This is a genomic window from Falsiroseomonas algicola, assembly GCF_011040385.1.
Classification (GTDB): domain Bacteria; phylum Pseudomonadota; class Alphaproteobacteria; order Acetobacterales; family Acetobacteraceae; genus Falsiroseomonas; species Falsiroseomonas algicola.
Genome location: NZ_JAAIKB010000023.1, coordinates 1 through 53,599, shown reverse-complemented (window position 1 = coordinate 53,599; position 53,599 = coordinate 1). Strand labels below are relative to the sequence as shown.

At 70.1% G+C, this 53,599-nt stretch carries 58 protein-coding genes (1 of these 58 cut by a window edge); 28 read left to right on the top strand and 30 right to left on the bottom strand.

Annotated features, from left to right (window positions below):
• The 5 genes in view from G3576_RS28925 to G3576_RS28905 are tightly spaced (at most 48 nt apart) and all read right to left on the bottom strand, a layout consistent with a single transcriptional unit that may run on beyond the window.
• On the bottom strand, positions 1 to 27 hold the start of the coding sequence (locus tag G3576_RS28925; RefSeq protein WP_164697974.1) for a DUF882 domain-containing protein. 543 nt of this gene lie to the left of the window's left edge; the window shows 27 of its 570 coding nt (coding positions 1-27); it begins with the start codon at positions 25 to 27; its stop codon lies off the left edge, out of view.
• Entirely contained in the window at positions 27 to 1,529 is a 1,503-nt protein-coding gene (locus G3576_RS28920; protein WP_164697973.1) for a L,D-transpeptidase family protein, read from the bottom strand. The genes G3576_RS28925 and G3576_RS28920 overlap by 1 nt, the downstream gene beginning before the upstream one ends.
• A 48-nt stretch (positions 1,530 to 1,577) precedes the next feature.
• Positions 1,578 to 2,306 (bottom strand): SDR family oxidoreductase, encoded by a 729-nt coding sequence (locus tag G3576_RS28915; protein ID WP_235952517.1) that lies wholly within the window; start codon positions 2,304 to 2,306, stop codon positions 1,578 to 1,580.
• 17 nt (positions 2,307 to 2,323) lie between these two features.
• Complete coding sequence (locus tag G3576_RS28910; RefSeq protein ID WP_164697971.1) at positions 2,324 to 2,572, bottom strand: hypothetical protein; 249 nt, start codon at positions 2,570 to 2,572, stop codon at positions 2,324 to 2,326.
• 39 nt (positions 2,573 to 2,611) lie between these two features.
• Entirely contained in the window at positions 2,612 to 2,860 is a 249-nt protein-coding gene (locus G3576_RS28905; RefSeq protein WP_164697970.1) for a hypothetical protein, read from the bottom strand.
• A gap of 165 nt (positions 2,861 to 3,025) precedes the next feature.
• Here G3576_RS28905 and G3576_RS28900 point away from each other — a divergent pair, with 165 nt between their 5' ends.
• The 6 genes from G3576_RS28900 (at position 3,026) to G3576_RS28875 (ending at position 8,588) form a co-directional block, all read left to right on the top strand.
• A complete protein-coding gene (locus G3576_RS28900) occupies positions 3,026 to 4,114 on the top strand; it encodes an Ldh family oxidoreductase (protein ID WP_164697969.1) in 1,089 nt (362 codons plus the stop codon).
• 14 nt (positions 4,115 to 4,128) lie between these two features.
• Positions 4,129 to 5,028, top strand: a complete 900-nt coding sequence (locus G3576_RS28895; RefSeq protein WP_164697968.1) for an isocitrate lyase/PEP mutase family protein — start codon at positions 4,129 to 4,131, stop codon at positions 5,026 to 5,028.
• Positions 5,025 to 5,753: a haloacid dehalogenase type II gene (locus G3576_RS28890; RefSeq protein ID WP_164697967.1), complete on the top strand. Its 729-nt coding sequence runs from the start codon at positions 5,025 to 5,027 to the stop codon at positions 5,751 to 5,753. The genes G3576_RS28895 and G3576_RS28890 overlap by 4 nt, the downstream gene beginning before the upstream one ends.
• Positions 5,754 to 5,931: 178 nt before the next feature.
• On the top strand, positions 5,932 to 6,387 hold the full coding sequence (locus tag G3576_RS28885) for a type II toxin-antitoxin system VapC family toxin (protein WP_164697966.1): 456 nt from the start codon (positions 5,932 to 5,934) through the stop codon (positions 6,385 to 6,387).
• Positions 6,384 to 6,956 carry a type II toxin-antitoxin system VapC family toxin gene (locus G3576_RS28880; RefSeq protein WP_164697965.1) on the top strand — a complete coding sequence of 191 codons (573 nt, stop codon included), beginning with the start codon at positions 6,384 to 6,386 and terminating at the stop codon, positions 6,954 to 6,956. The genes G3576_RS28885 and G3576_RS28880 overlap by 4 nt, the downstream gene beginning before the upstream one ends.
• Before the next feature lie 456 nt (positions 6,957 to 7,412).
• Complete coding sequence (locus G3576_RS28875; RefSeq protein ID WP_164697964.1) at positions 7,413 to 8,588, top strand: class I SAM-dependent methyltransferase; 1,176 nt, start codon at positions 7,413 to 7,415, stop codon at positions 8,586 to 8,588.
• Between the two features lie 149 nt (positions 8,589 to 8,737).
• Here G3576_RS28875 and G3576_RS28870 read toward each other — a convergent pair whose 3' ends face one another.
• A complete protein-coding gene (locus tag G3576_RS28870; RefSeq protein WP_164697963.1) occupies positions 8,738 to 9,106 on the bottom strand; it encodes a VOC family protein in 369 nt (122 codons plus the stop codon).
• A complete protein-coding gene (locus G3576_RS28865; protein ID WP_235952516.1) occupies positions 9,103 to 10,098 on the bottom strand; it encodes a Bug family tripartite tricarboxylate transporter substrate binding protein in 996 nt (331 codons plus the stop codon). Before G3576_RS28865 ends, G3576_RS28870 begins: the two co-directional genes overlap by 4 nt.
• A gap of 111 nt (positions 10,099 to 10,209) precedes the next feature.
• Here G3576_RS28865 and G3576_RS28860 point away from each other — a divergent pair, with 111 nt between their 5' ends.
• The 5 genes from G3576_RS28860 to G3576_RS28840 all read left to right on the top strand — a co-directional run bounded on the left by G3576_RS28860 (position 10,210) and on the right by G3576_RS28840 (position 14,343).
• Positions 10,210 to 10,929: a DUF1028 domain-containing protein gene (locus G3576_RS28860; RefSeq protein WP_164697962.1), complete on the top strand. Its 720-nt coding sequence runs from the start codon at positions 10,210 to 10,212 to the stop codon at positions 10,927 to 10,929.
• A gap of 10 nt (positions 10,930 to 10,939) precedes the next feature.
• A complete protein-coding gene (locus G3576_RS28855) occupies positions 10,940 to 12,148 on the top strand; it encodes an MFS transporter (protein WP_164697961.1) in 1,209 nt (402 codons plus the stop codon).
• Positions 12,149 to 12,178: 30 nt separating this feature from the next.
• Positions 12,179 to 13,135 (top strand): Gfo/Idh/MocA family protein, encoded by a 957-nt coding sequence (locus G3576_RS28850; protein ID WP_164697960.1) that lies wholly within the window; start codon positions 12,179 to 12,181, stop codon positions 13,133 to 13,135.
• The gene (locus tag G3576_RS28845; RefSeq protein ID WP_164697959.1) at positions 13,125 to 13,772 is read left to right on the top strand and encodes a histidine phosphatase family protein; all 648 of its coding nucleotides are present in this window, start codon (positions 13,125 to 13,127) and stop codon (positions 13,770 to 13,772) included. The genes G3576_RS28850 and G3576_RS28845 overlap by 11 nt, the downstream gene beginning before the upstream one ends.
• A gap of 94 nt (positions 13,773 to 13,866) precedes the next feature.
• Positions 13,867 to 14,343 (top strand): hypothetical protein, encoded by a 477-nt coding sequence (locus tag G3576_RS28840; protein ID WP_164697958.1) that lies wholly within the window; start codon positions 13,867 to 13,869, stop codon positions 14,341 to 14,343.
• Here the strand turns inward: G3576_RS28840 and G3576_RS28835 are convergent.
• Both G3576_RS28835 and pobA read right to left on the bottom strand, forming a co-directional pair.
• The gene (locus tag G3576_RS28835; protein WP_164697957.1) at positions 14,330 to 14,815 is read right to left on the bottom strand and encodes a MaoC family dehydratase; all 486 of its coding nucleotides are present in this window, start codon (positions 14,813 to 14,815) and stop codon (positions 14,330 to 14,332) included. The two genes, G3576_RS28840 and G3576_RS28835, sit on opposite strands and share 14 nt — an antisense overlap.
• Positions 14,816 to 14,818: 3 nt before the next feature.
• Positions 14,819 to 15,997, bottom strand: a complete 1,179-nt coding sequence (gene pobA / locus G3576_RS28830) for a 4-hydroxybenzoate 3-monooxygenase (protein WP_164697956.1) — start codon at positions 15,995 to 15,997, stop codon at positions 14,819 to 14,821.
• Between the two features lie 140 nt (positions 15,998 to 16,137).
• Here pobA and G3576_RS28825 point away from each other — a divergent pair, with 140 nt between their 5' ends.
• Both G3576_RS28825 and G3576_RS32675 read left to right on the top strand, forming a co-directional pair.
• Entirely contained in the window at positions 16,138 to 16,887 is a 750-nt protein-coding gene (locus G3576_RS28825) for an SDR family NAD(P)-dependent oxidoreductase (RefSeq protein WP_164697955.1), read from the top strand.
• A 3-nt stretch (positions 16,888 to 16,890) separates the two neighbouring features.
• Entirely contained in the window at positions 16,891 to 17,346 is a 456-nt protein-coding gene (locus G3576_RS32675; RefSeq protein WP_164697954.1) for a TNT domain-containing protein, read from the top strand.
• A gap of 29 nt (positions 17,347 to 17,375) precedes the next feature.
• Here G3576_RS32675 and G3576_RS28815 read toward each other — a convergent pair whose 3' ends face one another.
• The 5 genes from G3576_RS28815 to G3576_RS28795 form a co-directional block, all read right to left on the bottom strand.
• Positions 17,376 to 18,080, bottom strand: coding sequence for a phosphoribosyltransferase (locus G3576_RS28815; protein ID WP_164697953.1), 705 nt, complete (start codon positions 18,078 to 18,080; stop codon positions 17,376 to 17,378).
• 29 nt (positions 18,081 to 18,109) lie between these two features.
• Positions 18,110 to 18,400 carry a cell division topological specificity factor MinE gene (minE, locus tag G3576_RS28810; RefSeq protein ID WP_092961829.1) on the bottom strand — a complete coding sequence of 97 codons (291 nt, stop codon included), beginning with the start codon at positions 18,398 to 18,400 and terminating at the stop codon, positions 18,110 to 18,112.
• Positions 18,397 to 19,215 carry a septum site-determining protein MinD gene (gene minD / locus G3576_RS28805; RefSeq protein ID WP_164697952.1) on the bottom strand — a complete coding sequence of 273 codons (819 nt, stop codon included), beginning with the start codon at positions 19,213 to 19,215 and terminating at the stop codon, positions 18,397 to 18,399. The genes minE and minD overlap by 4 nt, the downstream gene beginning before the upstream one ends.
• Positions 19,216 to 19,283: 68 nt before the next feature.
• The gene (minC, locus tag G3576_RS28800) at positions 19,284 to 20,060 is read right to left on the bottom strand and encodes a septum site-determining protein MinC (protein WP_164697951.1); all 777 of its coding nucleotides are present in this window, start codon (positions 20,058 to 20,060) and stop codon (positions 19,284 to 19,286) included.
• 185 nt (positions 20,061 to 20,245) lie between these two features.
• Positions 20,246 to 21,211: a Bug family tripartite tricarboxylate transporter substrate binding protein gene (locus G3576_RS28795; RefSeq protein ID WP_164697950.1), complete on the bottom strand. Its 966-nt coding sequence runs from the start codon at positions 21,209 to 21,211 to the stop codon at positions 20,246 to 20,248.
• A 74-nt stretch (positions 21,212 to 21,285) separates the two neighbouring features.
• Here G3576_RS28795 and G3576_RS28790 point away from each other — a divergent pair, with 74 nt between their 5' ends.
• From G3576_RS28790 to G3576_RS28745, 9 genes are all read left to right on the top strand, one after another.
• The gene (locus G3576_RS28790; RefSeq protein ID WP_164697949.1) at positions 21,286 to 22,188 is read left to right on the top strand and encodes an ABC transporter substrate-binding protein; all 903 of its coding nucleotides are present in this window, start codon (positions 21,286 to 21,288) and stop codon (positions 22,186 to 22,188) included.
• Positions 22,189 to 22,307: 119 nt separating this feature from the next.
• Positions 22,308 to 22,742, top strand: coding sequence for an acyl-CoA thioesterase (locus G3576_RS28780; RefSeq protein WP_164697948.1), 435 nt, complete (start codon positions 22,308 to 22,310; stop codon positions 22,740 to 22,742).
• A 127-nt stretch (positions 22,743 to 22,869) separates the two neighbouring features.
• Positions 22,870 to 24,006 (top strand): hypothetical protein, encoded by a 1,137-nt coding sequence (locus G3576_RS28775; RefSeq protein WP_164697947.1) that lies wholly within the window; start codon positions 22,870 to 22,872, stop codon positions 24,004 to 24,006.
• A 585-nt stretch (positions 24,007 to 24,591) separates the two neighbouring features.
• Entirely contained in the window at positions 24,592 to 25,041 is a 450-nt protein-coding gene (locus G3576_RS28770) for a hypothetical protein (RefSeq protein ID WP_164697946.1), read from the top strand.
• Between the two features lies 1 nt (position 25,042).
• Positions 25,043 to 25,261, top strand: coding sequence for an acyl-CoA thioesterase (locus G3576_RS28765; protein ID WP_407926144.1), 219 nt, complete (start codon positions 25,043 to 25,045; stop codon positions 25,259 to 25,261).
• Positions 25,262 to 25,333: 72 nt separating this feature from the next.
• On the top strand, positions 25,334 to 26,149 hold the full coding sequence (locus tag G3576_RS28760; protein WP_164697945.1) for a hypothetical protein: 816 nt from the start codon (positions 25,334 to 25,336) through the stop codon (positions 26,147 to 26,149).
• A gap of 39 nt (positions 26,150 to 26,188) precedes the next feature.
• On the top strand, positions 26,189 to 28,015 hold the full coding sequence (locus G3576_RS28755; RefSeq protein ID WP_164697944.1) for a heavy metal translocating P-type ATPase: 1,827 nt from the start codon (positions 26,189 to 26,191) through the stop codon (positions 28,013 to 28,015).
• Complete coding sequence (locus tag G3576_RS28750; RefSeq protein ID WP_164697943.1) at positions 28,012 to 28,974, top strand: D-2-hydroxyacid dehydrogenase family protein; 963 nt, start codon at positions 28,012 to 28,014, stop codon at positions 28,972 to 28,974. Before G3576_RS28755 ends, G3576_RS28750 begins: the two co-directional genes overlap by 4 nt.
• Positions 28,971 to 29,801, top strand: coding sequence for an alpha/beta hydrolase (locus G3576_RS28745; protein WP_164697942.1), 831 nt, complete (start codon positions 28,971 to 28,973; stop codon positions 29,799 to 29,801). The genes G3576_RS28750 and G3576_RS28745 overlap by 4 nt, the downstream gene beginning before the upstream one ends.
• Before the next feature lie 3 nt (positions 29,802 to 29,804).
• Here the strand turns inward: G3576_RS28745 and G3576_RS28740 are convergent, their stop codons facing one another.
• From G3576_RS28740 to G3576_RS28730, 3 genes are read right to left on the bottom strand one after another with little or no spacing between them, the layout of a single operon-like run.
• A complete protein-coding gene (locus G3576_RS28740) occupies positions 29,805 to 30,866 on the bottom strand; it encodes an alpha/beta fold hydrolase (protein WP_164697941.1) in 1,062 nt (353 codons plus the stop codon).
• Positions 30,867 to 30,912: 46 nt separating this feature from the next.
• The gene (locus G3576_RS28735; RefSeq protein ID WP_164697940.1) at positions 30,913 to 31,248 is read right to left on the bottom strand and encodes a hypothetical protein; all 336 of its coding nucleotides are present in this window, start codon (positions 31,246 to 31,248) and stop codon (positions 30,913 to 30,915) included.
• Positions 31,249 to 31,290: 42 nt separating this feature from the next.
• A complete protein-coding gene (locus G3576_RS28730) occupies positions 31,291 to 32,490 on the bottom strand; it encodes a Zn-dependent hydrolase (RefSeq protein WP_164697939.1) in 1,200 nt (399 codons plus the stop codon).
• An 80-nt stretch (positions 32,491 to 32,570) separates the two neighbouring features.
• Between G3576_RS28730 and G3576_RS28725 the strand changes: the two genes are divergently transcribed.
• Positions 32,571 to 32,954 carry a RidA family protein gene (locus G3576_RS28725; protein WP_164697938.1) on the top strand — a complete coding sequence of 128 codons (384 nt, stop codon included), beginning with the start codon at positions 32,571 to 32,573 and terminating at the stop codon, positions 32,952 to 32,954.
• On the opposite strand, the gene G3576_RS28720 is transcribed toward G3576_RS28725, so the two are convergent.
• Positions 32,948 to 34,402 carry an N-acyl-D-amino-acid deacylase family protein gene (locus G3576_RS28720; protein ID WP_164697937.1) on the bottom strand — a complete coding sequence of 485 codons (1,455 nt, stop codon included), beginning with the start codon at positions 34,400 to 34,402 and terminating at the stop codon, positions 32,948 to 32,950. The two genes, G3576_RS28725 and G3576_RS28720, sit on opposite strands and share 7 nt — an antisense overlap.
• Before the next feature lie 127 nt (positions 34,403 to 34,529).
• Between G3576_RS28720 and G3576_RS28715 the strand changes: the two genes are divergently transcribed.
• Together G3576_RS28715 and G3576_RS28710 are read left to right on the top strand one after the other, a co-directional pair.
• On the top strand, positions 34,530 to 36,113 hold the full coding sequence (locus G3576_RS28715) for an ABC transporter substrate-binding protein (RefSeq protein WP_164697936.1): 1,584 nt from the start codon (positions 34,530 to 34,532) through the stop codon (positions 36,111 to 36,113).
• Between the two features lie 86 nt (positions 36,114 to 36,199).
• Positions 36,200 to 38,254, top strand: a complete 2,055-nt coding sequence (locus tag G3576_RS28710; RefSeq protein ID WP_164697935.1) for a hydantoinase/oxoprolinase family protein — start codon at positions 36,200 to 36,202, stop codon at positions 38,252 to 38,254.
• A gap of 3 nt (positions 38,255 to 38,257) precedes the next feature.
• Here G3576_RS28710 and G3576_RS28705 read toward each other — a convergent pair whose 3' ends face one another.
• Together G3576_RS28705 and G3576_RS28700 are read right to left on the bottom strand one after the other, a co-directional pair.
• The gene (locus G3576_RS28705) at positions 38,258 to 40,078 is read right to left on the bottom strand and encodes a hydantoinase B/oxoprolinase family protein (protein ID WP_164697934.1); all 1,821 of its coding nucleotides are present in this window, start codon (positions 40,076 to 40,078) and stop codon (positions 38,258 to 38,260) included.
• Positions 40,079 to 40,251: 173 nt separating this feature from the next.
• On the bottom strand, positions 40,252 to 40,500 hold the full coding sequence (locus G3576_RS28700) for a hypothetical protein (protein WP_164697933.1): 249 nt from the start codon (positions 40,498 to 40,500) through the stop codon (positions 40,252 to 40,254).
• A gap of 216 nt (positions 40,501 to 40,716) precedes the next feature.
• Here G3576_RS28700 and G3576_RS28695 point away from each other — a divergent pair, with 216 nt between their 5' ends.
• Entirely contained in the window at positions 40,717 to 41,973 is a 1,257-nt protein-coding gene (locus tag G3576_RS28695) for a hypothetical protein (RefSeq protein WP_164697932.1), read from the top strand.
• Complete coding sequence (gene hisC / locus G3576_RS28690) at positions 41,970 to 43,082, top strand: histidinol-phosphate transaminase (RefSeq protein ID WP_164697931.1); 1,113 nt, start codon at positions 41,970 to 41,972, stop codon at positions 43,080 to 43,082. Before G3576_RS28695 ends, hisC begins: the two co-directional genes overlap by 4 nt.
• Positions 43,083 to 43,085: 3 nt before the next feature.
• Here hisC and G3576_RS28685 read toward each other — a convergent pair whose 3' ends face one another.
• The 10 genes from G3576_RS28685 to G3576_RS28640 form a co-directional block, all read right to left on the bottom strand.
• Positions 43,086 to 43,637 (bottom strand): biotin transporter BioY, encoded by a 552-nt coding sequence (locus G3576_RS28685; RefSeq protein ID WP_164697930.1) that lies wholly within the window; start codon positions 43,635 to 43,637, stop codon positions 43,086 to 43,088.
• 78 nt (positions 43,638 to 43,715) lie between these two features.
• Positions 43,716 to 44,909, bottom strand: a complete 1,194-nt coding sequence (locus G3576_RS28680; protein WP_164697929.1) for an MFS transporter — start codon at positions 44,907 to 44,909, stop codon at positions 43,716 to 43,718.
• Between the two features lie 38 nt (positions 44,910 to 44,947).
• Positions 44,948 to 45,859 carry an aminotransferase class IV gene (locus tag G3576_RS28675; RefSeq protein WP_164697928.1) on the bottom strand — a complete coding sequence of 304 codons (912 nt, stop codon included), beginning with the start codon at positions 45,857 to 45,859 and terminating at the stop codon, positions 44,948 to 44,950.
• Between the two features lie 11 nt (positions 45,860 to 45,870).
• Positions 45,871 to 46,638, bottom strand: coding sequence for an amino acid ABC transporter ATP-binding protein (locus G3576_RS28670; RefSeq protein ID WP_164697927.1), 768 nt, complete (start codon positions 46,636 to 46,638; stop codon positions 45,871 to 45,873).
• Positions 46,635 to 47,309, bottom strand: a complete 675-nt coding sequence (locus G3576_RS28665; protein WP_164697926.1) for an amino acid ABC transporter permease — start codon at positions 47,307 to 47,309, stop codon at positions 46,635 to 46,637. The genes G3576_RS28670 and G3576_RS28665 overlap by 4 nt, the downstream gene beginning before the upstream one ends.
• On the bottom strand, positions 47,309 to 47,977 hold the full coding sequence (locus G3576_RS28660; RefSeq protein WP_164697925.1) for an amino acid ABC transporter permease: 669 nt from the start codon (positions 47,975 to 47,977) through the stop codon (positions 47,309 to 47,311). Before G3576_RS28660 ends, G3576_RS28665 begins: the two co-directional genes overlap by 1 nt.
• Positions 47,978 to 47,993: 16 nt before the next feature.
• A complete protein-coding gene (locus G3576_RS28655) occupies positions 47,994 to 48,854 on the bottom strand; it encodes a transporter substrate-binding domain-containing protein (protein ID WP_164697924.1) in 861 nt (286 codons plus the stop codon).
• A gap of 60 nt (positions 48,855 to 48,914) precedes the next feature.
• Positions 48,915 to 50,078 carry a 2-methylaconitate cis-trans isomerase PrpF family protein gene (locus tag G3576_RS28650; RefSeq protein WP_164697923.1) on the bottom strand — a complete coding sequence of 388 codons (1,164 nt, stop codon included), beginning with the start codon at positions 50,076 to 50,078 and terminating at the stop codon, positions 48,915 to 48,917.
• A 54-nt stretch (positions 50,079 to 50,132) separates the two neighbouring features.
• On the bottom strand, positions 50,133 to 51,095 hold the full coding sequence (locus G3576_RS28645) for a Bug family tripartite tricarboxylate transporter substrate binding protein (protein WP_164697922.1): 963 nt from the start codon (positions 51,093 to 51,095) through the stop codon (positions 50,133 to 50,135).
• A 17-nt stretch (positions 51,096 to 51,112) separates the two neighbouring features.
• Entirely contained in the window at positions 51,113 to 52,108 is a 996-nt protein-coding gene (locus tag G3576_RS28640) for a Bug family tripartite tricarboxylate transporter substrate binding protein (protein ID WP_164697921.1), read from the bottom strand.
• Between the two features lie 228 nt (positions 52,109 to 52,336).
• Here G3576_RS28640 and G3576_RS28635 point away from each other — a divergent pair, with 228 nt between their 5' ends.
• Complete coding sequence (locus tag G3576_RS28635) at positions 52,337 to 53,461, top strand: C45 family autoproteolytic acyltransferase/hydolase (RefSeq protein WP_164697920.1); 1,125 nt, start codon at positions 52,337 to 52,339, stop codon at positions 53,459 to 53,461.
• Positions 53,462 to 53,599: the final 138 nt, after the last annotated feature.

Here is a 53,599-nt window from a genome sequence, read left to right as displayed (position 1 = left end):
GGGGCACCCCCCGAAGAGATGCCGCATCACCGCGCCGCGACCTGCACCGGCCGCGCGGCCGCCATGGCGCGGGCATAGGCCGCGTCCAGCTCATAGATGTCCGGCCTGATCCGCACGCGACCCCCTGCTTCCACCATGACCGTGTCATAGCGCAGCAGGACCGGAAGTTGCCGGCGCAGCTGCACGCCGCTGGTGGTCCGTGCCTCGATCGCCCGCAGCGCGCGGGGCAGGTCCCAGCCCGGCATCCCGTCCAGCAGCAGCGCCATCAGGTCGTTCGGCCGTTCCAGCCGGATGCAGCCGGAGGAGAAGGCGCGGTCCGGCCGGCGGAACAGGTGCCGGTCGGGCGTGTCGTGCAGGTAGATGTCGTCGTTGTTCGGCATGATGAACTTGATCCGGCCGAGCGCCGAGAAATCGCCCGCATCCTGCCGGATGAAGAAGGGAATGCGCTGCGGGTTGATGCTGGCCCAGTCGATGGTGCGGGGATCGATCTCCTGCCGCACCCCATCCACCACGCCGAACACCCGGAAACCCTTGTCCACCATGCCCTGAGGGTCGCGGCGGAAGCGCGGCAGCAGGTCCTCCCGCGCGTTGCGTTCCGGCACGCCCCAGGGCGGGTTGAACTGCAGCGCCGTCATCCGCACGCGCAGCATCGGCGTCTGCCGGTCCCGCCGCCCGACGATGACGGCCATCGCCAGCAGCTCCCGCCCCTCCTCCAGCACCTGGAGGCGGTAATCCGGCACGTTCACGTCGATGCGCCGCTCGCCGGGCTCCGGCATCCGCGCGCGGGCCATGTCCATCGCGACCCGCACCTGGTCCACCCGCGCGGCCAGCGGCCGGTTCAGCAGCCCGATGGAGATGCGCCCGACGCGCCCATCCACCTCCAGCCCCTGATGCGCCTGCCAGCGCCGCACCGCCGCTTCCAGCACCGCGTCGTAGCGCGCCCCCGCATCCGGCGCGGCCGCGAGTTCCGCATCCTCCACCGACAGCCGTGCCCGCAGCGCCGGCACGCGCACCATGTCCACGCTGCCCGGCTCGATCGTCGCATCGCCGGGGATGGTGGCGCCGTTGCCGCGCCGCGCGATCTGCCGCTGCGCCAGCAGCTCCGCCTTCAGCAGCGCCGCGTTCGGCGCCAGAAGCGACGCCCGCTCGATCACGCCCGCCGGATCGGCGCTCGCCGCGAGTTCCGCCAGCCAGCGATCCATGCCGACCGAGGCCAGGTCCCGCCGCAGGTCGGGCCGGTTCGGAAGTTCCCGCACCCGCCCGCCCAGCAGATCCATCAGCGCCAGCGACGCCGCGCGGTGCAGCGCCGCCCGCCAGGCGCCCGCATCCGCCGCCGCCAGCGCGGTGTCGGGGATGCCGTAGTGCCGCGGGTCCAGCCCATCCTCGTCGAGGCGCATCAGCCGCTCGACCAGGCGCAGCAGGGCGCCCGTGCTGTCCGCCGCGAGGCCGGGGCGTTCCTGCGCGCCGGCGATCGGCGCCCCCAGGACGGAAAGGGCTGCGGCAAGCAGGGGGCGGCGGGCCGTGTTCATGCGGCAGAAATACCGAAGCGCCAAACCCGTTGCAAACCTTACGATTCGTTATCGCCCCCCACCGATGGGCAGAACCGCGCCGGTGACATAGCTCGCGGCCGGCGACAGCAGGTACAACACCGCTTCCGCCACCTCCTCCGCCGTCCCCATCCGCTTCATCGGCACGCCCGGCAGGATGCGCTCGATCCGGCCCGGGATCTCGGCATGGATGTCGGTATCGATCATCCCCGGCGCCACGGCGTTCACCCGCACGCCCTCCCCGGCCATCTCCCGCGCCAGGCCCAGCACCATCGTATCCACCGCCCCCTTGCTGGCGGCGTAGTGCACCCATTCGAAGGCGGAGCCGATCTGCGCGGCGCGGGAGGAGACCAGCACGATCCCCCCGCCCTTCCCGCCGCGGGAGGTCGCCATGCGCCGCAGCGCCTCCCGGCACGCACTCGCCAGGCCCACCACGTTGACGCGGAACACCGCCTCCCAGGTCTCGTCGGTCGAGGACAGGAAATCCCCCGCCGGCCCGGTGATCCCCGCATTGCCGACAAAGGCGTCGATCCGCCCGAAGCGCGCATCGCAGGCGGCGAAGGCGCGGGCGGTATCGGCGGCGCTGCCGGCATCCGCTACCACCGCCTCCACCGCCGCCCCCGCGGCCTCGCAGGCCGCGACGGTGTCCGCCATGGCGCTGCCGCCGCCGCGCCAAGTCAGCACCAGATCATGCCCCCGCGCCGCCGCCAGGCGGGCCACGGCCGCGCCGATCCCCCGGCTCGCGCCGGTCACCAGCATCACCGGCCGGTTCATGCTTAGGCCAGCAGGCTGTAGAGCAGCCAGGCCACCACCGCGGCGCCCAGGATGAACAGCAGCGCGCTTTTCGCCGCCGCCCAGCCATCGCCGCCCGTGCCGCTCTCCTCCGGGTGGGAGTTCGGCCGCATCACCTTGTGGTCGCCCTCCACCGCGAAGGGGTCGGGCCGCGCCTCGATCGGGCGAGGCAGGACGTGGTGGTCCGGCCCGTGTTCCGGGCGCGGCGCATGCACCGGCGGGTCATTCGGCATCGGTCGGCATCCCCGGTTGTCACGGGGAAGATTACGCCCTCAGGCGGAACGCGCCAGCAGCCATCCCATCACGAGGATGACGCCGGCCGCGATCAGCAGCGCCTTCGCCACGCTCCAGAGTTCGGACCGGTTGCCGCCACCCTCCTCCTCCTCCTCCGGCAGGTAGTTCGGCCGCATGGGCAGGGCGCCATGCGCGAAGGGATCGGCCCGGCCGCGCCGCTGCGTCGCCAGGGAAACGGGAGCCTCCGCGCCTTGCACGGCCGGGGTATCGGTGCGCTGATCTGCCATGGCGGGGGGACCTGTCCAGAACGGCTGCCAATATGTAGCCCCGCCCTCACATCGATGCAATCGTATCGTTTTCAAGACAACACGGACCACCCCATCGCCCCGCCCCGTTGACGCGCCGGCCCCGCCGGTCCACCCCTTTCGTGGTTGGGGAGAGGAACGCGGACCATGCGCGCGACGGCTGACAGCGTGAGGATGCAGATCCTCGCCATCCTGGGCGCCTGGGGCATGCCCCGGGACCTGGCCGAGGAAACCGCCACCGTCATGCTGGACACGGACCTCATGGGCGTGGACAGCCACGGCATCGGCATGCTGGCGGCCTATGAGCGCATGCGCCATGCCGGCCAGGTCAAGCTGGAGGCGCGGCCGAAGGTGTTGCGGGACAATGGCCCGACCGCGCTGGTCGATGGCGGCGCCGGCCTCGGCCATCCCGTCGCCGCCTTCGCCATGCGGCTTGCCGTGAAGAAGGCCAAGGAATGCGGCATCGGCGCCGTCGCCGTCGTCAACTCCCACCATTTCGGCGCCGCCGGCTGGTATGTCCGCCTGGCCGCCGCCGAGGGCTGCGTCGCCCTCGTCACCAGCGGGACCAAGACGCTCGCCATGGTGCCGACGCGGGGCGCGGTGCCGGTGCTCGGCACCAACCCCATCGCCTTCGCCGCCCCCGGCCGCCGCCAGCCCCCCGTGGTGCTCGACATGGCCACCACCACCGCCGCCGCCAACAAGGTCCGCGCCAAGGCGCTGCGCGGCAAGCCGATCCCCGAGGGCTGGGTGATGGATGGCGAGGGCAAGCCCGTCACCGATGCCGAAGCCGCCGTCGCCCAGGTCTTCAACAAGCCCGAGGGCGGCCTCTCCCCGGTCGGCGGCACGCCGGACATGGCGAGCCACAAGGGCTACGGCCTCGGCATGATGGCGCATATCCTGGGCTCGACCCTCGCCGGTGCCTCCTTCTCCCCCATCCGCAACCGCACCCAGCGGCCGGAAGACCCCGACAATATCGGCCACTTCATGCTGGCGCTGGACCCGACGGCCTTCCGCCCGGACGGCGCCTTCGAACGCGACCTCGACGACATGGTGGAGGTGCTGCGCGCGACGCCCCCCGCCGACCCGGCACTCCCCGTCCTCATCCCCGGCGACCCGGAAGCGGCGGAGCGGGAGGCGCGGCTCGCCGATGGCATCCCCATCCCGCCGGCGCTGGACCGCCAGATCCGCGACATCGCGCTGCGCGCCAATGTCGGCTACCTGCTCGAACAAGCCTGAAGGAGACAGAGACCATGGCCCATCCCAGCCTGCGCCAGGCGCTGAAGAACGACGAATTCATCCTCGCCCCCGGCGTCTTCGACATGATCTCCGCCAAGGTCGCGGATGGCATGGGTTTTCGGGCGCTCTACGCCACCGGCTTCGGCGTGACCGCCTCCCATCTCGGCCTGGCCGATGCGGGCATCGCCACCTACACCGACATGGTCAGCCGCATGGGCACCATCGCCAAGGGCTGCAAGACGCCGGTGATCTCCGACGCCGACACCGGCTATGGCGGCCTGCTCAATGTCCGCCACACCGTCCGCGGCTATGAGGATGCGGGCGTCACCGCCATCCAGCTGGAGGACCAGGAAGTCCCCAAGAAGTGCGGCCACACGCCCGGCCGCAAGGTGATCCCCGCCGAGGAAATGGCCCTCAAGATCCGCGTCGCCGCCGAGGCCCGCCAGAGCGAGGATTTCCTCATCATCGCCCGCACCGATGCCCGCACCGCCCATGGGCTGGATGAGGCGATCCGCCGCGGCAGGATGTATGCGGAGGCCGGCGCCGACGTGATCTTCATCGAAAGCCCGGAGAGCGAGGCCGAGATGGCCGAGGTCGGCCGCCACATCAAGAAGCCGCTCTTCGCCAACATGGTCGAGGGCGGCCGCACGCCGATCGTCCCGGCCGAGAAGCTGCACGCCATGGGCTACCGCATCGCGATCTACCCCGCGGTCGGCTTCCTGACCGTCGCCGGCGCCCTCGAACGCGCCTATGGCAAGCTCAAGGCCGATGGCCATTCCAACAACATGACGGTCAATGCCGACTACAGCTTCGCCAGGATGTGCGAGCTGATGGGCTTCCCGGACGTCTGGGAGTTCGACCGGAAATGGGCCGAGGCCGCCGGCAACCTGCCGCCCGCCAAGGCCGCGGAATGAGCGGGATCGACGGCGTCAAGGCGCTGGTCTTCGACGTCTTCGGGACGGTCGTGGACTGGCGCAGCGGGGTGGCGCGGGAAGCCGCGCCCTTCCTCGCGAAGCATGGCATCGCGGTGGACCCCGCCGCCTTCGCCGATGCCTGGCGCCGGCGATACCAGCCGGCGATGGAGGCGGTGCGCAGCGGCGCCCGCCCCTTCACGCGCCTCGATGTGCTGCACCGGGAGAACCTGGAGGCGGTGCTGCGCGACCACGACCTCGACCCCGCCACGGTCCCCGAAGCCGAACTGGACCACCTGAATCGCGCCTGGCACCGCCTGGACCCTTGGCCAGATAGCGTCGCGGGCCTGACGCGCCTCAAGACCCGCTACATCATCGCGCCGCTGTCGAACGGCAACGTCGCGCTGCTGCTGAACATGGCCAAGCGCGCCGGGCTCCCGTGGGACGCGATCCTGGGGGCGGAAGTCGCCCAGGCCTACAAGCCGAGCCCGGCCGCCTACCTCAACACCGCGGCGGTGCTGGGCCTGCGGCCGAAGGAGGTGATGCTCTGCGCCGCCCATAACGGCGACCTGGCCGCGGCGCGCGTGACCGGCTTCCGCACGGGGTTCATCCCCCGGCCGATGGAGCATGGGCCGGGGCAGACGAAGGATCTGGCGCCGGCGCAGGAGTGGGAGGTGGTGGCGAAGGATTTCGGGGCGCTGGCGGATGCGATGGGGTGTGGGGGGTGAGGGGCCGTCCTGTGCAGCGGATGGGGTGCTCATGCATGCAATCGAAAGCTTTCTTTTGCCGTTGCGTCAGCGAGGTCAGGTCTACGGTGGACGCGCCGTGTGTTCGGTAACATGAGATGGGATAGTACATGCCTTAGCGACCAGCTAAAGCGGTTCACTCACCGAAGGGATCATTTGCATGCCGAACGTGATGTCTTCCGGAAAAGTCCGCGAAAAAAAGCCAACAGTTTTTCTAGACACCAACGTAATCATTAAATATTACGCCGGCAATTTGAAAGAGCTCTTTCAAGACGACGCTTTGAAACGATTTCGCTATGTTGTGAACCCAGTCGTGCTACAAGAAATCGTCCTTTTTGCGACACAAACTGGCAATTACTCGAATATCGATGAGGTCACCAAGAATACTAGCGTGGCCCCGCTCAACATGAAGACAACTACTGACCTTGCGAAGCATGTAAGAACTCTACGAAATCGGAAAATACACTCGAACGATTTATTGATATTAGGAAGTGCTTCAGACTGCGATTATTTTGTTACGGATGATCATTCACTGAAGAAGGATTGGGGTAAGCCCAAACCTAAACTTATTTCGTCAGCCGAATTCCAGGCTCTGCTCGATGGTAAGCAAAGATGAGAATTCTTATCGAGACCGGAATTCTCATCGATTATTTGGCGAGAGGCCAATATGCGGTACTTAGAAAGGCGCATCGGAGCGGCAGAGACCCTCAAGCGCTTTACAGCGATGCGCAAAATCTGCTGGATTTGGTAGCCACTTCCCCCGTTGAGGGCACGATATCGGCCTTGACTTTTTACGAGGCAGAAGAAGCGCTCTACCGTGAAATATCTCCTTCTATAAAAGCCGTGCCGAATGCCGAAGCTCTTCGACTAGCGGTCTGCCGTCCGATCTTGAATCAAGCTCTCACGGCCGCACAATTATTCAATCTAAGAATTCTTGAACTTTCGGAGAATGCGGTTATGGCAGTCCCCAGTTTACCCCTTTTAGCGGAAAAGGGGGTTCGAGCCGCAGACTCGTTACACGTTACCACCGCCGCAAACCACGACGTTGATGTTATCGTCTCAGCTGATAGCGATATAAAGCAACTTGACATGCTTGTGGCTAACGGGAAAAGAAGCAAAATGAGGTGCGTGGACTCAGATGTTGCTCTTGCACTTTTAAGATCATCGATCTCGGATTCGTTTTGACCAACGAGCGCAGATCAGAGCGATGACCCTGGCCTGAACAATACACCTTTAGCAGGCGATACCTCGGCAGGGAACGTGGCCCCTTTGATGCTAGATTACGCCGGAAGCGCAGCCCTTTCAGATTCGATCACGGCGCGGAGGTTGTTGTAGCAAAATTCAGACTTTGCTCGCTTGGGAGTTACACTCGACTTCTATGCAGAGAGCAATATACCGCAGCCTTCCGGCTATTTTCACCGTTTCCGCCCAATGAGAGCGGCAGCCTCCGGTCCCGGCCGGCTGGTTTCCCGTGCCTTTGCACGACGCTTTTGCGTTGCAGCCGAGACGCCTCCGATCGCGTGGGAAATATGGCGGGCCCGCAGAAAGCGCACGATGCAGCCAGCCAGCGCTCCCCTCCGCTTGCCCCCTTCCCCCACCTCCGCGACACTGCGCCCCCCTACGCCCGCAGACCGGATCCCCATGTCCTTCCCCCACGACGACAAGCCCTGGGCCGCCACCGCCGAGTTCCTGCGCTCCCGCCTCGCGCCGCCCGATCGCGTCCTGGCGCCGGATCTCTTCCGCTTCGTCATCCCCCGCGCGGAGCGCTACAGCGCGGCCGAGGATGCGGCGCCCCGCGCCTTCACCTGGATCGTCGTCCACAAGGGCCAGCTCACGGAAATCCCCCGCCCCTTCCTGAAGGCCCTGACCGGCGCCGCGCGACCGATCTTCGCCAATGAGGTCTTCGTCGTCTTCGCCACCGCGCCGGGCCCGAAGGACAAGGACCTCGGCGATACCGCCCATGTCCGCGCCTTCCACGCCTATCGCGACGCCCTGCCGCCGGAGCCCCCGAAGCCGTCGCCCGCATCGCCCCCGCCAGCCGCCGCGCCCGCCCCGAGCCCCGCTTCTGTCCCCATCCCCCGCCCCGCCCGCGGCTTCGCCAAGCCGGAATTCCGGGACGCGCCGCCCCGCCCCTGGCTCGCCCCCGGCGGCGTGCCCGGCCAGGCGCGGGAACGCGCCTTCCAGGACGAAACGGATCGCCTGATCGCGGACTATCTCGGCACCGGCAGCGGCCTTGCCGTGCTGGATATCGGCTGCGGCGGCGGGCGCCTTGGCGGGCTGCTGCCGGATGCCGCGCTGGTCGCGGGCATCGACATCGCCGAACCCGCCCTCTCCCGCGCGCTGACGCGCCATCCCGCGCGCTCGCCCTTCGCCTTCGCCCGCATGGACGCCACGCGGCTCGGCTTCGCGGATGCGACCTTCGACGCGGCGCTGATGATCGACACGCTCGATGTCCTGGCCGACCCCGCCACCGCCCTGGCGGAGGCCGCGCGCGTGCTCGCCCAGGGCGGCCGCCTCATGGTCACCGCCCACAACAAGGACAGCCTGCCGATGCGCGCGCTCCGGCGGCTCGATCTGCCGGTGCCGGCGGGCGGCTTCTCGGTGCAGGAGGTCACGGGCATGCTCCGCGCCGTGGGGCTGACGGTGATCCGCAGCGACGGGATCTTCCTCTCCCCCGGCTGGGCCCTGCCCGGCGCCTCCGCCGGCCTGGCGCCGCTGGAGGAAGAGCCCGAATTCGTCGAGGCCGCCCGCCTCCTCGGCCGCCGCGCCGGCCCGGACTACGCCCTGGCCTTCGCCCTGCTGGCCCGCAAGACCTGACGAATAAGCTGGCCCGCCGCTCCCGTTCCGGCTATGTTCGCCCCCATCACCGCCCGAACCACGCTTGGCGCCCCGGAACGGCAGGCGAAAATCGGTGCTAAACGCACCTAATCGGCATAATCGGCTTAAGTCCCTTAGCGACTAAAAAGTCACACTTCCTGCCCGAAGGTGATCCGGTTGCCATCGGGGTCCCGCAGCGAGAATTCCCGCAGCCCGTAGTCGAAATCGGTCGGCGGCACCTCGATCGCCACACCCCGCCCCGCGATCTCCGCATGCAGCCCGTCGAGCCCCGTGACCAGCACATGCAGATGCGCCTGGCCGAGCGCCGCCGGCGCGCGGGACGCCGGCATCAGGTTCAGCACCAGCGCGCCGCGCTCCACCGCCGCGTAGCTCGGCGGGTCGCCGACGCGGAAACACTCGATGCAGCCGATCTTCTCGACATAGAAGCCGATCGCCCGCGCCACGTCGCGCACCACCAGCACGGCGGTCAGGCGCAGCAGCGCGGGCGAAGCCGTCATTCCACCCGGATCCCGCCCTCGCGGATCACAGGCGTCCAGCGCGCCACCTCGCGCCGGATGTGGTTCGCGAAATCCTCCGGCGATCCGCCAACCACGGCCCCCGCCTGGGTGTCGAAGATGCGCTGCTTCACGTCGTCCATCGCCGCGATGCGGCCGAACACCTCGTTGATCCGCATGGCGAGCCCCGCCTCCATGCCCGCCGGCGCCACGATCCCGTGCCACACCGCGCATTCGAAGCCCGGCAGCACGGTGGAGACGGCGGGGACGCCCGGCAGCAGCGGCGTTCCGGACGCATTGCCCACCGCGATCGCCTTCGCATTGCCCTGGCGGATCTGCCCGATGCCGGAGGAGACGGTCGGGAAGCCGAACTGCGCATCGCCGCGGATCAGCGCCGTCACCATCTCGGCGCCTGACCGGTAGGGGACATGCACCATGCGGATGCCGGCCTCCTTCAGGAACAGCGCCATGAAGAGGTGGCTGCCATTGCCGTTGCCGGCGGAGGAATAGGTGAAGCCGTCCGGCCTGGCCTTCGCCTGGTCGATCACCTGCTGCACGGTGGTGGCGGTGACGGAGGTATGCGCCATCAGCACCGCCGGCAGGTTCACCAAATGGATGATGGGGGTGAAGGCGGTGGGCGGGTCGTAGCTCAGCGTCGGGATCAGCTCCTTGCCGATCGCATTGGCGCCGATATCCGCCATCATCAGCGTCAGCCCATCCGGCCGCTCCCGCGCCACCGCCGCGCCCGCGATGGTGCCGCCCGCGCCCGGGCGGTTCTCCACCACCAGCGTCTGGCCGCCGGTCACTTCCGCGAACTTGGCGGCGACGGTGCGGGACAGCGTGTCGATCGCGCCGCCGGCGCCGAAGGGCACGATCAGGCGGATCGGCCGGTCCGGCCAGGCACCCTGCCCGAAGGCCATGCGCGGCATCAGCGCGGGGGTGGCCAGGACCGGCATTGCCGCAAGAATGCTGCGGCGCGAGATGGGCGAGCGCATGGACCATGTCCTCCCGTTGATCGATCTTGGCGCAAAATGGCCGCAGACCCCCTGGCGCGCAACCGCGCTTCAGCCTGTAGTCTCCGCCTTCTGTAGAGTCGGAACCTCGCCATGACCTGGTCGGTCGTCGCCCATGATCCCGAGACGGGGGCCTTCGCCGTCGCCGTCACCACCTGCGCCTTCGCGGTCGGCGCCTCCTGCCCCCATGTCCGATCGGGGGTGGGCGCCGTCTCCACCCAGTCCATGACCAACCGCTATCTCGGCCCCGCCGTGCTGGACGGCATGGCGCGCGGCCTGTCGCCGGCGGCCGCCATCGAGAGCGCCCTGGCGGCGGATGAGGGCCGGGGGCTCCGCCAGATCCACGCCGTGGACCGCCACGGCCGCAGCGCCGCCTATACCGGCAAGAACTGCGTGGAATGGTGCGGGGACGTGACCTCCGCCCATGTCTCCTTCGCCGGCAACATGCTGGCCGGCCCCGCCGTGCTGGCCGATACCTACGCCGCCTTCGCCACCAACCACGACCTCAAGCTGGCGGAGCGGCTGCTGGCCGCGCTCGATGCCGGGGAGGCCGCGGGCGGTGACCGCCGCGGGCGCCAGTCGGCGGCCCTGGTGCTGACGACGACCGAGGATTTCCCGGACCTCTCGCTGCGCGTGGACGACCATCCGCTCCCGCTGGTCGAACTGCGCCGCCTCTATGACATCTGGAAGCGCGACCGCGCGCCCTATCTCCGGGAACAGCCCTCCAAGGCGCGGCCTTCGGGCATCACCGACCTCGACATGATCGAGGGCCGCTGGATCCGCCAGGGACTGGACATCCGGCTCCGACGCTGATCCGCGCGGGATGAAACCTTGGGTCGCGGCGCTGTCGGCCACGCTGCTGATGCAGACGGTGGGCAGCTTCCTGAACCAGATCATCCCGGTCGTCGCGCCGCTGATGTTGAGCGACCTCGGCCTGCCGCCGCAGACCGTCGGCAATTTCTCCTCGCTCAACACCCTGGGTGCGATCGCCTTTCTTCTGTTCGGTACGCCGCTGGTGGCGCGGCACGGGCCGCTGCGGATGATCCAGGCGGGGGCCGCCATCGGCAGCCTGGCGCTGGTCCTGGCCTCCCTCGGCATCCCCTGGCTGATGCCGGTCGCGGCGCTGATGCTGGGCTTCGGCTATGGCCCGACCGGCCCGGCCGGCAGCCGCATCCTGCAGCAGCACGCGCCGAAGCGGCACCGCGTCCTGATCTTCTCCGTCAAGCAGGCCGGTGCCCCGGCGGGCGGCGCGCTGGCTGGTTTCCTCGCCGCGCCCATCGCCGCCGCCTTCGGCTGGCAGAATGCCATGTGGGTGGCGCTCGCCCTCGCGCTGTCCTGCGCCGCCCTGATCCAGCCGCTGCGTCCGGCCCTGGATGCGGAGCGGGACGAGACGCGCGACTGGCGGGAGGCGCTGACCATCCGCCGCCTGCTGGTGCCGATCACGGCGCTGCGCCTGCATCCGGTGCTGCCGCCCCTGACCCTGCAGGCCTTCGCCTTCGCAGCCCTGCAGGGCAGCCTGTTCAGCTTCACCGTCACCTGGCTGGTGGAGGAGCACGGCATGGGCCTGGCCGCCGCCGGCAGCATCTTCGCCGCCATGCAGTTGGCGGGCGTCACCGGCCGCCTGGTGCTGGGCTGGGCGGCAGATCGCCTCGGCGATGCCACGCGCAGCCTGGCGCTGCATGGGCTGCTGGCGGCGGGGCTGTCGGCGCTGTGGATCACGCTCGGCGCGGGCAGCCACTGGCTGGTGGCCTTCCCGCTGGCCATCCTCTCCGGCTTCACAGCGGCCAGCTGGAACGGGATCTTCCTGGCGGAGGTCGCCCGCGTCTCGCCGCCGGATCGCGTGGCGGAGGCCTCCTCCGGCGCCATCCTGCTGTGCTTCCTCGGCTACCTCACCGCCCCCACCGCCTTCGCCTGGGCGGTCGGCGCCACCGGCAGCTGGCGCCTGCCCTTCCTGACCGCCTGCGGGCTGCTGGCAATGGTTTCCGCCATCGTCTTCGCGCTGCGGGCTGGACGGGACGCCGCCCTGCGTTAAGTCACGCCGGGACATCGGGGGACAGGCTGCATGGTCAGGCTCGGCATCGTCGGCTTCGGCATCATGGGGGAGCGCCTGCTGCGCGCCGCGCTGACGCATGAGGAGGTGCGGCCCGTCGCGCTCTGGGACCCCTCGCCCGCCGCCGCCACACGCCTGGCGGAGGTGGCACCCGGCCTGCCGATGCTGGACAGCGCGAGTGCGGTGATCGAGGCCTGCGACGCGCTCTACATCGCCTCGCCCCCCTCCTCCCACATCCCGCATGCCGAGGCCGCCTTCGCCGCCGGCCGCGCCGTATTCCTGGAGAAGCCGCTGGCCAGCGACCTGGCCGATGCGCGCCGCTTCGTGGCCGGCGCCGAATCCTCCGGCGCCCGGGCCGCGGTCAACTACCCGATGGCCTCCTCCCCCGCCGTGGCGCAGCTCTCGGCCTGGCGCGCGGAGATCGGCAGCCCGCGCACGCTTTCGATCACCGCCGATTTCGCCGCCTGGCCGCGCAGCTGGCAGATGGGCGCGGCGTCCTGGCTCTCGAAGCGCGCCGATGGCGGCTTCACGCGGGAGGTCCTGTCCCACTTCCTGTTCCTGACGCGCCGGCAGCTCGGCGCCCTCACGCTGCTGGATCGTGACGCGACCTTCCCGGAGGGCGATGGGGCGGAGACGGCGGTGCGCGCCACCCTCATGGCCGGCGCCACCCCGGTGGCGCTGCGCGGCGGCGTCGGCACCACCACGGCGGACGAGGCGAATGAATGGCGCCTGGCCTGCGAGGCAGGCTCCATCCGCCTCCGCGACTGGTCCTTCGCCGAGAAGCGCGAGGCGGATGGCAGCTTCCGCCCCGCCCCGGACGCGATCCCCAATGCCGAGATGCGCCCGATGGTGCTGCGCGGCCAGCTCTCGAAACTCGCCCGCCTGACGAAGGGAGAGCGCGTGGACCTCGCCACGCTGCGGGAGGCGCTGGAGGTGCAGGAGGTGGTGGAGGCGATCCTTGTGGGCTAGTCGCCGCGCCTTCCTGCTGCTGCTGGCCGCGACGCCGGCCGCGGCCCAGACGCGCCTCGTGCCGGTCACCGCCGACCAGCCGGCCGGCGCCGCGCTGGTGGAGCGGCTGCGCGCCGGCGGCCTGGTGCTGTTCTTCCGCCACGCCGATACGCGCGGCGAGAATTGCGACCGCAGCTACCGGATCGGCGACCGCGCGGGCCAGCGCAACATTTCCTCAAGCGGCCGCGCGCAATCCGCGCGGATCGGCGAGAGGCTGCGTGACCTCGGCATCCCGCTCGCCCAGCCCATCCTGGCCGGCCCCGTCTATCGCGCGCGGGACACGGCGGAGCACGCCTTCGGCACGGTGACGGTGACCGACAGCCTGCTGGCCGACGACTATGCCGGCGATCGCCTGGCCTGGGTGGTGGCGGAGCACCGGCGCCTGTTCGGGGAGGCCCCGCCGCCCCGCACCAACCGCGTGCTGGTCGGCCACCGCACCCCCGCCATCATGGTCTTCGGCGACCCCGTCGCCGGCCGCGCCTTCCCGGAGGGCGGCGCGCTGGTGATCGATCCCCGCAACGGCGATCCCCGCGTGCTCGGCATCCTCGAACTCGCGCCCCTGCCCAACGGCGGTTTTCATGAGTGCAGCGGCGGCTGACATCGGCGTGAGCGAAACAGGGAAACACGCGATGACATCAGGGATGTCGCGACGCCGCCTATAGCGCTGCCCGTCCAGCATGACGGAGACTTCGATGCGCCCGGCTGCCCTTGCCCTGCTTGCCCTCGCCCTCGCCCCCGCCGCGCAGGCGCAGCAATACTGGCTGCCCAATGGCCCCGGCGGCACGACATACAACAACCCGCAGGGATCGCTGACGGGCACGATCAACGAGCACATGCTCCAGCGGCACATGCAGCAGCGGCAATGGGAACGGCAGCGCGCCGCCGGCGGCAGCTACGTGCCCCCCGTCTCCACCCTGGCCGATCCCAGCTTCCGCCTCGGCAATACCGGCGGCCTCACGATGCGGGAGGTCTATGTCTCCGGCGCCAATGACAATGGCTGGGGCCCCGACCGGCTCGGCAGCCAGGTGCTGCAGCCCGGCCAGCGCCTCGTGGTGCGGCTGCCGGCCGGGCAGTGCGTGAACGATGTCCGCATCGTCTTCGCCAATGGCCAGACGATCGAGCGGCGGCGCGTGGATACCTGCTCCATCACGGACCTCAACCTGCCGTAGCGCGCTTCCGCAGCAGGTAGCGGTGCCGCCCCTCCAGCACCTGCACGCCGCGCTGGTTGTGCACGGTGCTGCGCAGGCCGACCACGCCGGTGCTGCGGTTCGGCGACAGCTCATCGACCTCGAGGCAGGGGTAGAGCGTGTCGCCCTCGAAGACCGGCGCCAGGAAGCGGCTCGACTGCTCCAGGAAGGCCTTCAGCGAGTCCTCGACCATGTGCGGAAACAGCCCCGCCCCCGCCGCGGTCTGGATCGCCACCTGGTAGCCATGCGCCAGCATCCCCGGCAGGCCTCGCGCCTGGCAGTAGTCCCGGTCGTAGTGGATCGGATGGTTGTCGCCGCTCGCCGCCTGGAAGGCGGCGAAGAGGCCGCTGGTCATGGTCCGGCTGGGCAGCGGGAAGCGCTCGCCCAGGGTGAAATCCTCGAACCACCGCTGCGCCGCCACCAGGCGGTGGGCGCGCGGATCGAAGCCGGTCATGGCTCAGACCTCGTAGGGCAGGCCGACATAGTTCTCCGCCAGCGTGGTCATCGCGGCCTTGCTGGTGGAGACGTATTCCAGCTCCGCCACCTGCACCCTGTGCTCGAAGGGGTCGTTCCCGTCGAAGCGGTGCAGCATGGAGGTCATCCACCAGGAGAAGCGCTGCCCCTTCCAGATCCGGCGCAGGCAGATCTCCGAGTAGCGGTCGAGCAGCTCCGTCTCCCCCTTGGCGAAGAAGCGTTCCAGCCCGCGGGCCAGCACGCGGATATCGGCGATCGCCAGGTTCATGCCCTTGGCACCGGTCGGCGGCACGATGTGGGCGCTGTCACCGGCGAGGAAGAGGCGGCCATGGCGCATCGTCTCGCAGACGAAGCTGCGCATCGGCGTGACGCCTTTCTGGAAGATCTCGCCTTCCTCAAGCTCGCTCCCCACGCCGAGGCGCCGGTGCAGCTCCTCCCAAATCCGCGCGTCGGGCCATTCGTTGATGTCCTCCTCCGGCGTGCATTGCAGGTAGAGGCGTGAGATGGTGTTGGAGCGCATCGTGGCCAGCGCGAAGCCATCCTGGTGCCGCGCGTAGATCAGCTCCTCCGAGACGGGGCGGGAGCGAGAGAGGATGCCGAGCCAGGCGAAGGGATAGACACGCTCGAAGATCTTCAGGTCGGGGATGGCCGGGCGGCAGATGCCGTGGAAGCCGTCGCAGCCGCCGATGAAGGCGCATTCCAGCACCTGGTCCTGGCCGTCGTGCCGGAAGGTGATGCGGGGATTGTCGGAGGTGACGTCATGGACCGCCGCATCCTCCACCTCGAACAGAATCGGCGGGTTGCCGGAATGCGTGCCGGCGGCGAGCCGCGCGGCGATGAGGTCCTTCACCACCTCCTGCTGCCCGTAGATCGTCACGACCCGGCCCGTGAGGTCCGTCAGCGGGATGCGGTGGCCGATCCCGTCATAGCGCAGCTCGATCCCGTGATGGGCCAGGCCCTCCCGGTGCAGCCTTTCCGCGACGCCGGCTTCCGTCAGCGTATCGACGCTGCCCTGTTCCAGCAGACCCGCGCGAACGCGCTCCTCGACGTATGAACGGCTCCGCGCTTCCAGCACCACGCTGTCGATGCCCTGGAGGTGCAGGAGGTGGGACAGCAGCAGCCCCGCGGGACCTGCGCCGATGATGCCGACCTGGGTGCGCATGAAAGACTCCCGATTGTTATGTAGAATAACTGTTCGGCGCATGATGCCGCATTCCACGGCCGCCGTCACGGCCCCCTTTCCCAACCTCTGGTTCCGGCCGAAGCTGCCCCCGGAAGCGGCCTTCGCAAGGGGAAACGGGCATGGCGGATCGCAAGGTGGCGGTGGTGACGGGCGGCGCGCGGGGGATCGGCCGCGGCTGCGCCCATGCGCTGGCGGAGCGCGGCTTCGACCTGGTGCTGGTCGATCTGCTGGCGCCCGAGATGGCCCGCACCAAGGCCGAGCTGGAAGCCATGGGCCGCGCCTGCCTGACCTTCGAGGCCGATGTCGCCGACCACGCCCGGGCCAAGGAGATCGCCGCCGCGGTGGAGGCGGAGTGGGGCCATTGCGACGTTCTGGTGAACAACGCCGGCAAGTCCAACCCCCGCACCATCATGGAATGCCCGGAGGAGGAGTTCGACCGCACCATCGCGATCAACCTCAAATCCTGCTTCAACTACATCCAGGCCTTCGTGCCGCTGATGCGGAAGGTCGGCGGCGGGCGCATCGTCTCCATGTCGTCGTTGAACGCGCATACCGGCGGCGTCACCAGCGCCGTCAGCAAATTCGCCTATGCCAGCGCCAAGGCCGGCATCCTCGGCATGACGAGGGCGCTGGCCAAGGAACTCGGCCCCGACATCGCGGTGAACGCCGTCTGCCCCGGCGTGATCGAGACGGAGATCGGCAATACCCTGACGCGCTCTCGCGGCGCGGAACTGGCGAAGAAGATCGCGCTGGGCCGCGTCGGCAAGCCGCAGGACGTGGCGCGCGTCGTCGCCTTCCTGGCCGCCGAGCAGCCCAGCTTCATCACCGGCCAGCACATCGTCATCGATGGGTTCCAGTGGGAGATCTGAGCCGTGCGTCGTGCCTTGCTGCTGCTGGCGCTGGCCGTCACGGCCTGCGCGGAACCTCCGCTGCCCCTGCCGCCTGGCGCGCGCCCGGACCTGGCGCGGGAATGGCTGACGCCCCAGGGCTATCGCTGGCCGCCCGATAACGGCTTCGGGGAGCGGGCGACCTGGATCGTGCTGCCGCCGGGGATGCTGCTGGACCGCTTCGGGCCGGAGACGGGGCGCTTCCTGAGCCCCCGCGGCGCCGCCTTCGGCGCCCGCGCGCTGCCGGGCATCTGCCGCGACCTGCCCTATCACAGCTACCGCGTATCCGCGCCGCTGCTGGCCCGCGTCGGCTACGCCCTGCCCTGGTTCGGGGAGCCGGGCGGCGCAACGCAGCTCTTCACCGATGCAACCGTCGCGCAACTGCTGGCGGATGGCACGCTGGTCGCGGTGCCGGCCGGGGATGCGCCCTGCCCGCGCTGAACGCGGGCCGCCAGCCTCAGCCCTGCCGCTCAGCCTTCACCCGTTCGAACACCTCGTGCGCGTAGGCGCCGATCTCTTTCTTCCGCTGCCTTAGCTGCTCGATTTCGAAGTTCGTCAGCTGTCCGGAAGCCGATGAGGTACTGGGCTTCATCGCCGGTGAGACTGGCGGGAGCGGCTTTACAAACGGATCTGATTTCATCGCCATAGCGCCCTTCCAATTGCCGCACCCTGGATTGCGGCACCGCCAGCTGTCCTGTCCGGCTGGCGAAGACCAGGACCACCACGCCCGCGATCCTGCCGCCGCCGTGGTGAATATAGTCAGCCAGCTCCGCCAGCGTACCACCCATCGTCAGCACGTCATCGACCAGAACATACGGCGCATCACGGCAGACGGGCCCATCGAAGGATGCGGGCGAGATCAGCCGCTCCATCGGGTCGGCCCCGGTGTGCCACACCTGGTTCGCCTGCGTGATGTCGTCGTCGCGCACGCCACGGCAGAGACTGGCCATCGCCGCCGCCAGGACTGCCGGAATGGCATTGTCGCCGGCGGCCTCGATGGCATGGGGTGCGACATAGCGCATGCCAGGCGCGAAGCGTCGCTCCGCCTCGGTCACCAGCTCCATGCCCAGGTCGATGACGACCCGTGCCGCAGCCTCGGCATCGCCCGCCTTCGCCGCGCGGTAGGCGGCATGCGCCTTCAGTGGCGCGTCATGGCGAAACCGGTGGAGCGGCACCGCCGTGGCGGCGCCGAAGCCGACGCGCCTCAGGCGCTCGCCCGCCTTCCGCCCTGGGCGCCCGGCCCGGGCAGGTCGATCTCGATCGCCAGCGTCGACATGTCGCCGCCCCGGTCGAGCGAGACGTTCACACGCCCCGGGTCGATCGAGACATAGCGCGCCACGACCGCCACGATCTCCTGCTGCAGCTTCGGCAGGAAATCCTCGCGCGTGCGCCCGATGCGCTCATGCGCCAGAACGATCTGCAGCCGCTCCTTCGCCTGGGATGCCGTTGCCGGCTCCGGCTTGCGGCTGCGGAAGATGTCCGCGAGCCAGCTCATGCCGCCCTCCCCCCGAACAGGCGCGAGAAGATGCCCTTCTTCTGCGGCTCCAGGAAGCGATGGTCCACCTTCTCCCCGAGGAAGCGGGAGACGGCATCCTTGTAGGCCTGACCGGCGACGCTCTCCTGGTCCATGATCACGGGGTTGCCCGTGTTGGACGCCTTCAGCACGCTCTCGCTTTCCGGGATCACGCCGAGCAGCGGGATCGCCAGGATCTCCCGGATGTCGTCGAGCTTCAGCATCTCCCCCTTCTCGACGCGGGCGGGGTCGTAGCGCGTGACCAGCAGGTGTTCCTTCACCGGGTCGCGCTTCTCCTCCGCCCGGCGGGACTTGGATTGCAGCACGCCGAGGATGCGGTCGCTGTCGCGCACCGACGACACCTCGGGGTTCGTCACCACGATCGCCTGGTCCGCGAAATAGAGCGCCATCAGCGCGCCCTTCTCGATGCCGGCGGGGCTGTCGCAGAGGATGTAGTCGTTGTCCTTCGACAGTTCCTCGATGATCTTGCCGACGCCTTCCTTGGTCAGCGCATCCTTGTCCCGGGTCTGGGACGCGGGCAGGATCTGCAGGCAATCCACGCGCTTGTCGCGGATCAGCGCCTGGTTCAGCCGGGCCTCCCCGCTGATGACGTTGACGATGTCGAACACCACGCGGCGCTCGACCCCCATGATGAGGTCGAGGTTGCGCAGCCCCACGTCGAAGTCGATGACAACCGTCCGCTTGCCCCGCTGCGCGAGGCCCGTGGCGAAGGCGGCGGACGACGTGGTCTTGCCAACCCCCCCCTTGCCCGACGTGACGACGATGACTTCCGCCATGCTGACCCCCTGCCCTTCTTCTCTGCCCGGCGCGCCCGCGGGCGCTGCCACGATTGACGAAAACCCGCTCAGCCGAGCGGGTCGAACCGCATATGCTCGCCGACCAGCCTGGCCATGACGGCCTTGCCGATCGGTGCCTCCCCGAGCCCTTCCCGTACGGCGTAGTAGCCGGCGATGGAGACGAGTTCGGGGTCGAAATTCATCGCGAAGACCCGCGCCTCCGCATTGTCCTGCCCGCCGGCGATGGCGCGGCCGAGCAGGCGGCCATAGACGTGGATGTTGCCATCCGCGATCACCTCCGCGCCCCGGTTCACCGTGCCGACGATGATGAGGTCCGTGCCCTGCGCCCAGATGCGTTGGCCCGCACGCACGGGCTGGTCGATCACCATGGCGGCCTGGGCGATGCCCTGGGGCTGCGGTTCCGGCGGAGGCGCGGGCGCGGGTGCGTGGTAGACGGGCGGCGGGGCGGCGGAGGGCGGCGGCAGGGGCACCTCCTCCTCCCGCCCGCCGGCCATGCGCAGCGGCGGCAGGCCGGCGCCCTGGGCGGCGACGCGCATCTCCGGCGTGCCGCCGACGGTGCCGATGGGCACGATCTCGATGGCGCGGAGCTGCTGGACGAGGCCCTGGAAATCCACGTCGTGGGGCCGCGCCTGGATGTCGTCCAGCCCGACCACGATGGGGGCGAAGCGCAGGAAGCCCGGGGCGCGGCGGAACTGGTCGCCGAGGGCGGGCACCACCGCCTCCACGCGATGGTCCAGCAGCCGCATCACCAGCAGGTTGAAGTTCGCCCCACGCAGCCGGAAGGGCTCGAGGCGGGGCGTGGAAGGGCTGGGCGCGAAGGACATCGCGGCGGGGGGTTCCTCGGGTGATCCGTCAGGCATCGGGAACCACGCGGAGGGGGCGCCGCGCGGCCATCCCCACCCTATAGCCGCGCCGCCCTGCGGAGCGAAGCCTTGTCGCGAAGCCATGACGGAATAGAGACGGAAGGCGCGCGATGTTCAGACGCGCGCTGAAGAGCGAATCGGGCGGATCAGTTGCCCCGGATGCCGAGTTCCCGCACCAGGCCGCCCCATTTCGCGACCTCCACCGCCAGATGCGCCCGCGCCGCCTCCGGCGAGGGATCGGCATAGGCCTCCACCCCCGCGGCCGAGAGCTTGGCCAGCACGCCGGGATCGCGCAGTGCCCGGGCCGCGGCCTCCGCGATCGGGCGCAGCACGGCGTCCGGCGTATTGGCCGGTGCATAGATCGCCTGCCAGGCGGTGGCGTCGTAGCCCGCGACCCCGGCCTCAGCCAGCGTCGGCAGCTGCGGCAGCATGGAGGAGCGTTCGCCACTGGTGACGGCCAGGCCGCGGACCCGCCCATCGGCCATCAGCGGCGCGAGCAGGGTCTGGCTGTCGATCATGAAGTCCACCCGCCCGGCCGTGAGATCCGCCACCGCCTGCGGCGTGCCGCGATAGGGCACGACGGTGAAGTTGGCGCCCGTCAGCTTCCGCAGCAGCTCCGCCGCCAGGTGCGAACTCGCCCCGATACCTGCCGTGCCGAAATTCGCCTCCCCATTGCGGGACCTGAGCCAGGCGAGGAAGGAGGGCACGTCGGTCGCCGGCACGCCGGGATGCACCACGACGACGAAGGGCTGGCGCGTCACCAGCGCCACGGGCGCGAAGCTCGTGATGGGGTCGAAGGGGAAGCTGGCGTAGAGCGCCGACATCGCCGAATGGCCCACGCTGCCGACCAGGATGGTGTTCCCGTCCGGCGCCGCCCGCGCCACGGTGCTGGCGCCGATGGTGCTGCCCGCGCCGCCCTGGTTGTCGATCACCAGCGGCCGGCCGAGCGTGACCGACATATGCTCCGCCAGGATGCGCGCGACGACGTCGGTGAGGCCACCGACGGCGAAGGCGACGACGACGCGCAACGGTCGCGGCGCCTGCGCCCATGCGCCGTGCGCCAGCATCGGCGTGGCCAGCGTTCCCAGCAGCAGGCGGCGCGACATCATCATCGGGGAGGACCCTCTTCTCCGGCAGGCGGCAATCATGTCACATCGCGCGAAACCTTACAGCCGGAGCACGGGCCATGAACGCCATCACGCTGCAGGAGCCCTTCCGCGCCCTGTTCTACACGCCTTTCTACGCCGCGATCGCGCGGGGCGACTTCGCGTCGGCCGGGGTGGACGTCACGCTCATCACTGTGGGGGAACCCGATCGGGCGGTGGCCAATCTGCTGTCGGGCGCGGCGCACATGGCCTGGTCCGGCCCGATGCGCGTCATCCGCGACCACGCCGCGAATCCGGCCAGCCCGCTGGTCAGCTTCGGCGCCGTGGTGATGAAGGACCCCTTCCTGCTGGTCGGGCGCGGGCCGCGTCCCGGCTTCTCGCTCCGCGACCTCAGGGCGCTGTCGCTCGGCGTGGTCAGCGAGGTGCCGACCCCCTGGTGGTGCCTGCAGCGGGACCTGCTGGAGGCCGGCATCGACCCGGCATCGCTGACCACGGTGCAGGGCCGGAGCATGGCGGAGAATGCGGCGGCCGTCGCCGCCGGCACGCTCGACGTGGCGCAGGTCTTCGAACCCTTCGCGACGCTGGCGGAAGCGAAGGGGTGCACCGCCTGGCATGCGCAGGCCGATCGCGGCCCGACCTCCTACACCGCCTTCTACGCGACGCGCGCGATCCTGGCGGAACGGCGCCCCGCCGTGCTCGGCATGATCCGCGGCCTGGCCTCGATGCAGCGCTGGCTGCACGCCAGCGATGCCGCCACCATCGCCGCGACCGTGGCGCCCTTCTTCGAGGGCATGGACCGGGCGACGCTGGAGGGCGGTATCGCGCGCTACAGGAAGCTCGGCCTCTGGGCGCCGACGCCCTTCTTCCCGCGCGACGCCTATGAATCGCTCGAAGCCTCCATGCTGCGCGCCGGTGCGATCGCCGCGGCGCCGGGCTTCGAGGCCTGCATCGACAACGCCGTGGTGCAGGAAGCGCTGGCATGAGCAAGGCACTGCCGGTCCGCGCCGACTACCGCTTCTTCCTGCCCATCCCGACGCGGTGGATGGACAACGACATCTACGGCCACGTCAACACATGAACCCGATGGTGTGAAGGATCGCCAATGACTGAGCGTCCGCCCACTGCCCGCCTGTCCGACTTCCCACATCATTGCGCCATCAGCACACGGTGGTCGGACAATGACGCGTATGGGCATGTGAACAACGTTGTTTTTTATAGCTTCTTCGACACGGCGGTGAACCGGTGGCTCATCGCCGTTGGCGCGCTGGACATCGCTGCCAGCAACGTTGTCGGCCTAGTCGTTGAGACTGGATGCCGATACCGAAAGCCCGTCGCCTACCCACAGGACATCGTCGTTGGGATGCGACTGGCGAAGCTCGGCACAACGTCGGTCCGCTACGAACTGGCTGTGTTTGTCGCTGGCGAAGAGGAAGCGTCGGCCGAAGGACATTTCACGCACGTCTATGTGTCGCGGCAGACTGGTCGGCCCGTCCCCGTGCCCGAGCATCTGCGAAACGCGCTTCAAGCCCTCAAGTAGCATTGCCCCGCTCCCGGGCGGAGGTGCCAACACCACATGTGGTGGAAAGCGAGGGGCGTGGACGCCACCACTTGAATTGCAACCGCCGTCGACACAATTCTCCGGTATACGCATGCCGGAGGCATTTTTGGACAGCATCACCGACCGTCCCACCACCCCTTCAGACCAAGACCTCGACATCCCAACCCCGCCCATCGCCGAACCGTTCGCGGGCTTCGGCGCGCTCGTCGAAGACTGGCGCAGGCGTCTAACCGAGCACTTCGACGCCGGTCGCCCCGCCGAGGCTCTGCCGCTTCAACGCCGCCCGCCCGCCGACAAAAGCGATTTCGCCATCGTTGGGATACTGCCCCGACGAAAGCATGAATCGGCGTTTTACGCGTGTAGTTTCTGCGAACGCGCATATCAGTTTGGGAATGACGGAAAGGTCGTTCTGTCGCAAAGCGACATGGGCTTACGCCTTATCGGTCCCGATTGTCACGCTCGTCACTTTGAAGGCAATCGCTACGCCGAAGCGCTAGCCGACCATCGAGCCTACGAACGCCGACAGAAATTCGAGTTGCTCCGCAAGCAACTTCAAACTCCATTACACGCGGCAACTCGCGCAGCGTATGAAATGCTGTTCCATCACGAACGCACGTTGATCGAAATCGCCGAACTTCCTGCGACGCTCACGGCCGCAGCAACCCCGCTCGTCGCTCATCTCCGAAATGCGAGCTTCGTCGGCGGCGCGCTCCGGACATTCAACGAGAACGAAGAGCCAAGCCTGTTTCAACAAGCAGGAGGCCGCAACTACGGCGGACGGCAAGACTTCCGCACGATCCACGTCGCGGTCGGTTTGAACGCAATCTTGAACCGCCAGAACCCTCGCGAAGAGCTTACGCGAGCACTTGACCAGTTTCGGGCGGTCAAGGTCATCATCGAAGAAACGCACTGGGAAGAACTGACAAATAGAAAGGCGGATCGAATGATTTCATCGGTCCGCGCGAGCCTCGACGGCGCGTTCAAATCGTTCAACGCGGCGCGCAGCGCGATAAACGACGTCAAGCTGTTCTTTAGCGAGCGAAATCTTGCTGGGATCGTGAGATGGGCAAACGATAACGATTCGCCACTATGGTTTCAGCAGCGCGGCATGAAGGAAATCCCATCCGGGATACTGTGGGAACCCGACTATGGAAATGCGGTGCGCATCGTAGCGCCATCGCATCTCAGAGACCTCGCCTTCCCGGACACGTCGGACATCGAACAAATTATCCGAACGCTTTAATTGCATAGCCATCGCAACGGGGCGAGTCGATTAAATCGAGCGTGTCCCGGTGCAAGCGAGATATCCGACGCACCCGTAAAATCGCCGCCCGGCGTGACGACCGCGTCGGGCGGTCCGGGTCAACATTGCCCGGGAGCACTTCGGGCATTTGATCACCGGTCGCGTTGACACCGGACCCGATGAAACCGGTGAAACGGGCGATACAGGTGGCGGGGGCGGTGTCTTCCTACCGAAGACCTTCGAGAGCCCGAAGATCGCCGCACCGCCGCCCAGCAACCACAGCAACCAGCCGCCACCGCCACCACGACCGCCGCGACTACGACCGCCGCCGCGCCCTCCGCCGCCGCGCCCTCCTCCCCGGCCGCCCCGTGCTTCGGCGACGGTGGGAACAGAGAGTGCGGCAACCAACGCGACGAGCATCCGGCGGGGCCTGCGCATGCCACATCGTTACCGTCGCGGAGCGACCCTGTCTACGACGAGAAAACTGCTACTCCGTTATAGCCGCAGTTAACCCGAAAACTCGCTGCGTAAATACTGTCGTCGAGAGCAATCAAGCATCGACGCAGTATCGAGCGAGTTGTTATCGTGTCCAATACCGTTGAAATTAATGCGCCAGACGCCGAACTCAACTACAATCATCCGCTCTACCGGACGTGGCTCAATATGCACGCGCGCTGCTACAACGAATCATATCACAATCGTCGCCGCTACGGCGGGCGCGGAATTACCGTCTGCCCGCGCTGGCATGTTTTCGCGAATTTCGTCGCTGATATGTCGGACGGATATCGACGCGGCCTGAGCCTCGACCGCATCGACAATGATGCCGGTTACAGTCCCGAAAATTGCCGATGGGCAACGGCAGCAGAACAAGCCCGAAATACGAGCCGGACGGTTCGAGTTGTCGTCGGCGACATGGCGATGTGTCTGAAGGACGCTGCGAAGCTCCTGAAGACGACGCCGAAGACGCTCAAGCGGCGGCTCTCGAAATCGGCGATCACAGTGCCGCTTCCACGCCCCCATCGCCTTCCCGGATGAGGTGACGGCCGGGCTGCGGGTGGAGCGCGTGGGCAATACCTCCGTCCGCTACGGCATCGGCATCTTCAGGGCCGGGGAGGAGAGCGTGAGCGCGGAGGGTCACTTCGTGCATGTCTATGTGGATCGCGCGACGCAGCGCCGGCCGACCCCCCTTCCCGACACGCTTCGTCAGGCAGTGTCAGGAATTCTCGTTACTGGGACGGTTGAGACCAACCGATAGTTGCGGCCCGCCCGTCACCTCGCCTAGGGTCGTGCAGAGGCGAGGAGACAGCGTCGTGACGCGGCAGCCGGCATGAGCATCATCGGGACGCAGTCGCCCTGGCGCCTGGGCAGCCGGTCCGCGATGCCGGCGGGGGAACCCATCCTCGGCATCCGTGCGCTGGCCTATCGGGCCGAGGGCCAGCCCGGCCTGCTGCCGCCAGTGGCGGGGCTGAGCATCAAGGCCATCGGCATCATCGGTGCTCGTCCCGAATGGGACCCTGCCTCCGGCCAGATGCGCTTCGCCGACCTGCCGCCGGGCCCGCGCCGGATCGTCGTGACGGATCCCGAACGCCGTTTCCAGCCGGCCGCCATCATGGTGGAGGTGCCGGACCGCTACCCCACGCGCCCGACCGCGGGCGGCGCGCCCATCCCCGTGCCGCCGCATCCCGTTCGCCGCACGGTGCTGTTGCGCCCGGCGCCGGGCCGGTCCATCCCCGCCGGCAGCACCGCCGTGATCGGGACGCTGCGGGACGAAGCCGGCCGCGGCATCGCGCTCGGCCGCCTGGCTGCCGCGACCGATGCCGGCCTGATGCGCATCGTCGCCTGGACGGATGAGGCCGGCGGCTTCGTCCTCCTGCTGCCGGACAGCGAGGCCGGCACGCCCCCGGCCACCTGCAACCTGGCCGTGCATGTCCCGGCCGCTCGCCTGGCCGGCGCCCTGGCGCTGGATTGGCTGGGCGCCCTGCCGGCCGACCTCGACCAGGTGGACCCGGAAGGGCCCCATGGCGCCTTTGAACGCCGCACCGTCACCGCGCTGGCGCCGGACGGCATGCCGGCCCCGGCGACGGCGGGCGCAATCCCGCTGCGCCCCGGCCGTACCATCCGCTGGGACCTCGTCGCGCGCTGAGCCCTGGACTCCGCCGCGCCGGCGGTCCACGCAGGGCGGATGGATGAGGATGCGAAACAGCGCCTGCTGATCGCCGCCGGCACGGGACTGGCCCTCGGTCTTTTGCTCCGCCTCGTCCCCCTTCCCACGCTGTCATCCCTGGCCTTGGCCGCCGGCACCGTCGTGGTGCTGGGCGCGCTGCTGCTGGAGATCCTGCGCAGCATCGCCCGGCGGGACTTCGCGCTTGACATCGTGGCGGCCCTTGCCATGGGTGGCGCGCTGGCGCTCGGCGAATGGCTGGCGGGCGCCGTCGTCGCGTTGATGTTCGCCGGCGGCCAGGTGCTGGAAGCCCGCGCCAGCGCGCGCGCGAAGCGGGAGATGACGGCGCTGCTCGCCCGGCAGCCCCGCACCGCGCTCCGCCAGCACGATGGCGCGCTGGAGGAGGTGCCGATCGAGGCGATCCGCCCCGGCGACCGCCTGCTGATCCGCAAGGGGGAGGTGCTGCCGGTCGATGGCGCGCTGGAAGGCCCGGCGCTGCTGGATGAGGCCGCGCTGACGGGCGAACCCCTGCCCGTTCCGCACCCCGCCGGCGACGCGGCGCGCAGCGGCGCCACCAATGCCGGCGAGAGCCTGGTCCTGCTGGCGACGCGTCCGGCGGCGGAGAGCACCTATGCTGCCATCGTCCGCATGGTGGAGGGCGCCGCCGCTGCCAAGCCGCCCATGGCCAGGCTGGCGGAACGCTGGTCCGTCGCCTTCCTCCTGGCGACGCTCGCCCTGGCCGGCGGCGCCTGGCTGCTGGCGGGCGACCCCGCCCGCGCCCTGGCCGTGCTGGTGGTGGCGACCCCCTGCCCGCTGCTGCTGGCCGTGCCCGTCGCGCTGGTGGCCGGCATGAACCGCGCGGCGCGTGCCGGCGTGCTCGTGAAGTCCGGCGCCGCGCTGGAACGCCTGGCCGCCGTCTCCATCCTGGTGCTGGACAAGACCGGCACGCTGACGGAGGGCAGGCCCCGCCTCGTCTCGCTGCGCCCGGCGCCCGGGGTGACGGAGGCCGAGTTGCTGCGGCTGTCGGCCGCGCTGGACCAGGCCAGCGGGCATGTGCTGGCGGAAGCGCTGGTGACCGCCGCGCGGGAAGCCGGCCTTGCGCTGCCGATGCCGGAAGCGGTGGAGGAGGCCGCCGGCGCAGGCCTCGCCGGCGTGGTGGAAGGCCAGGCCGTGGCGGTTGGCGCGCGCAGCTTCGTGGCCGGCCACGCCGCCCTGCCGGAGGCCGCCCCGCATGAACCCGGCACGGCCGCCGTCACCGTCGCCATTGCCGGCCGCTACGCCGGCACGCTGCTGTTCCAGGACCGGCTGCGACCCGAGGCGCCCGGCGTGATCGCCGCTGCCCGCCGCGCCGGCATTGCGCGGGTCATCCTCCTCTCCGGCGATGCGGAGGGGCCGGCGCAGGCGGTCGGGCGGCAGGTCGGCGCGGATGCCGTCTTCGCGGACCATGACCCCGCGCGGAAACTCGCCGTCATCGAGGCGGAGCGGCGGGGCGGCCGCGTGCTGATGGTGGGCGATGGCGTGAACGATGCGCCCGCTCTCGCCATGGCCGATGTCGGCATCGCCATGGCGGCGCGCGGCGCCGCCGCATCCGGGGAGGCCGCGGATGCCGTCGTGCTGGTCGACCGGCTGGACCGCGTCGCCACCGCGCTCTTCGCCGCGCGACGGGCGCAGGCCATCGCGCGGCAATCCGTCGCCGTGGGCATCGGGCTTTCCGTGATCGGCATGCTGGCCGCCGCCGCCGGCACCCTCACCCCCGTGCAGGGTGCCCTGATCCAGGAGGCCATTGACGTGGCCGTCGTCCTCAACGCATTGCGGGCCTTGTCACCTGGACGGGAAGAAACGGCATGAGCGCGCTGACGAAGATCGCGATCCTCGACGACTACCAGGGCGTCGCCCTGTCCATGGGGCCCTGGGACCGGCTGCCGAAGGGCATCGAGGTCACGGTCTTCCGCGACACGCTGAAGGACCGCGATGCGCTCGTGGCGCGGCTGCTGCCCTTCGACGGCATCCTGGCGATGCGGGAACGCACGCCCTTCCCCGCCGCGCTGATCCAGCGCCTGCCGAACCTCAAGCTCCTCATGACGACCGGGGAGCGCAACCGCGCCATCGACGTTGCCGCCGCGGAAGCGCAGGGCGTCACGGTCTGCGGCACCTCCAGCAGCGGCGCGCCCACCGTCGACATCACCTGGGGCCTGATCCTGAACCTGATGCGCCAGCTGCCGCAGGAAGCCGCGAGCCTTCGCGCCGGCACCTGGCAGCAGGGCGTCGGCACGGCGGTGGAAGGGCAGACGCTCGGCATCCTCGGCCTCGGCAAGCTCGGCACGCGGGTCGCGAAGGTCGGGCTCGCCTTCGGCATGAAGGTCATCGCCTGGTCCACCAACCTGACCAGCGAAGCCGCGGCCGCCGTCGGCGCGACCCGGGTGGAGAAGCAGGAGCTTTTCGCGCAGTCGGACGTGGTGTCGCTACATATGATCCTTTCGGACCGCAGCCGCGGCATCGTCGGCGCCGCCGAACTCGCCGCCATGAAGCGCAGCGCCTACATCGTGAATACCAGCCGCGGCCCGCTGATCGACCAGGACGCGCTGATCGCCGCGCTGAAGGAAGGCCGCATCGCCGGCGCGGGGCTCGACGTCTTCGACCAGGAACCGATCCCGGCCGACCACCCGCTGCTCGGCGCGCCGAACGCGCTGCTGCTGCCGCATCTCGGCTATGTGTCGCAGCAGAACTACGGCGCCTACTTCAAGGGCGCGGTCGAGGTGATCGAGGCCTTCCTGGCCGGCAACCCGATCCGGAAGCTGGCGCCGTGAAGGCGCTGCCGGATTTCTGGGCCACGGCCAGCCAGGCGGAGCGTGACGCCGCCTACAACAATGCGGAGGCGGTGGCGGACAGCCCCGCCCTGATCGCGGCACGGGACGCGGCGGCGGCGACCTTCCGCGCCGCGCATCCAGGCCATCTCGACCTGGCCTATGGGACGCGGGACCGGGAGGCCTGGGACCTGTTCCCGGGTCGTGACCCCGGCGCCCCCTGCCTCGTCTTCATCCATGGCGGCTACTGGCAGCGCAACAGGCGGCAGGATTTCTGCCATTTGGCAGAGGGCGTGCTGGCGCTGGGCTGGTCCGCCGCCTTCTGCGGCTACACCCTGGCGCCGGATGCCAGCCTGACGACCATCTGCTGGCAGGTGAACGCGGCGCTGGACTGGCTCTCCGCCCATGGCGCCGAGCATGGCATCACGGGCCCGATCATCGCCTCCGGCTGGTCGGCGGGCGGGCACCTCACCGCCATGGCGCTGGAGCACCCGGCGGTCAGCGCGGGGCTCGCCATCTCCGGCGTCTTCGACCTGGAGGCGATCCGGCAGACCTACCTCGATGCCGCGCTGAAGCTGACGCAGGAGGAGGTGCAGAACCTCTCGCCCGCCCGGCGGCCCGTGGTGATGAAGCCGCTCGCCATCGCCTATGGCGCGAAGGAGTTGCCGGAGCTGGTGCGCCACAGCCGCGACTTCCACGCGCTGCGCAGCGAAGCGCAGGCACCCGGGCCGCTGGTGCCGATCCCGGGCGCCGACCATTTCCGCGTGCTGGAGGCGCTGCGCGTGCCGGGCGGAAGCTTGGTGCGCATCGCCGCCGCCCTGCTCGACTGACCGCTACGGCAGCGTCGCCATGAAGCGGCGGAGGTCCTCCGCCCAGAAGCGCGCATTGCCGGTCGTGCCATGGCCGAGCGTCTCGGCGCTGGCCGGGATCAGCAGCAGCTGGCCATGCGCCACGCGGCGCATCGCCGCCTGCATCAGGCCGGTCTCCGGCGGGTTGCGTTCGTCATCCGCGGCGTTGATCGCGAGCACGCGCGCCTTGATGCGATCCAGGCGCGGCGCCGGGTTGTAGTCGCGCGACGAATCCCACTGCCAGATGAAGTCATTGGCATCCGCCGGCGGCGGCGCGGCCAGGCGCTGGTCGATGATGCGGTCCGCGGCCTCCCGCGTCGGCGCGATGGAAGCGAGGTTCAGCGTGCCGCCATTGGTGCCGGTGGCATAGACGACGTTGGCGAGGCCGAGCGAGGCCGGCTGCTGGGTGTAGAAGCCGTTGTTGTAGCCGGGGTCGCGCCGCACCGTCTCGATCAGCAGGCGGCGCATCATCCAGTTGCGCGCCGACATCTCCGTGGGTTGCGACGCCATGGGGACGATGGCGTCCATGGCATCCGGGAAGTTGGTGCCCCAGAGCCAGGCATGCATGCCGCCCATCGAATTGCCGATGACGAGCCGCACGCGCGGGATGCCGAGCCCCTCCGTCACCAGCCGGTGCTGCGCCAGCACCATGTCGTCGTAGTTGTAGCGCGGGAAGTTGCCGCGCAGCCCGTCGCTCGGCTTGGTGGTGCGGCCGGTGCCGATGGCGTCGGGGATGATGATGAAGTGCCGCCGGGCATCCAGCGGCTGGCCCTCCCCGAAGAGCTGCCCGGCAAAGGCCGGCGTCAGCATGCTGCGGGCGGAACCGGCCGTGCCATGCAGCACCACGACGGGGATGCCGGAGGGATCGCCGACCGTGGTGTAGCCGATGCGAAGCTCCGGCATCACCTCCCCGGTGTGGAAGCGGAAATCCCGTGCCACCCAGGTTCCATCACGCGGCGTGGGGTAGTCCGCGGCCAGGGCCGAGGTCGCGGCCATCGCCAATCCGATCATGAGTGCGGCGCGCCGCGCGAAACGCAGGCTTTCCATAGTCGTTCCTCCGGAAGGCTTCTTGTGCCGGAAGCCTAGCGGAACCTTACGGCGCGCGGATATAGGCCAGGAATACCAGGAAGGATGCTGCGCCCGCCGCGACATGCAGCCCGAGCACGGCGCCGCCGCCACGCCGCAGCCAGCGGAAGGCGCCATAGCCCCCGGCCAGGGCGAGCGCGACCATCAGCGGCGGCACCAGCGCCGGCATCGGCCCCGGCGGCCCCGCCACGACCCGCGCGGCCACGACGACGAGCGCCGCGATCGCCGCCACCAGATGCGCCGTCACCACCCAGCGGCGCCGCGTCCGCGTCAGGTAGTGGAAGCCGGCGACGGCGCCCAAGGCCAGGGTTGCCAGCAATGCGATGATGCCAGGCGTGTTCATGGACCCATCCCCTCCGTTCCGGATGCAGATAGGCCTTCGCCGTCAGCCTGCCAGGTAGCGCGCCGCACCCTCCGCCAGGACCTCGACGCAGAGCGCCAGATCCTCCTCCTTCGTATCCTCGCTCCAATGGTGGCTTATGCCGCCGATGGAGGGGCTGAAGAGCATCGCGGCCGGCATGCGCTTCGCCAGGTACTGCGCATCATGCCCGGCGCCGGAGGGCATGTGCCGCCAGGCGCCCGGCGCCAGTGCATCCGCCGCGCCGGCCAGCGCCGCCTGCATCGCCGGGTCGCAGAGCGCGGGCTTGGACAGGCTCATAGGCTCCAGCACCGCGTGGCAGCGTTCGCGGCGATTGCTTTCCTGCACGCAGGATTCGAGCACCTGCGCCATCCGCGCCAGCACCGTCTCCTCCACGTCGCGGAACTGGAACAGCACTTCCGCCTTGCCGGGGATGATGGAGGCCGCGCCGGGGTCCAGCGCGATGCGCCCGCAGGTCCAGGTGCTGCGCGGGCCGCAGGCCATGGGCATGCGTTCATCCAGCATGGCCAGCAGGCGCACGGCGGTCAGGCCGGCATCGCGCCGCTCCGCCATGGTGGTGCCGCCGGCATGGTCCTGCATGCCCGTGATGGTGATGCGGTACTGCCAGATGGCGACGATGCCGGTGACCACGCCGACGCGCTGGCCGGCGGATTCAAGCTGCGTCCCCTGCTCGATATGCAGTTCGAGAAAACCCTTGTGCCGGCCGGGCTCCATGGCGATGCGCGGCAGGCCGGCGAGGCCCGCTTCCTGCAAGGCGGTGCGGAGCGGCTTGCCGTGGTAGCGGTTGGCGAGGCGGTCGATCTCCTCCTCCGGCAACTCGCCGATGAAGGACCGGCTGCCGATGAAGCCGCCATAATGACCTTCCTCATCCGCCCAGGCCGCGACATCCACGGGCAGGCCCGCGCGCGCCAGCGCCACGCCGGCCATGACGCCCAGCGCGCCGTCCAGCCAGCCGGCGTAGTTCTGGCTCTCGATATGGCTGCCGACCAGCAGATGCGGGCCCGCGCCCTGGTGGCGGCCGATGACGTTGCCGATGCCGTCCATCGTCGGCTCCAGCCCGCATTCTCGCATGCGATCCATCAGCCAGCGCCGGCTTTCCATGTCTTCAGGCGAATAGGTCGGGCGGTGCACGCCGGTCTTGTAGGCGCCGATCTTCCGCAACTCGTTCAGGTCCGCGAGGAAGCGGGCGGTATCGACCTTCGGCATGGGGAACGGAGACCCGTGGCTGTTGCGCGCGCATGGTGGAACCGGCATCCATCGCGCCGCAAGACCAGGGAGAACGTCCGATGCCGGAAATCACGCGCTTCATGCCACCGCAGGGCGGCCGGAAATACCCGCCCTTCGCGCAATCCGTTCGCCACGGACCGACGCTCTACGTCTCCGGCATCGGCCCCATGGGGCCGGAGGGCGTGCCGGAGGGGTTCGAGGCCCAGTTTGCCCTGGTGATGGAACACCTCAAGCGCGCCATCGCGGAAGGCGGTAGCAGCATGCAGGGCATCCTGAAGGCGAATGTCCTGCTGACGCGGGCGGAGGATGTGGGCATGATGAACCGCCTCTATGCCGAGGCCTTCCCGGCGGATCACCTGCCCGCGCGCACCACCTGCGTGGTGGCCGCGTTGCCGGTGCCGGAATTCCTGCTGGAGATCGAGTGCATCGCGGCGGTCTACTGAACCTCCCGCCGCAGCAGCCGCCCCGCCGGCGTGTCGCTGGCGCCGGCGGCATGGGTATAGACGGATTGGCCGTTCACCCAGGTCTCGATGATGCCGTCCGCGACCTGGCGCGGCTCCACGAAGGTGGCGCGGTCCAGCACCGTATCGGCATCGAACAGCACGAGGTCGGCGAAGGCGCCTTCCCGCAACGTGCCGCGGTCCGGGATCCCGAAGATGGAGGCGGTGCGGCCCGTCATCTTGTGGACGGCGGTCTCGAGGTCGAAGAGCCCGAGTTCGCGGCAGTAGCGGCCGAGCACGCGCGGGAACGTACCCCACAGGCGGGGATGCGGGTGCTTGGCCAGCGGCCCGCCATCGCTGCCGATCATGGAAAGGCGATGCGCCATGATACGCCGCACATCCTCCTCCGCCATGTTGTGGAAGACGCCGCCGCCCGGCGTCAGGCGCTTCGCGGCTTCCTCCAGCGACACGCCCCATTCCTGCGCGATGTCGGACAGCGCACGGCCCGCCATCTCGGGATGCGGCAGTGACGTCGTGACCTGCACGGGCACGTCCGCGCGCGGCTTGCGCGCGGAAAGCGAGGTGGAGGAGGCGGTGTAGGGATAGACGTCGAAGGCCACGGGATAGTCGGCCGCGTGGCGCTCGATCAGCGGCAGGGTCTGGACGGAGCGGCCGTGATTCTCGGGCTGCGCGCATTTGTGGTGGCTGATGATGATGGGCGCGCCGACCGCCTTGCCGATGCGCAGCGTCTCCTCGATGCTGTCCAGCACGCCATCGGCCTCGTCGCGCATATGCGTGACATAGAGGCCGCGATGCTCGCGCAGCGCCTCCGCCACCGCGATCACCTCCTCCGTCGGCGCATGCTTGCTGGGGGGGTAGAAGAGGCCCGTCGAGAACCCCGCCGCGCCTTCCGCCAAGGACTGCGCCAGCTTGCGGCGCATGCGCTCGGCTTCCTTGTCGGTGGCCGCGCGGGTGGTGTCGCCGCCCATGGCCGCCACGCGCAGAGACATGTGCCCGATCAGCGCCAGCGTGTTGACCGAGGAGGGCTGCTTCTCCAGATGCTCCGCATAGGCGCCGAAGCTGTCGAAGATCCACCATTCCGGCGCGCAGACGCCATCGAGCGGCGCGGGCGGCCTCTCCTTCATCGGCTCCGGCGCCAGGCTGATGCCGCAATTGCCGACGACGACGGTGGTGACGCCCTGCGACACGCGGCAGAGCATGCAGGCGGGACCGCAGAGCACTGCCTGGTCGTCATGCGTATGCGCATCGATGAAGCCGGGCGCGAGGATGCGCCCCTCTGCCATCACCTCCCGATCCGCGGCCATGGCCGACAGATCACCGACGCCCACGATCCGGTCGCCCTTCACGCCGACATCGCCACGACGGCGGGGGCCGCCCGTGCCATCGACCAGCGTGGCATCGCGGATGATCAGGTCGCAGCGCAGCGTCATGGCTTGGCCCTCCAGGACGGCAGCATGGAACGCGTGGCACCAAGCGCCAAGCCATGAAGAAACACCGTTCCCCACCCCGCATCCCTGTTGCATCGTGATGGCGTCGCATCCGGATGGAGGTCAGACCATGCCTACCCGCCGCCAGATCCTCGGCACCGCCGGCGCCATGGTCGCAGCACCCCGCATCGTCGGCGCGCAGGGCGCGGCCTCCCGCACCTTGCGCTTCGTGCCGCAGGCGGACCTGGCGGTGGTGGACCCGGTCTTCAACACCGCGACGGTGACACTCACCCACGGCTTCATGGTCTTCGATACGCTCTACGGGCTGGACGCCGACTACAACCTCCACCCGCAGATGGTGGAGGGCCATGTCACGGAGGATGAGGGCCGCGTCTGGACGCTGACCTTGCGCGAGGGGCTCCGCTTCCATGATGGCGAACCCGTGCGCGGCCGCGACGTCGTCGCCAGCATCCGCCGCTGGGCGGCACGCGACATGTTCGGTGCGGAGCTGATCGCGGCGACCGACGAGCTGACGGCGCCCACCGACCGCACCATCCGCTTCCGTCTGAAGCGCCCCTTCCCGCTGCTGCCGCGTGCACTCGGCAAGGTGACGGCGGCGATGCCCGCCATCATGCCCGAACGCCTGGCCAGCACCGATCCTTCGCGCCCCGTCGCCGAGATGATCGGCAGCGGGCCCTTCCGGTTCGAGGCACGCGAACGCGTCTCCGGCGCCCGCCTCGTCTATTCGAAGTTCGAGGGCTATGTGCCTCGCGCCACCGGCACCGCCAGCCGCTCCGCCGGGCCCAAGATCGCGCATATGGACCGCATCGAGTGGCACATCCTGCCCGACCCCGCGACGGCGGCGGCGGCGCTGCAGCAGGGGGAGGTCGATTGGCTGGAATATGCGCCGAACGACCTGCTGCCGGTGCTGCGCCGCAGCCGCAACGCGACGGTGAAGATCACGGAGGACAGCAGCATCAGCGTGCTGCGCTTCAACCATCTCCATCCGCCCTTCAACAACCCCGCCATCCGCCGCGCCATGCTCGGCGCGCTGGACCAGTCCACCTACATGACCGCGGGCTTCGGCGATGACCGCAGCCTGTGGCGCACCGATGTCGGCGTCTTTCTGCCGAACACGCCGATGGCGAATGACGAAGGCATCGGCGTGCTGCGCGGCCCGCGCGACATGGAGAAGGTGAAGCGCGACCTGGCCGCCGCGGGCTATCGGGGCGAGAAGATCATCGTGCTGCAGCCCATGGACTTCGCCTTCCTCAAGGCCATGGGCGAAGTGGCCGTGGACATGTTCCGCCGCGCGGGCATGAATGCCGAAGCCTATGCCGCGGATTGGGGGACCATCGTGCAGCGCCGCGGGTCCCGCAATCCGCCGGAAAGCGGCGGCTGGAACGTCTTCATCTCCGGCTTCAGCGCGGCCGGCCTGCTCGACCCCGTCGCCAATCTCGGCCTCCGCGCCAATGGCGCCGGCGCCTGGTTCGGCTGGCCGGACAGTCCGCCGCTGGAGCGGCTGCGGCAGGAATGGATGGCGGCGCCCGACACCACCGCGCAGCAGGCCAAGGCGCGGGAGATCCAGGCGCAGTTCTGGCAGGACGTGCCCTACCTGCCCCTCGGCGAGTATTTCCGCGTCATCGCGCATCAGCGCAACCTCGTGGATATACCCGTCGGCCTTTCCACCTTCACCGGCGTCAGGCGCGTTTGACGCGTCGTCGCGGCGATGCCTAGCATCGCGGATGAAATCGCACGCGATGCTGTGCTGGCATGGATGGAATGCGGATGGTTGATGGCATGGACGATCGCGGCAGCCTCTCGGTCGCGGTCGATGCGGGCGGCACCTTCACCGACATCGTGCTGGTCGATCGCGCCAGCGGCCAGCGCTGGCAGGCCAAGGTTTCCTCCACGCCCGATGACCGATCCCGCGCCTTCGCGGAGGGTATCGCGCAGGTGCTGTCCATCGCCGGCCGCAAGCCCGCGGAGGTCACGCATGTCCTGCACGGCACGACCGTCGCGACGAATGCGATCCTGGAACAGAAGGGCGCCAAGGCCGGCCTGCTGACGACGGCCGGGCTTCGCCATGTGCTGGAGATCGGCCGCCACGACATCCCGCGCCACGCGAACCTCTATGCGTGGCAGAAGCCGCGCCGCCCCATACCGCCGGAGCATGTGCGGGAGGCGCGTGAGCGCCTGGCTGCCGGCGGCGCCGTGGTGGAGCCGCTGGTGGAGCAGGATGTGCGCGATGCCGCGGCGGAGTTCAGGCGGCTCGGCGTGGAGGTCGTCGCCGTCTGCTTCCTGCACGCCTATGCCGACCCCACGCATGAACGCCGCGCCGGCGCGATCCTGGCGGAGGAATTGCCGGGCATTCCCATCACGCTGTCCAGCGAGGTGCTGCCCGTCTTCCGCGAATACGAGCGCAGCATGGCGACGGCGCTCAACGCCTATGTCATGCCTGCGGTGGCCACCTATGTCCGCCGGATCGAGGACCGGCTGAAGCAGGGCGGCATCGCCGCGCCGCTGCTGCTCATGAAGTCCTCCGGCGGCGTCATCCGCGGCGAAGGTGCCGCGAAGCAGCCCGTGCAGACGGCACTCTCCGGCCCTGCCGCCGGCGTCGTCGGCGCGCGCGCGCTCGGGCTGCGCGCGGGGCATCCGAAGCTCATCACGCTGGATGTCGGCGGCACCTCCGCCGATATCAGCCTGATCGATGGCGATCCGCGCCTGACCAGTGAGGGCAAGGTCGGCGACTGGCCGCTCAGCCTGCCGATGATCGACATCCACACCATCGGCGCCGGCGGCGGCTCCATCGCCCGCGTCTCGCCGGAGGGCGCGCTGCTCGTCGGCCCCGCGAGTGCCGGCGCCATGCCCGGACCCGTCGCCTATGGCCGCGGCGGCGTGGAGCCGACGCTGACCGACGCCAATCTGGTCCTCGGCCGCCTGCCGCCCTCGCTGCTGGATGGCGCCATCACGCTGGATGTGGACGCCGCCGCGCGCGCGATCGAGGCGCGGATCGCGAAGCCGCTGGGGATGGACCTGCACGCCGCCGCGCGCGGCATCATCGCAGTGGCCGACAACGCCATGGCGGGCGCGATCCGCGTGGTCTCGGTGCAGCGCGGGCATGACCCCGTCGATTTCGCGCTGCTGCCCTTCGGCGGCGCGGGGCCGCTGCAGGCCGGCGCCATCGCGCGCTTGCTCGGCATGCGGCGCATCCTGGTGCCCGCGAGCCCCGGCGTGCTCTCCGCCGAGGGGCTGCTGGCCGCGCCGCTGCGCAACGAGTTCTCCCGCACCGTGATGATGCGCGCACCCATCGCGGACCCCGCGCCGCTCGCCGCCGCCTTCGGCGCGCTGGATGCGGAAGCGGCAGCCTGGCTGGAATCGGAATCCGTGCCCGCTTCCGCGCGGGATATCCGCTGGCGCGCGGGCATGCGCTACATGCACCAGGGCTTCGAACTCTATGTCGATTGGCCCGGCCGCGCCGCAGACCATGCGGGCCTCGAGGAGGCGATCGCGCGGTTCCATGCGGAGCATGAGCGTCTCTACACCTTCGCGCAGCCCGACACGCCAGTGGAGATCGTGACGCTGGAAGTGGCGGCGCTCGGCACGCTCCCCGGCCCGGCGCCGGAAGCGGCGCCCGTGGCGGGGCCTGGCGCGCCCTACACCCATCTGCCGGTGCATCTGGAGACGGGCCTCGCCCGCGTGCCGGTCTGGCGGCGCGATGCGCTGGGCGCCCGCGCCACGGTGCTTGGCCCCGCGATCATCGTGCAGATGGATGCAACGACCTATCTGCACCCCGGCGACAGCGCGGTGATGGATGCCTTCGGGAACCTGGTGGTGGAGGTGCCGGCGGGCTGAACCTCAGCTCGCCATCGCCTCCCACCAGGCATCCGCGTCACGGTAGGCGCCGTGGCGGTGGAACATCCCCTCCGCCGCGGGGCGGTCGGCGCGCAGCGCGGCGGTCGCGGCTTCATCCACCTCGCGGTCCGGCGTCTCCGCCAGCACCACGCCGTAATCCGCGCGCGCGGCCTCCACAGTCACGAAGCCGCCCAGCACATCCTGCCGCACGCGCCAGGCCTCCCGGTCGAAGGGATGGCCCCAGCCGCCGCCGCCCGTGCTCTCCATGCGCACGACATCGCCGCGCTTCACGGGAATCCCCTGTGCCAGCCTGGCGACTTCGCGCTCATCGGCGCGGCCGGGGTTGATGATGAAGCGGCCGGGCCTTCCGCTCTGGCCGCCCTTCACGCCCCAGGGCGGGTTCTCGACATTGTCCATGCGCGTGTTGAGCGTCGCGCCATCGACCAGGATCTCCATCTCCCGGATCATGCCGCAGCCGCCGCGCCAGCGCCCGGGCCCGCCGCTGTCCGGCCGGATGGCATAGGTGCGGATGCGCACCGGCATGTCGGTCTCGAGGAACTCGATCGGGTAGTTCTGCTGCGCGACGTAGTAGATGACGTCGAGCCCATCCGCGAAGGGCCGCGCCCCCTGCCCCGTGCCGTGGCCGCCCGATTTGTAGAACAGCGATCCATCGGAGGGCTGCCGCCCCGTCAGCGTGTAGATGGTGTAGATCGAACTTGCCGCGGGGCTGTTGCCCTCCGTCGCCTGCGCCAGCAGCCCGAGGCAGCCGGAGATGACGCGCGCCAGCGTGTTGGATCGCTGGCCGAGCGGCGCGGGAAAGGCCGGCTGGATGATGGTGCCGGACTTCACCAGCACCTCATCGATCGTGCGCAGCAGCCCGTCATTCATCATGACGTCCGGCTCATTGGCGAGGAGGTACAGCCCGAAGACCGTGTTCGGCACGGTCGGGTTCATGAGGAAGTTGATCGGCCCCTTGGCCTGGCCATCCGACTCGCGCGTATCCAGCGTGAAGCCATCCTCCCGCGCCTTGAGTTCGAAGCGCACCGTGAAGGGCCCGCCGCCCTTGCCGTCCCCATCCACGCGATCGGCGAATTTCCAGCTGCCGCCGGCGGGGAAGACTTCCGAGAGGCGGCGGCGGAACAGCCGCGCCGACTGCTCCCGCATCGCCGCGATGGCACCCAGCAGCACCTTGGTGCCGAAGCGGTTGAACAACTCCGCGAGCCGCTTCTCGCCAAGCCGCACGGCGGCCGTCAGCGCCCGCGTGTCGCCGCGGGCATGCTGAGGGAAGCGGGAGTTGCGGACGAAGACCTCGAAGAGGTCGGTGTTCAGCACGCCTTCCCGATAGAGCCGCACCGGCGGCACCATGATGCCTTCCTGGAAGACGCTCTCCGTGCCCGGCGTGTTCGATCCCGGCCAGGCGCCGCCGATATCGCGGAAATGCGCCCAGCTCTGCGCGAAGGCCACGAGTTCGCCGCCCACGAAGACCGGCGTCGCGAAGACCTGGTCGGAGGTGTGGGAGACGCCACCCTTCGAGATGTAGCAGTCATTGTACCAGAAGATGTCGCCGGGCCTGATGTCCTCGGCCGGGAAGCGGTCGAGGATCGGGCGCATCACGTCGCCGAACAGCGGCAGCTTCGTGCCCGTCACCAGGCTGCCATCGGCGGCGTAGAAGCCGATGAAGTAGTCCTGCTTCTCCCGGATCACCGGCGACATGGCGGTGCGTTCGAGCAGCGCCTCGCATTCCGCCTGGGCGGAGCGGAGTGCGCCCTTGATGATCTCCACCGTGACCGCATCCGGTGCCGTCAGCCCGACCGACCCGTCCATCACCGTCTCCGCCTTGGTGGCAGGGACGCTAGCGGTGGCCTAGGGAGAGCGCAACGCGAGGCTCGGCATCACAGTGATCGCCCTTCGGACCTCAAACGCCGGTGGGCTTCGCCGGACGACCGGCGGGCCGCATTCGCGGCCTCGGCCGCTTGCAGCGGCCGCCCTCCCGCGCGCTAATCCCGCCGCGCATAGCCGCGGGGCGGCGGCGGGCGCTTCGGCCCCATCACCACGTCGATCTCCGCCTTGGCCCGGTTCAGCATCTCGCCCAGCGTCTCCCCGGGATGCTCGCGCACCATCTCCCGCGTCTGGCCGCGATTGGCCGGCGGATGGATCAGCACGGTGAAACCGGCCTTGCCGCGGTCGAAGACCTCCATCCGGTGCAGGCGGTACTCGCGGGTCTGGACGACGAGAAGTTCGGGCATCGGGCTTCCTACGACTTGGGACAGAGGTATGACCCATTCGTGCTGCGCCGCAACACCCGAATTGCAACGCCCTTGATCATCGCCCTCGCCGCACAACCCCACGCTGTCGCCGCACAACCCCCGGGTGCCTGCCCGTCCGCGCATTTTGTTGTAGCGTGACGGAAGAGCGAGGAGCGCCCGCATGATCCCTGCCCCCCTCACCCGCGCGGCCCGGCCGTGAGCCTCGACCCGCGCGCCCAGCTTCCCGCAGGCCCCCGCCATGCCGGCATCGGCGCCGGCTTCATCCGGGACTGTGCCCTCGCGGGCGGGGCGGAGGAGAGGCTGGCCAACCGCCTTGCCCTGATCGCGGAGGAGGTGCTCGGCGCCGCCCCCGCCAATGCGGGCCTGGTCGGCCTGACCCTGTCCGACCGTCGCCATGCGATGCGACTTTCCGTCGATTTCACCGCCGCCGACCTCGACCTCGCGGGCCTCGACCAGTCCCGGCGGGGGGATGCGGAGGATGCGGAGGAGATCGGACTCTACCTTGCCGCGCGACTCGCCGACCGGCTGACGACCGAGCCGCTGGACCGAGGCGGGCTTCGCCTCGGCTTCGATGTCGGACGCGCCTATCCCCCCCAGGCAGCGGCCACGGCGCCGGAGGCGCTGGGCCCGATCAGCGGCGCGGCCGTCGATCCCGACGACGCGACGCTGGCGCTGCTGGTGCAATGGGCGGAGGCCGCGGAACTCGGCGGTCCCGCCTTCCGCCTGGCGCCCCGCGTGCTGGACCAGCGGGCGCAGGGGGACCTCTTCGCGCGTGTGGCGCTGGATGCGCGGAAGCGCCCCGTGGGCGGGCTGTTCTGGCAGCCCTTCGGCCGGCGCCTGATGGAACTCTCGGGCCCCGCGCTGCTGCTGCCGGACGGCGCGGACCGCGCCGCGGTGGCGGAGGCGCTGCTGGAAGCGGCGCTGGCCGGGCTGGTGCGGAAGAAGATCCAGGGCCTGGTGGTGCTGGAGCCCTCCCCCGACATGCCGCGCCAGGGCTTCGAGACGGTGGGCCAGCTGCCCGCCGCCGATGGCACCACCTGGCCGGTGCTGTTCCGCGCGCTGGAGGAAGACCCGGGCGGCATCAGCTGGGTGCCGCCGGTGCTGGCCGACTGGGTGACGGCGGCGACCCGCCGCCTGGCGCTCGGCCGCGACATCGAGGAGCCCGCCCGCCCGAAGCGGGCCACGGGCGCGGCCATGGCCGCCGAGACCGACCGCGCCCGCGGCCGGGTCACGCTGCGCAGCCTGATCGCCGCCGGCGACGCCGCCGCCGTCGCCGCCGGCAATGTCGCGCTGTTCCGCGACCAGGGCTTTTCCGAAATCCGCGCGATCCTCGACCTCGGCAAGCCGGACCAGGCAGCCTTTGCGGAGGGGCTGGTGAAGGCGGGCCTCTCCCCCGCCGCGCTGATCCCGGATGCGGCGGGAGACCTGCTGCTGCTGGCCGCCGCGGAATGACGGAGTTTGCGCTGGATCGTCTGGTCCCGGCGCATGTCCGGGCCTTCGAGGCCTATGTCCCGAGTCCGCCGGACGACGTGCTGTGCCGCCGCTTCGGCGTGCCGCATCTCCATCGCCTCAACAACAACGAGAACCCGATCGGCCCGCCCGAAGCCGCGCGGGCGATGATGGCGGCTTGGAAGCCTGAACAGGCGGCGCTCTACCCCCAGGGCGATGGCTGGCACCTCCGCCGCGCGCTCGGCCGGCGCTTCGACATCGACCCGGAACAGGTGATCCTCGGCAATGGCGCGAACGAGGTCATCGCCTTCGTCATCAAGGCCTTCTGCGAGCCGGGCGACAACATCGTCACCGCCGACCGCACCTTCGCCGTCTATGAATGGCTGGCGAGCTTCTCCGGCGTCGAGCCACGCCTGGTGCCGCTGCGCGACTATGCCTTCGACGCGGAGGCGATGCTGGACGCGATCGACGACCGCACGCGCGTCCTCTTCGTCTGCAACCCGAACAACCCGACCGGCACCTGGTGGAGGCATGACGAACTCGACCGCTTCATGGAGGCGGTCGATGGCCGCGCCATCGTGGTGGCGGACGAGGCCTATGCCGAGTTCGCGGAGGACCCCGCCTTCCCCGACAGCTTCGCGCTGATGCAGCGCCACCCCAACCTCATCGTCTTCCGCACCTTCTCCAAGATGTGGGGGCTGGCGGGCTTGCGGATCGGCTGGATGGCGGCGAGCCCGGACGTAGCCGCGACGGTGAAGAAGACCTCCATCAGCTACAGCGTGAACATCCTGGCGATGGAGGCCGCGCGGGCGACGGTGTGGGACGAGGCGCATGTGCAGGCGACACGCGCGCATATGCGGGGCTCCCGCGCGGCCGTTGCGGCCTTGGCGCAGAAACTCGGCCTGACGATGATCGGCGATGTCGGCAATTTCGTCATGCTCAAGCTGCCGATGAGCGACACGGTCGCGCATCGGCGCCTGATGGGGCGCGGCGTCATGGCGCGGGCCATGACGAGCTTCCGCTACCCCGGCTGGCTCCGCGTCAGCCTCGGCCCCGCCGATGCCATGGCAGCCTTCGCCGGGGCGCTCGAGGAGGTGCTGGCGGAGGGCTGAGGCTCAGCCGCGCCGCTGGAACAGCGCGGAGGCGGCGATGACCAGCGCAACCTTCGTCGCCTCGCCCAGCAGGAAGGGCAGCACGCCGATCGCCAGCAGCCGGTCCGCCGGCACGAAGAAGGCCAGCCACGCCACGCCGCAGCCATAGATCGCGACGACACCCGCGAGCAGCGCCAGGCTGCGCCCGAGCAAGCCGCGGCCCTGCGCCAGCGTGCCGGTCAGCCAGGAGGCCAGCAGGAAGCCCGCGAGGTAGCCGCCCGTCGGGCCGGCCATGTAGGCCAGGCCGAGGCCGCGCTCCGGCGAACCGGCAAAGACCGGCAGGCCGGTGGCACCGGCCATCAGGTAGGCCGCCATGATCGCGGTCGCCATGCGCGGCCCGGCCAGTACGGCGAAGCCCAGCACCGCCATGGTCTGCAGCGTCATCGGCACGGGCCAGAAGGGGATCTGCGTCTTGGCCGAGAGCGTCATCAACGCGACTCCGACCAGCAGGACGATGCCCTGATGCAGCAGGCGCTGCGGCGCTGGCGCGGCGGCGGCAGGGTGTAGAATGGACATGGCAAGTTCCCGGATTGGTCGTTGGCAGGCACGCCAGGATTGATTGACGCATCCGCACCCGCCAGCGCAAGCCTCCGGTCAGCGCGGCAGCCGCAGCAGCATCGGCGCGGCCGGTGCCAGCAGCACCGCCGCCATCACGAAGGCCGCCGGGTATCCGGCCCAGTTCACCACCAGCCCGCCCAGCAGCGGGCCGAAGAGGTAGCCCACCTGCAGGGTCAGCATCATCAGGTTGATGTTGGCCCCGCGCTGCGCCGGCGGCGAATGGTGGTGCATCAGCGCGTTCAGCAGCGGCAGCATCGCCCCGAAGCCGATGCCCAGCAACAGCGCCACCGGCACCAGCACCCAGGCGCCCAGGGCGGTGCCCCCGATGGGCAGCGCCAGCAGCAGCACCGCGAGCGTCACGACTACCGCGCCGAAGGCGGAGACCCGCCGCTGATCCCAGCGGTCGAAGAGATTTCCGGCCGAAAGGCGCAAGACCATGACCGTGCCGGTCTGCAGGGCAAAGAACAGGCCGACCACGGCCTCCCCCTCCAGCTCCAGCGCCCGCCCCTTGGCCATGCTGAACAGCACGGCATGGGCGACGAAGGCGGCGGTGTTGATCAGCAGCAGCGACCACACCGGCCCGCTGCGCGGCCCCGCCTTGCGGGCCGCCCCGCCTGCGACATGGGATCCCGCCCCGATCGACCGCCGCGCCAGCACCACGGCCAGCAGCAGCGCCGGCGCCTGCAGCAGCGCCATCGCGGCATACTGGTTGGCGGCGTCGCCGCCGAAGGCCGGCAGCGTCAGTTCCAGCAGCGGCGGCAGCAGGGCGAAGGGCAGCAGGTCCGCCACGGAGAAAAGGCTGTAGGCCTCCCCCGCCCGCTGGGGCGGCACCAGCGCCACGAAGCGCGTGGTGATGCCGACCAGCGTCAGAACGAAGCCGAAGCCGTGCAGCAGCCGCAGCCCGACGAAGCCCGCGAAGCCATCGACGACCAGGTAGAGGGGCAGCACCAGCAGCGTCACGCCGAAGCCCGCCACCGTGCACCAGCCCGCGCTCGCCACGGAGACACGCGCCGCCACCGCTGGCATCAGGAACAGTGCCACCAGGGTGAAGGCCGCGATGGTGCCCCCGGCCTGCGCCGCATCCAGCCCGCGCGACCGCAGCCAGGGTTCCAGCCCGTAGAAGGCGGCCAGGTTCGCGAAGCCCAGCAGCGCCAGGGCCAGCACGCCCGCGAAGTCGCCGCGCCAGAGGCGCGGCGGCGCGTCCCGCAAGGGCGTGTCCATCATGGTCATCGCGGCCCCTCCCCGACCGCAACGAGGCTATCAGCGCCTCAGGGCCCGAGGAAAGTCCGGTCATAGAGGTCCGACAGGCGCGCGGTGACGGGCCCCGGACCCTCCCCGCCCAGGCGCCGCCCATCCACCTGGCAGACGCGCGTGACGCCGCCGAAGGTGCCGGTGACGAAGGCTTCCTCCGCGCCATAGACTTCCGCGAGGGTGAAATCCTCCTGACGGCAGGGGATGCCGTGCGCCGCGCAGAGCCCGATGACCTTGGCGCGTGTGATGCCCTTGAAGCAGAAGCGGCCCGTGGAGGTGAGGACGGCGCCGTCGCGCACGATGAAGAAGTTGGTGCTGTTGCAGCTGGCGACGAAGCCGTTGGGATCGAGCATCAGCGCCTCATGCGCCCCTGCCTGGATCGCCTGCAGCAGCGCCTGGATCAGGTTGAGCCGGCTGTGGCTGTTGAGGCGGAGGTCGAAGACATCGGGCGGGGAGCAGCGGATGGTGGAGGTGAAGAGCTTCAGCCCCGCCTGCTTCACCGCCGGGTCCGGCTGCTTGTATTCGGCGGTGACGACGATGGTCGGCCGGCCCAGCGCGTTGCGCGGGTCCTGGTGCACGGTCTTCTTCTCGCCCCGCGTCACCATCAGCCGCAGATGCGCGCCATGGGTCATGCCATTCGCCGCGCAGGTCTCCTCGAGGATGCCGCGCATCCCCGCGGGATCGATGCCGATATCCAGCGCGATGGCCTTCGCGCCTTCATAGAGCCGCTTCAGATGCTCATCGACCGCGACCAGCCGCCCATGCGCCAGCCGGATGCCCTCCCACACCCCATCGCCGAGGCCGAAGCCGGCATCGAAGATGGAGACCACCGCCTCCTCGCGCCTGACCATGCGGCCGTTCAGGTAGATCAGCACATGCTCGTTGCGCGGATCCTCGGCGGGGGTCTGCGCGCCCTTCGATTCCATCATGCTGGCAGGTCCTAGAAGGCGAAGGTGGAGTGGCGGCCGATGAAGGCGCGGGTTCGGTCCTGGCGCGGATGCTTCAGCACCTGCTCCGGCGTGCCTTCCTCATGGATCATGCCCTCATGCAGGAAGATCACGCGGGTGGCGAAGTGGAAGGCGAAGCCCAGCTCATGCGTCACGAGCAGCATGGTCCGACCCTCCCGCGACAGGCCGAGGATCGTCTCCAGCACCTCCCCGACCAGTTCGGGGTCGAGCGCGCTGGTGGGTTCGTCGAACAGCAGCATCTCCGGCTCCATCGCCAGCGCGCGCGCGATCGCCACGCGCTGCTGCTGCCCGCCGGAGAGCCTTGCGGGATAGGCCTCCGCCTTTTCCGCCAGCCCGACCTTCGCCAGGTGCTGGCGCGCCCGCGCCTCCGCCTCCGCGCGCCCCACGCCGAGGACGGAAAGCGGCCCCTCCGCCACGTTCTGCAGCGCGGTCATGTGGGGGAAGAGGTTGAACTGCTGGAAGATCATGCCGATCCGCGTGCGCAGCCTCGCCAGCTCCGCGGGCCGGTAGCACCGCCCGCCGCGCGCCTCCTCGCCCACCGGCGTGCCGGCCACGGTGACCGTGCCCGCGCTCGGCACCTCCATGAAGTTGATGCAGCGGAGCAGCGTGCTCTTGCCCGATCCGCTGGCACCGAGGATGGCGATGCGCTCGCCCTGCTGCACTGTCAGGTCGATGCCGCGCAGCACCTCGTTGCTGCCGAAGCTCTTCCGCAGCCCGTCGAGGCGCAGGATCCCGCTCATGCCGCACCGCCCCGCGTCGCCAGCCGGCGTTCCAGCAGCAGCGCGCCGAGCGTGCCGGGATAGATCAGGATGAAGTAGATGGCGGCGACCACGGTGAAGGTCTCCAGCGGCAGGAAGCTCTGGGTCGCCATCGTCCGCGCCTCATGCATCAGCTCATGCACGGTGATGACGGAGGCGATGGAGGTCATCTTCGCCAGTTCCACCGCGCGGTTGGTGAAGGCGGGCAGCATGCGCCGCAGCGCCTGCGGCAGGATGATGCGGCGCATCAGCGTCGCCTCGCTCATCCCCAGCGCGCGCCCCGCCTCCCACTGCCCTGCCACGATGGATTGCAGCCCCGCGCGGTAGATCTCCGCGCAATAGGCGGAGGTGTTGAGGCAGAGGCCGAGGCTGGCCGCCACGAAGGGGGAGACCTGCACGCCGGTCAGCACGGGGAAGGCGTAGTAGAACCAGACCAGTTGCACCAGCACCGGCGTGTTGCGGAAGATTTCGATATACGCCGTCGCCGGCCAGTTCAGCGCGCGGCGCGGCGACATGCGTGCGATGCCGAGGAACAGCCCCGCCGCCAGCGCGGTGACGAAGGCGATCACCCAGAGCGCCGCCGTCAGCCGGATGCCGCGCGCCAGCAGATCCCAGTCCCGCAGGATCTCCCCGAAGGCGAATTCGTATTCCATCAGCGGTGCCCACGCCGCAGCACATGCTCCACGCGCCGCATGCCGAGGCTCGCCAGGAACAGCACGGAGAAGAAGATCACGGCGACCGCGGTGTAGATCTCAAGCGGCCGGAAGGTCTGGGAGGCGATGACCATGGCGCGATAGAGCAGCTCCCCATAGGCGAGCGTCGCCGCCAGCGCCGTCGTCTTCACCAGTTCGAAGCTGCGTTCCATCAGCGGCGGGATCATGCGCCGCACGGCCTGGGGCAGGATGATCCGGCGCATCAGCCGCGCCTCGCTCATCCCCAGCGCGCGGCCCGCCTCCCACTGCCCCCGCTCGATGGAGACGATGCCGCCGCGGAAGATCTCCGCGAAGAAGGCGCCGGACTGGATGGACAGCGCCAGCAGCGCCGCGGTGAAGGGGCTCATGCTGACGCCGATCAGGATCGGCAGGCCGAAGAAGATCCAGAAGAAATGCACCAGCGGCGGGGTGTTGCGGTAGAACTCGATCACCACCAGCGCCGCGACGCTCGCGATGCGGGACGGCGACAGCCGCAGCAGCGCCAGTCCCAGCCCGAGCGCGAGCCCCAGCAGGATCGACCAGCCGGACAGCCACAGCGTATTGCCGAGGCCCTCCAGCAGCGGTCCGGCATTGCGCCAGACCGGGGAGAAATCCCACTGGTAGCTCATCAGCGGCGGCCGGGGATCACCCGCGGCTCTGCCACATCTCCCGCATCACCGGCGGCGCGCTGCCGGCCTCCACGCCGCGCGTGGCCAGGTAGTTCTCGTAGATCTTCTGCGTCTCGCCGGTGACGTAGAGGTGGGCCATCGCCAGGCCCAGCCAGTCCCGCCAGGACTTGTCGGCTTCCCGCCGCACGCCGGCGCTGGTCGCGGCGGCGCGGAAGGGCTCCGGCAGCAGCACCGTGCCGCGTCGCACGCGCGCGCGCAGCATGACCAGCGCGGGGTGGAACAGGGAGATGGCATCCACGCGCCCCGCCTGGAAGGCGGCCGCGACCTCATCGGCCGTCGGGAAGCGCTCGATCTGCGCGCGCGGCAGCCGGGCCGTGACGTCGCGATCGGGCGAGGTGCCGAGCACCACGCCGACGCGCACCTCCGGCTTGTTCGCATCCTCCCACAGCCGCACGGTCAGGCCCGGGCGAACCAGCAGGCCCTGCGCGTAATAGAACATGGGCTGCACCGGGAAATCGATGGCGAGTGCCCGCTGCGGCGTCGCATCCAGCACGAACATGACGTCGAACTGGTTGGCCTGCAGGCCGGCCACCGCATTGCCCCAGGTGGTCTCCACCGGCACGGGGCGGACATTCAGCTCCCGCGCCAGCGCCACGCCGACGCCCCAGCCGATGCCGGACCATTCGTTGCTGCGCTGGTCGCGGAAGAACCAGGGCTCGCCCGGGGCCACGCCGATGCGAAGCTCGCCCTTGTCGCGGATCGCCTGCAGCGTACCGCCGGGAGCGGCCTGCGCCAAGGCGGGTGCGGCCTGGGTCGCCGCCAGCACCGCCGCGCCGCCACCGAAGATGGCCCTGCGGCCGGACCTGTCTGCTGCCATCACACTCTCCGCGGGCTGAGTCGCGGCGCAGCTTCGCGTGGCCTGCGCAGGGGTGTCAAATCAGCGCGCGGCACGGACCAGCACGGCGCCTTCGAAGAGCCGCCGCTGCGTGCGGAACAGCGTCGCGTGCTCGCAGTGGAAGCCGCCCTTCGCCTCGGCGTCCGGCCGCACCGCCGCATCCACCACCGCGATGCCGGAGGCATGGCCGATGCGGATGGGCTGCGCGGGGTCGGACGATCCCAGCATCCCGGCCGCGACGCTGCCCGGGATGCGGCTGGCGACCGCCAGGCACAGCGCCCCCGTCGCCGTCACGGCGCGATGCGGCTGGCCCATGGAGATGATGCGGATGTGCAGGTCGACCTCCGACGCCGCCAGCACGCGGCCATTCGCCAGCCGCGCCTCGCAGGGCGCCCAGAGCATCGCGACCCGCGGCAGGCTCGGCCGGGCGCGCGCGGCCTCGGCATCCTTCGCCACGCCCATCGCGACGGCCGCCTGGCGGCGGATGGCGTCGAGGCGCTCCAGCAGCGCGCCCTCCCCGTCCAGCGCCTGTGCCGTGTCCACCGCCCCACGCCCCATCGCCATGGCGGCCACGAAGACGCAGGGGCTGGCGGCATCGACCATCGTCGCCTCCACCACGCCGACGCCCGGCACCTCCAGCCGGTCCAGCACGCGCCCGGTCGGCAGCAGCGCGCCGGTGCGGGCGCCGCCGGGGTCGAGGAAATCGAGCCGCACGGGCGCGCCGGTGCCGGCGACGCCGTCCAGCACGAAGTCGCCATCCACCACCGCCTCGCCGTCCCGCGCCTCGAACCGCGCGCGGATGATGCGGCCGGCATTGGTGTCGTGGATGCGGACCTCCACGGGCCCGTCCTTCGGCGCCTGCGGCAGCATGCCCTCATCCAGCGCAAAGGGGCCGATGGCGGAGGACATGTTGCCGCAACTGCCGCCGTAATCGACCAGCGCTTCCTTCACCGCCACCTGGCCGAAAGTGTAGTCCACATCGGCATCGGGGCGCGTCGGCGGGCCCACGATGCAGACCTTGCTGAGCGAGGAGACGCCGCCGCCCATGCCATCGAGCTGCCGCGCCTCCGGGTCCGGCGATCCGATCGCGGCCAGGAAGATCGGGTCCCATTCGGCGCGGTCCGCCGGCAGGTCCTGCCGCCGGAACACGATGGCGCGGGAGGTGCCGCCGCGCATGAACACCGCCCTGAACCGCCGCTGTGGCATCGCCGCCGCTCCCCCCGATGGAGCGGCGGTTCTAGGGCCGCAGGACGGTGCCCGTCACGCCTCCCCCGCGCGGAGCCCGACCGCGCCCGCCACGGCGGCGAAGCGTGCGGCGGTATCGCGCAGCAGCGGGCCGAAGCGATCCGGCCCATGGCCCGGCGTGTCGAAGCCCAGCGCGCCCAGGCGCTGCGCCACGCCGGCATCCCGCAGCGCGGCCAGGCTGGCGGCATGCAGGGCCACGATCACCGGCGCGGGCGTGGCGCGCGGCGCCAGCACGCCCATCCAGGTCTCCACCTCGAAGCCCGGCGCCACGCTCTCCGCGAAGGTCGGGGCCTGCGGCAGGGCCGGGCTGCGGCTCGGGCCGCTGACGCCCAGCGCCACCAGGCGCCCGTCGCGGATCTGGTCGATGGCTGCGCCCAGCGTCACCACGCCGCCATCGATGGTGCCGCCCAGCAGGTCGATCAGCAGCGGCCCGCCGCCGCGGTAGGAGACGTGCTCCGGCCCCCCGCCCAGCGCCTGCGCCAGCAATTCGCTGGCGAAGTGCTGGGACGAACCCAGGCCCGGCACGCCGATATTGGTCGGCCGCCCGGCCCGCAGCCGCGCCGCATAGGCGGCCGCATCGGCAATGCCTGACCGCGGATGCGTCACCAGCGCCTGCGGCGCGGAGGCCGCCAGCAGCACCGGCGCCAGCCCGGCGATGAAGGGCCCGCTGCCCGCCACGGGCAGCGCCTCGATCGCCGCCAGCGTGTCGTTGGTGATGAGCAGCGTGTGCCCATCCGGCGCCGCCCGCAGCACCGCCGCGGTACCGAGCCGCGATGACGCGCCACCGATATTCTCGATGACGACGCTCTGTCCAAGCTGGGCGGAGAGCGCCGGCACGAAGGCGCGCGCGAAGGCATCCACACCGCCGCCTGGCGGGAAGGGCACGATGGCGCGGATCGGTCGGTTGAAGCCCTGCGACAGCGCGGGCAGCGGAACCGTGGCCACGGCAACGGCCAGCAGGGTACGGCGAGTGATCATGATGGTCATGTCCTGCGTCAGACGGTTTCGGCGCGGATGCCGGCAGCCTCGATCGCCGTGGCGAAGCGGCGTTCGCTGTCGGTGATGGAGGCGAGGAAGTCGGCGGGGGTGGAGCCGGTGACGATGAAGCCGAGCTCGCTGAGCCGGCGATGCACCACGGGCTCGAACAGCGCAGCACGCCAGGCCTGGTGCCAGGCCTCGATGATCGGCGCGGGTGTCGCCGCGGGCAGCAGGATGCCCTGCGTGCTCGGCACGTCGAAGCCCGGCGCCACCGTCTCCGCCAGGGTCGGCACCTCCGGCATCGCGGGATCGCGCGCGGCGGTGGAGACGGCGAGCGGCACCAGCCGACCGGCGCGCACATGCGCCGTCACGGCCGGCAGGGTGATGATCATGGCATCGAGCTGCCCGGCCATCAGGTCCAGCGTGGCCGGCCCGCCGCCGCGATACGGCACATGCACGACTTCCACGCCGCCGAGCTGGCGGTTCAGCATCTCGCTGATCACATGGGCGATGCCGCCATGGCCGGGCACGCCGAGCGTCAGCGCGCCGCGCCGGCGCCGTGCCTCCGCGACGTAATCCCCGACGCTGCGAATACCGCTGCTGGGATGCGTGACCAGCAGCTGCGACGCGCCGATGGTGAGCGTGACGGGCGCGAGGCGCGGCCGCAGCAGCCCCTGCTGGCGCCCGAACAGGATGTCGCTGAGCACCAGGCCATCGCCGGAGGCCACCAGCAGCGTATGCCCATCCGGCGCCGCGCGGGCGACGATGGCGCCAGCGCCGCGGCCACTCGCGGTGCCGTTGTTCTCGATGACCACCGTCTGGCCGATGCGCTCCGACAGCACCGGCGCGGCGGCGCGGGCGTGGATGTCCTGCGTGCCGCCTGGCGCGGCGGAGACGATGAGCTTCACCGTCTGGGTCGGCCGCCAGGCCGGCGTCGCCAGCGCCGGCCGCGCGAGCAGGGGCAGGCAGCAGCCGAGCATCGCGGCGCGGCGGGTCAGGGCCATTCGATGCATCGGGAACCTCCTCATGATCCACGCGGCAACGCCGCTGGATTCAGAAATTCACGACATGATGCGATGAATCAATACCAATTCCGTAGGAGATAAGGAGATTCTATGCTTGCCCTGCGCCGCGATGGCGCGATGCTCAGTCAGCGCCTTCCGGCAGCGCGGCCTTTCCCCGCTTGCCCACGGCTCCGTGCCAGGCAAGATGGCCGGTACTCTCTTTGGACGGAGAACCCGATGGACGCGGCCGCCCCCTTTCCCCTCTACGAACTCTCGGGCGCGCCGGAGGCCAGGGGTGAATCCTATGGCCGCCAGGCCGCGATCCGCGTCCGGCGCAGCATCGGCCACTACCACGCGCAGCTCACCGGCGGCGGGCTGGATGCCGCGCGCATCCACCGCCTGGCCCGCGCCTTCGTCCCCCGCGTGGAGGCCTTCGACCCGGCCTATGTCGCGGAGATGCGCGGCATCGCGCGCGGCGCCGATGTGGCCTTCGAGGATGTGATGCTGCTGAACTGCCGGACGGAGATCCTGCAACTGGCCAAACGCGGGCTGCCGGAAGCCGATCCCGATGGCTGCACCGGCGCCATCGTCACGCCCGCGGCCAGCGCCGATGGCACATTGCTGCACGGCCAGAACTGGGACTGGAAGAGCGAGTGTGCCGAGACCGGCGTCGTGCTCCGCATCCGGCGCGAGGATGGCCCCGACATCCTGACCTTCGTCGAGGCCGGCGGCCTGGCCCGCGCGGGGCTCAACGCCGCGGGCATCGCCATCACGGCGAACTACCTGGAATCCGATCGCGACTACCGGCAGGAGGGCGTGCCCCTGTCCCTGCTGCGGCGGAAGGTGCTGGAGCAGGAGCAGGTGGCGCTGGCGGTGCGCGCCGTCTACGCCACGCCCAAATCGGCCTCGAACAACGTCATGCTGTCGCACGCCTCCGGCTGGGCGATGGACATCGAATGCGCGCCGGATGAGAGCTTCCTGCTGCACCCGGTGGATGGGCTGCTGGTGCATGCCAATCACTGGCAGTCGGCGGTGGCGCTTTCCAAGCTGAAGGACACCGGCATCCAGACCACGCCGGACAGCACCTATCGCGACCAGCGCGTGCTGGCGGCGCTGCGCGCGAAGGTGGGCGCGATCACGCTGGATGACCTGCGCAGCGCCTTCTTCGACGATTGGCAATCGCCCTGGGCCGTCTGCCGCCCGCCGCGGATGAGCCTCGGCGGCAACCTCTCCGCCACCGTCGCGATGATCCTGATGAAGCCGGCGGAGGGCCACATGGAGATCGCGCCCCTGCCCGCGCTGAACCGCCGCTTCACCACCTACACGCTGAAGCCGGAGGGGCTCGCGAAGGCCGCGGAGTAGGTCGCGCACACCACCACCCCAAACCTCCCCCGCAAGCCCGGGCGAGGAAGTATCGGACGCACCCTCCCCCGCGCTTGCGCTACGGCATTCACACAACTCGGCTTGCGCAAGGTTGTTTGTGCTGATTCGCTGCTGTTA

What these genes read in the sequence shown, in the direction of transcription:
- G3576_RS28920 (WP_164697973.1), bottom strand. Translation starts at nt 1,529, where the DNA reads ATGAACACGGCCCGCCGCCCCCTGCTTGCCGCAGCCCTTTCCGTCCTG.
- G3576_RS28915 (WP_235952517.1), bottom strand. Translation starts at nt 2,306, where the DNA reads ATGCTGGTGACCGGCGCGAGCCGGGGGATCGGCGCGGCCGTGGCCCGC.
- G3576_RS28910 (WP_164697971.1), bottom strand. Translation starts at nt 2,572, where the DNA reads ATGCCGAATGACCCGCCGGTGCATGCGCCGCGCCCGGAACACGGGCCG.
- G3576_RS28905 (WP_164697970.1), bottom strand. Translation starts at nt 2,860, where the DNA reads ATGGCAGATCAGCGCACCGATACCCCGGCCGTGCAAGGCGCGGAGGCT.
- G3576_RS28900 (WP_164697969.1), top strand. Translation starts at nt 3,026, where the DNA reads ATGCGCGCGACGGCTGACAGCGTGAGGATGCAGATCCTCGCCATCCTG.
- G3576_RS28895 (WP_164697968.1), top strand. Translation starts at nt 4,129, where the DNA reads ATGGCCCATCCCAGCCTGCGCCAGGCGCTGAAGAACGACGAATTCATC.
- G3576_RS28890 (WP_164697967.1), top strand. Translation starts at nt 5,025, where the DNA reads ATGAGCGGGATCGACGGCGTCAAGGCGCTGGTCTTCGACGTCTTCGGG.
- G3576_RS28885 (WP_164697966.1), top strand. Translation starts at nt 5,932, where the DNA reads ATGCCGAACGTGATGTCTTCCGGAAAAGTCCGCGAAAAAAAGCCAACA.
- G3576_RS28880 (WP_164697965.1), top strand. Translation starts at nt 6,384, where the DNA reads ATGAGAATTCTTATCGAGACCGGAATTCTCATCGATTATTTGGCGAGA.
- G3576_RS28875 (WP_164697964.1), top strand. Translation starts at nt 7,413, where the DNA reads ATGTCCTTCCCCCACGACGACAAGCCCTGGGCCGCCACCGCCGAGTTC.
- G3576_RS28870 (WP_164697963.1), bottom strand. Translation starts at nt 9,106, where the DNA reads ATGACGGCTTCGCCCGCGCTGCTGCGCCTGACCGCCGTGCTGGTGGTG.
- G3576_RS28865 (WP_235952516.1), bottom strand. Translation starts at nt 10,098, where the DNA reads ATGCGCTCGCCCATCTCGCGCCGCAGCATTCTTGCGGCAATGCCGGTC.
- G3576_RS28860 (WP_164697962.1), top strand. Translation starts at nt 10,210, where the DNA reads ATGACCTGGTCGGTCGTCGCCCATGATCCCGAGACGGGGGCCTTCGCC.
- G3576_RS28855 (WP_164697961.1), top strand. Translation starts at nt 10,940, where the DNA reads ATGAAACCTTGGGTCGCGGCGCTGTCGGCCACGCTGCTGATGCAGACG.
- G3576_RS28850 (WP_164697960.1), top strand. Translation starts at nt 12,179, where the DNA reads ATGGTCAGGCTCGGCATCGTCGGCTTCGGCATCATGGGGGAGCGCCTG.
- G3576_RS28840 (WP_164697958.1), top strand. Translation starts at nt 13,867, where the DNA reads ATGCGCCCGGCTGCCCTTGCCCTGCTTGCCCTCGCCCTCGCCCCCGCC.
- G3576_RS28835 (WP_164697957.1), bottom strand. Translation starts at nt 14,815, where the DNA reads ATGACCGGCTTCGATCCGCGCGCCCACCGCCTGGTGGCGGCGCAGCGG.
- pobA (WP_164697956.1), bottom strand. Translation starts at nt 15,997, where the DNA reads ATGCGCACCCAGGTCGGCATCATCGGCGCAGGTCCCGCGGGGCTGCTG.
- G3576_RS28825 (WP_164697955.1), top strand. Translation starts at nt 16,138, where the DNA reads ATGGCGGATCGCAAGGTGGCGGTGGTGACGGGCGGCGCGCGGGGGATC.
- minE (WP_092961829.1), bottom strand. Translation starts at nt 18,400, where the DNA reads ATGAGCTGGCTCGCGGACATCTTCCGCAGCCGCAAGCCGGAGCCGGCA.
- minD (WP_164697952.1), bottom strand. Translation starts at nt 19,215, where the DNA reads ATGGCGGAAGTCATCGTCGTCACGTCGGGCAAGGGGGGGGTTGGCAAG.
- minC (WP_164697951.1), bottom strand. Translation starts at nt 20,060, where the DNA reads ATGTCCTTCGCGCCCAGCCCTTCCACGCCCCGCCTCGAGCCCTTCCGG.
- G3576_RS28795 (WP_164697950.1), bottom strand. Translation starts at nt 21,211, where the DNA reads ATGATGATGTCGCGCCGCCTGCTGCTGGGAACGCTGGCCACGCCGATG.
- G3576_RS28790 (WP_164697949.1), top strand. Translation starts at nt 21,286, where the DNA reads ATGAACGCCATCACGCTGCAGGAGCCCTTCCGCGCCCTGTTCTACACG.
- G3576_RS28780 (WP_164697948.1), top strand. Translation starts at nt 22,308, where the DNA reads ATGACTGAGCGTCCGCCCACTGCCCGCCTGTCCGACTTCCCACATCAT.
- G3576_RS28760 (WP_164697945.1), top strand. Translation starts at nt 25,334, where the DNA reads ATGAGCATCATCGGGACGCAGTCGCCCTGGCGCCTGGGCAGCCGGTCC.
- G3576_RS28755 (WP_164697944.1), top strand. Translation starts at nt 26,189, where the DNA reads ATGGATGAGGATGCGAAACAGCGCCTGCTGATCGCCGCCGGCACGGGA.
- G3576_RS28750 (WP_164697943.1), top strand. Translation starts at nt 28,012, where the DNA reads ATGAGCGCGCTGACGAAGATCGCGATCCTCGACGACTACCAGGGCGTC.
- G3576_RS28740 (WP_164697941.1), bottom strand. Translation starts at nt 30,866, where the DNA reads ATGGAAAGCCTGCGTTTCGCGCGGCGCGCCGCACTCATGATCGGATTG.
- G3576_RS28735 (WP_164697940.1), bottom strand. Translation starts at nt 31,248, where the DNA reads ATGAACACGCCTGGCATCATCGCATTGCTGGCAACCCTGGCCTTGGGC.
- G3576_RS28730 (WP_164697939.1), bottom strand. Translation starts at nt 32,490, where the DNA reads ATGCCGAAGGTCGATACCGCCCGCTTCCTCGCGGACCTGAACGAGTTG.
- G3576_RS28725 (WP_164697938.1), top strand. Translation starts at nt 32,571, where the DNA reads ATGCCGGAAATCACGCGCTTCATGCCACCGCAGGGCGGCCGGAAATAC.
- G3576_RS28720 (WP_164697937.1), bottom strand. Translation starts at nt 34,402, where the DNA reads ATGACGCTGCGCTGCGACCTGATCATCCGCGATGCCACGCTGGTCGAT.
- G3576_RS28715 (WP_164697936.1), top strand. Translation starts at nt 34,530, where the DNA reads ATGCCTACCCGCCGCCAGATCCTCGGCACCGCCGGCGCCATGGTCGCA.
- G3576_RS28710 (WP_164697935.1), top strand. Translation starts at nt 36,200, where the DNA reads ATGGACGATCGCGGCAGCCTCTCGGTCGCGGTCGATGCGGGCGGCACC.
- G3576_RS28705 (WP_164697934.1), bottom strand. Translation starts at nt 40,078, where the DNA reads ATGGACGGGTCGGTCGGGCTGACGGCACCGGATGCGGTCACGGTGGAG.
- G3576_RS28700 (WP_164697933.1), bottom strand. Translation starts at nt 40,500, where the DNA reads ATGCCCGAACTTCTCGTCGTCCAGACCCGCGAGTACCGCCTGCACCGG.
- hisC (WP_164697931.1), top strand. Translation starts at nt 41,970, where the DNA reads ATGACGGAGTTTGCGCTGGATCGTCTGGTCCCGGCGCATGTCCGGGCC.
- G3576_RS28685 (WP_164697930.1), bottom strand. Translation starts at nt 43,637, where the DNA reads ATGTCCATTCTACACCCTGCCGCCGCCGCGCCAGCGCCGCAGCGCCTG.
- G3576_RS28680 (WP_164697929.1), bottom strand. Translation starts at nt 44,909, where the DNA reads ATGACCATGATGGACACGCCCTTGCGGGACGCGCCGCCGCGCCTCTGG.
- G3576_RS28675 (WP_164697928.1), bottom strand. Translation starts at nt 45,859, where the DNA reads ATGATGGAATCGAAGGGCGCGCAGACCCCCGCCGAGGATCCGCGCAAC.
- G3576_RS28670 (WP_164697927.1), bottom strand. Translation starts at nt 46,638, where the DNA reads ATGAGCGGGATCCTGCGCCTCGACGGGCTGCGGAAGAGCTTCGGCAGC.
- G3576_RS28665 (WP_164697926.1), bottom strand. Translation starts at nt 47,309, where the DNA reads ATGGAATACGAATTCGCCTTCGGGGAGATCCTGCGGGACTGGGATCTG.
- G3576_RS28660 (WP_164697925.1), bottom strand. Translation starts at nt 47,977, where the DNA reads ATGAGCTACCAGTGGGATTTCTCCCCGGTCTGGCGCAATGCCGGACCG.
- G3576_RS28655 (WP_164697924.1), bottom strand. Translation starts at nt 48,854, where the DNA reads ATGGCAGCAGACAGGTCCGGCCGCAGGGCCATCTTCGGTGGCGGCGCG.
- G3576_RS28650 (WP_164697923.1), bottom strand. Translation starts at nt 50,078, where the DNA reads ATGCCACAGCGGCGGTTCAGGGCGGTGTTCATGCGCGGCGGCACCTCC.
- G3576_RS28645 (WP_164697922.1), bottom strand. Translation starts at nt 51,095, where the DNA reads ATGATCACTCGCCGTACCCTGCTGGCCGTTGCCGTGGCCACGGTTCCG.
- G3576_RS28640 (WP_164697921.1), bottom strand. Translation starts at nt 52,108, where the DNA reads ATGCATCGAATGGCCCTGACCCGCCGCGCCGCGATGCTCGGCTGCTGC.
- G3576_RS28635 (WP_164697920.1), top strand. Translation starts at nt 52,337, where the DNA reads ATGGACGCGGCCGCCCCCTTTCCCCTCTACGAACTCTCGGGCGCGCCG.